Source organism: Grimontia sedimenti, from assembly GCF_011045095.1.
GTDB classification, from domain to species: Bacteria; Pseudomonadota; Gammaproteobacteria; order Enterobacterales; family Vibrionaceae; genus Enterovibrio; species Enterovibrio sedimenti.
Genome location: NZ_JAALDL010000013.1, coordinates 57,044 through 114,714, shown reverse-complemented (window position 1 = coordinate 114,714; position 57,671 = coordinate 57,044). Strand labels below are relative to the sequence as shown.

General features: G+C 50.5%; 50 protein-coding genes and 1 pseudogene (1 of these 51 cut by a window edge). 28 read left to right on the top strand and 23 right to left on the bottom strand.

Translation table 11 applies throughout. The features are described from left to right. Positions 1–1,363: the 3' portion of a dihydrolipoyl dehydrogenase gene (locus G5S52_RS16735; RefSeq protein WP_165016132.1), read on the top strand. Its footprint begins 89 nt before the window's first position; 1,363 of the gene's 1,452 nt are visible here — the last part of the coding sequence; its start codon lies beyond the left edge, outside the window; its stop codon occupies positions 1,361–1,363. 138 nt (positions 1,364–1,501) lie between these two features. Further along, positions 1,502–1,753 carry a DUF3624 domain-containing protein gene (locus G5S52_RS16730; protein ID WP_165016129.1) on the top strand — a complete coding sequence of 84 codons (252 nt, stop codon included), beginning with the start codon at positions 1,502–1,504 and terminating at the stop codon, positions 1,751–1,753. A 56-nt stretch (positions 1,754–1,809) separates the two neighbouring features. On the opposite strand, the gene argH is transcribed toward G5S52_RS16730, so the two are convergent. From argH to argC, 4 genes are all read right to left on the bottom strand, one after another. Further along, positions 1,810–3,687: an argininosuccinate lyase gene (gene argH / locus G5S52_RS16725; protein ID WP_046307673.1), complete on the bottom strand. Its 1,878-nt coding sequence runs from the start codon at positions 3,685–3,687 to the stop codon at positions 1,810–1,812. A gap of 40 nt (positions 3,688–3,727) precedes the next feature. Beyond that, a complete protein-coding gene (locus G5S52_RS16720; RefSeq protein ID WP_165016126.1) occupies positions 3,728–4,939 on the bottom strand; it encodes an argininosuccinate synthase in 1,212 nt (403 codons plus the stop codon). Positions 4,940–5,008: 69 nt separating this feature from the next. Then, positions 5,009–5,788, bottom strand: a complete 780-nt coding sequence (gene argB, locus G5S52_RS16715) for an acetylglutamate kinase (protein ID WP_165016092.1) — start codon at positions 5,786–5,788, stop codon at positions 5,009–5,011. Positions 5,789–5,798: 10 nt separating this feature from the next. Next, positions 5,799–6,806: an N-acetyl-gamma-glutamyl-phosphate reductase gene (argC, locus tag G5S52_RS16710; protein WP_165016089.1), complete on the bottom strand. Its 1,008-nt coding sequence runs from the start codon at positions 6,804–6,806 to the stop codon at positions 5,799–5,801. A 478-nt stretch (positions 6,807–7,284) separates the two neighbouring features. Here argC and ppc point away from each other — a divergent pair, with 478 nt between their 5' ends. Beyond that, positions 7,285–9,915: a phosphoenolpyruvate carboxylase gene (ppc, locus tag G5S52_RS16705; protein ID WP_165016086.1), complete on the top strand. Its 2,631-nt coding sequence runs from the start codon at positions 7,285–7,287 to the stop codon at positions 9,913–9,915. A gap of 353 nt (positions 9,916–10,268) precedes the next feature. Beyond that, positions 10,269–10,841: a PadR family transcriptional regulator gene (locus G5S52_RS16700; protein ID WP_002535249.1), complete on the top strand. Its 573-nt coding sequence runs from the start codon at positions 10,269–10,271 to the stop codon at positions 10,839–10,841. A gap of 71 nt (positions 10,842–10,912) precedes the next feature. On the opposite strand, the gene metF is transcribed toward G5S52_RS16700, so the two are convergent. The 3 genes from metF to G5S52_RS16685 all read right to left on the bottom strand — a co-directional run bounded on the left by metF (position 10,913) and on the right by G5S52_RS16685 (position 15,660). After that, complete coding sequence (gene metF, locus G5S52_RS16695; RefSeq protein ID WP_165016082.1) at positions 10,913–11,803, bottom strand: methylenetetrahydrofolate reductase; 891 nt, start codon at positions 11,801–11,803, stop codon at positions 10,913–10,915. A 249-nt stretch (positions 11,804–12,052) separates the two neighbouring features. After that, entirely contained in the window at positions 12,053–14,497 is a 2,445-nt protein-coding gene (locus tag G5S52_RS16690; RefSeq protein ID WP_165016079.1) for a bifunctional aspartate kinase/homoserine dehydrogenase II, read from the bottom strand. Continuing rightward, complete coding sequence (locus G5S52_RS16685; protein WP_165016076.1) at positions 14,497–15,660, bottom strand: O-succinylhomoserine (thiol)-lyase; 1,164 nt, start codon at positions 15,658–15,660, stop codon at positions 14,497–14,499. Before G5S52_RS16685 ends, G5S52_RS16690 begins: the two co-directional genes overlap by 1 nt. 238 nt (positions 15,661–15,898) lie before the next feature. Here G5S52_RS16685 and metJ point away from each other — a divergent pair, with 238 nt between their 5' ends. After that, positions 15,899–16,216, top strand: coding sequence for a met regulon transcriptional regulator MetJ (metJ, locus tag G5S52_RS16680; protein ID WP_002535253.1), 318 nt, complete (start codon positions 15,899–15,901; stop codon positions 16,214–16,216). Between the two features lie 76 nt (positions 16,217–16,292). Here the strand turns inward: metJ and G5S52_RS16675 are convergent, their stop codons facing one another. Continuing rightward, positions 16,293–17,549 (bottom strand): malic enzyme-like NAD(P)-binding protein, encoded by a 1,257-nt coding sequence (locus tag G5S52_RS16675; RefSeq protein WP_165016073.1) that lies wholly within the window; start codon positions 17,547–17,549, stop codon positions 16,293–16,295. A 457-nt stretch (positions 17,550–18,006) separates the two neighbouring features. Further along, entirely contained in the window at positions 18,007–18,219 is a 213-nt protein-coding gene (rpmE, locus tag G5S52_RS16670) for a 50S ribosomal protein L31 (protein ID WP_002535255.1), read from the bottom strand. Positions 18,220–18,467: 248 nt separating this feature from the next. Here rpmE and priA point away from each other — a divergent pair, with 248 nt between their 5' ends. The 7 genes from priA (at position 18,468) to rraA (ending at position 26,376) form a co-directional block, all read left to right on the top strand. After that, positions 18,468–20,663 carry a primosomal protein N' gene (priA, locus tag G5S52_RS16665; protein WP_165016070.1) on the top strand — a complete coding sequence of 732 codons (2,196 nt, stop codon included), beginning with the start codon at positions 18,468–18,470 and terminating at the stop codon, positions 20,661–20,663. Positions 20,664–20,823: 160 nt separating this feature from the next. Then, positions 20,824–21,852 carry a DNA-binding transcriptional regulator CytR gene (gene cytR / locus G5S52_RS16660; RefSeq protein WP_368737481.1) on the top strand — a complete coding sequence of 343 codons (1,029 nt, stop codon included), beginning with the start codon at positions 20,824–20,826 and terminating at the stop codon, positions 21,850–21,852. A gap of 81 nt (positions 21,853–21,933) precedes the next feature. Beyond that, on the top strand, positions 21,934–22,500 hold the full coding sequence (locus tag G5S52_RS16655) for an SPOR domain-containing protein (RefSeq protein WP_002535259.1): 567 nt from the start codon (positions 21,934–21,936) through the stop codon (positions 22,498–22,500). Positions 22,501–22,648: 148 nt separating this feature from the next. Further along, the gene (gene hslV / locus G5S52_RS16650) at positions 22,649–23,173 is read left to right on the top strand and encodes an ATP-dependent protease subunit HslV (protein ID WP_002535260.1); all 525 of its coding nucleotides are present in this window, start codon (positions 22,649–22,651) and stop codon (positions 23,171–23,173) included. Between the two features lie 15 nt (positions 23,174–23,188). Then, the gene (gene hslU / locus G5S52_RS16645; RefSeq protein ID WP_165016064.1) at positions 23,189–24,523 is read left to right on the top strand and encodes an ATP-dependent protease ATPase subunit HslU; all 1,335 of its coding nucleotides are present in this window, start codon (positions 23,189–23,191) and stop codon (positions 24,521–24,523) included. A 306-nt stretch (positions 24,524–24,829) separates the two neighbouring features. Beyond that, on the top strand, positions 24,830–25,735 hold the full coding sequence (locus G5S52_RS16640) for a 1,4-dihydroxy-2-naphthoate polyprenyltransferase (protein ID WP_165016061.1): 906 nt from the start codon (positions 24,830–24,832) through the stop codon (positions 25,733–25,735). 155 nt (positions 25,736–25,890) lie between these two features. Continuing rightward, positions 25,891–26,376, top strand: a complete 486-nt coding sequence (gene rraA / locus G5S52_RS16635) for a ribonuclease E activity regulator RraA (protein WP_002535263.1) — start codon at positions 25,891–25,893, stop codon at positions 26,374–26,376. A 57-nt stretch (positions 26,377–26,433) separates the two neighbouring features. Here the strand turns inward: rraA and zapB are convergent, their stop codons facing one another. Beyond that, complete coding sequence (gene zapB / locus G5S52_RS16630) at positions 26,434–26,676, bottom strand: cell division protein ZapB (protein WP_165016058.1); 243 nt, start codon at positions 26,674–26,676, stop codon at positions 26,434–26,436. 558 nt (positions 26,677–27,234) lie between these two features. On the opposite strand from zapB, the gene glpK reads away from it, so the two are divergent. Both glpK and glpX read left to right on the top strand, forming a co-directional pair. Further along, positions 27,235–28,740, top strand: a complete 1,506-nt coding sequence (glpK, locus tag G5S52_RS16625; protein WP_165016055.1) for a glycerol kinase GlpK — start codon at positions 27,235–27,237, stop codon at positions 28,738–28,740. A 161-nt stretch (positions 28,741–28,901) separates the two neighbouring features. Beyond that, on the top strand, positions 28,902–29,909 hold the full coding sequence (gene glpX / locus G5S52_RS16620) for a class II fructose-bisphosphatase (RefSeq protein WP_062666973.1): 1,008 nt from the start codon (positions 28,902–28,904) through the stop codon (positions 29,907–29,909). Positions 29,910–29,973: 64 nt separating this feature from the next. Here the strand turns inward: glpX and G5S52_RS16615 are convergent. Both G5S52_RS16615 and G5S52_RS16610 read right to left on the bottom strand, forming a co-directional pair. After that, positions 29,974–31,517 (bottom strand): annotated as a pseudogene (locus tag G5S52_RS16615) (DHA2 family efflux MFS transporter permease subunit). Then, on the bottom strand, positions 31,501–32,529 hold the full coding sequence (locus G5S52_RS16610) for an HlyD family secretion protein (RefSeq protein WP_165016051.1): 1,029 nt from the start codon (positions 32,527–32,529) through the stop codon (positions 31,501–31,503). Before G5S52_RS16610 ends, G5S52_RS16615 begins: the two are co-directional and overlap by 17 nt. 302 nt (positions 32,530–32,831) lie before the next feature. Between G5S52_RS16610 and G5S52_RS16605 the strand changes: the two genes are divergently transcribed. From G5S52_RS16605 to G5S52_RS16595, 3 genes are all read left to right on the top strand, one after another. Further along, a complete protein-coding gene (locus tag G5S52_RS16605; RefSeq protein ID WP_002535271.1) occupies positions 32,832–33,452 on the top strand; it encodes a helix-turn-helix transcriptional regulator in 621 nt (206 codons plus the stop codon). Positions 33,453–33,485: 33 nt separating this feature from the next. Then, positions 33,486–34,229: a ferredoxin--NADP reductase gene (locus G5S52_RS16600; RefSeq protein WP_002535273.1), complete on the top strand. Its 744-nt coding sequence runs from the start codon at positions 33,486–33,488 to the stop codon at positions 34,227–34,229. A gap of 280 nt (positions 34,230–34,509) precedes the next feature. Continuing rightward, positions 34,510–34,848 carry a DUF3135 domain-containing protein gene (locus G5S52_RS16595; protein WP_165016048.1) on the top strand — a complete coding sequence of 113 codons (339 nt, stop codon included), beginning with the start codon at positions 34,510–34,512 and terminating at the stop codon, positions 34,846–34,848. Between the two features lie 217 nt (positions 34,849–35,065). Here the strand turns inward: G5S52_RS16595 and G5S52_RS16590 are convergent, their stop codons facing one another. Then, positions 35,066–35,419 carry a 5-carboxymethyl-2-hydroxymuconate Delta-isomerase gene (locus G5S52_RS16590; RefSeq protein ID WP_165016045.1) on the bottom strand — a complete coding sequence of 118 codons (354 nt, stop codon included), beginning with the start codon at positions 35,417–35,419 and terminating at the stop codon, positions 35,066–35,068. A 280-nt stretch (positions 35,420–35,699) separates the two neighbouring features. Here G5S52_RS16590 and tpiA point away from each other — a divergent pair, with 280 nt between their 5' ends. Beyond that, positions 35,700–36,470 (top strand): triose-phosphate isomerase, encoded by a 771-nt coding sequence (tpiA, locus tag G5S52_RS16585; protein ID WP_002535276.1) that lies wholly within the window; start codon positions 35,700–35,702, stop codon positions 36,468–36,470. Between the two features lie 114 nt (positions 36,471–36,584). Next, positions 36,585–37,049, top strand: a complete 465-nt coding sequence (locus tag G5S52_RS16580; protein WP_165016042.1) for a tRNA (cytidine(34)-2'-O)-methyltransferase — start codon at positions 36,585–36,587, stop codon at positions 37,047–37,049. A gap of 51 nt (positions 37,050–37,100) precedes the next feature. Here the strand turns inward: G5S52_RS16580 and G5S52_RS16575 are convergent, their stop codons facing one another. The 3 genes from G5S52_RS16575 to G5S52_RS16565 all read right to left on the bottom strand — a co-directional run bounded on the left by G5S52_RS16575 (position 37,101) and on the right by G5S52_RS16565 (position 40,973). Then, positions 37,101–38,774, bottom strand: coding sequence for a methyl-accepting chemotaxis protein (locus tag G5S52_RS16575; RefSeq protein ID WP_235956336.1), 1,674 nt, complete (start codon positions 38,772–38,774; stop codon positions 37,101–37,103). A gap of 133 nt (positions 38,775–38,907) precedes the next feature. Further along, positions 38,908–40,278 (bottom strand): envelope stress sensor histidine kinase CpxA, encoded by a 1,371-nt coding sequence (cpxA, locus tag G5S52_RS16570; RefSeq protein WP_165016039.1) that lies wholly within the window; start codon positions 40,276–40,278, stop codon positions 38,908–38,910. Beyond that, on the bottom strand, positions 40,278–40,973 hold the full coding sequence (locus tag G5S52_RS16565; RefSeq protein WP_165016036.1) for a response regulator: 696 nt from the start codon (positions 40,971–40,973) through the stop codon (positions 40,278–40,280). Before G5S52_RS16565 ends, cpxA begins: the two co-directional genes overlap by 1 nt. Before the next feature lie 179 nt (positions 40,974–41,152). On the opposite strand from G5S52_RS16565, the gene G5S52_RS16560 reads away from it, so the two are divergent. The 3 genes from G5S52_RS16560 (at position 41,153) to pfkA (ending at position 43,901) form a co-directional block, all read left to right on the top strand. Then, positions 41,153–41,635, top strand: coding sequence for a CpxP family protein (locus tag G5S52_RS16560; protein WP_165016033.1), 483 nt, complete (start codon positions 41,153–41,155; stop codon positions 41,633–41,635). A gap of 147 nt (positions 41,636–41,782) precedes the next feature. Next, positions 41,783–42,679, top strand: a complete 897-nt coding sequence (fieF, locus tag G5S52_RS16555) for a CDF family cation-efflux transporter FieF (protein ID WP_002535283.1) — start codon at positions 41,783–41,785, stop codon at positions 42,677–42,679. A 259-nt stretch (positions 42,680–42,938) separates the two neighbouring features. Next, positions 42,939–43,901: a 6-phosphofructokinase gene (pfkA, locus tag G5S52_RS16550; protein WP_165016030.1), complete on the top strand. Its 963-nt coding sequence runs from the start codon at positions 42,939–42,941 to the stop codon at positions 43,899–43,901. Between the two features lie 81 nt (positions 43,902–43,982). Here pfkA and cysE read toward each other — a convergent pair whose 3' ends face one another. The 4 genes from cysE to G5S52_RS16530 all read right to left on the bottom strand — a co-directional run bounded on the left by cysE (position 43,983) and on the right by G5S52_RS16530 (position 47,110). Further along, complete coding sequence (gene cysE, locus G5S52_RS16545) at positions 43,983–44,828, bottom strand: serine O-acetyltransferase (protein WP_165016342.1); 846 nt, start codon at positions 44,826–44,828, stop codon at positions 43,983–43,985. 229 nt (positions 44,829–45,057) lie between these two features. Continuing rightward, positions 45,058–46,074 (bottom strand): NAD(P)H-dependent glycerol-3-phosphate dehydrogenase, encoded by a 1,017-nt coding sequence (gpsA, locus tag G5S52_RS16540; protein WP_165016027.1) that lies wholly within the window; start codon positions 46,072–46,074, stop codon positions 45,058–45,060. A 22-nt stretch (positions 46,075–46,096) separates the two neighbouring features. Then, complete coding sequence (gene secB, locus G5S52_RS16535) at positions 46,097–46,570, bottom strand: protein-export chaperone SecB (RefSeq protein ID WP_046303439.1); 474 nt, start codon at positions 46,568–46,570, stop codon at positions 46,097–46,099. A 99-nt stretch (positions 46,571–46,669) separates the two neighbouring features. After that, positions 46,670–47,110 carry a rhodanese-like domain-containing protein gene (locus tag G5S52_RS16530; protein WP_165016024.1) on the bottom strand — a complete coding sequence of 147 codons (441 nt, stop codon included), beginning with the start codon at positions 47,108–47,110 and terminating at the stop codon, positions 46,670–46,672. Positions 47,111–47,557: 447 nt separating this feature from the next. Between G5S52_RS16530 and gpmM the strand changes: the two genes are divergently transcribed. From gpmM to G5S52_RS16515, 3 genes are all read left to right on the top strand, one after another. Further along, positions 47,558–49,096, top strand: coding sequence for a 2,3-bisphosphoglycerate-independent phosphoglycerate mutase (gpmM, locus tag G5S52_RS16525; RefSeq protein WP_165016021.1), 1,539 nt, complete (start codon positions 47,558–47,560; stop codon positions 49,094–49,096). Positions 49,097–49,286: 190 nt separating this feature from the next. After that, complete coding sequence (locus G5S52_RS16520) at positions 49,287–50,450, top strand: peptidoglycan DD-metalloendopeptidase family protein (RefSeq protein ID WP_165016339.1); 1,164 nt, start codon at positions 49,287–49,289, stop codon at positions 50,448–50,450. An 18-nt stretch (positions 50,451–50,468) separates the two neighbouring features. Next, positions 50,469–51,185, top strand: a complete 717-nt coding sequence (locus G5S52_RS16515) for a divergent polysaccharide deacetylase family protein (protein WP_165016018.1) — start codon at positions 50,469–50,471, stop codon at positions 51,183–51,185. Positions 51,186–51,230: 45 nt separating this feature from the next. Here the strand turns inward: G5S52_RS16515 and tdh are convergent, their stop codons facing one another. The 3 genes from tdh to G5S52_RS16500 all read right to left on the bottom strand — a co-directional run bounded on the left by tdh (position 51,231) and on the right by G5S52_RS16500 (position 54,314). Further along, entirely contained in the window at positions 51,231–52,271 is a 1,041-nt protein-coding gene (gene tdh, locus G5S52_RS16510) for an L-threonine 3-dehydrogenase (protein ID WP_165016015.1), read from the bottom strand. 6 nt (positions 52,272–52,277) lie between these two features. After that, the gene (locus G5S52_RS16505) at positions 52,278–53,474 is read right to left on the bottom strand and encodes a glycine C-acetyltransferase (RefSeq protein ID WP_002535299.1); all 1,197 of its coding nucleotides are present in this window, start codon (positions 53,472–53,474) and stop codon (positions 52,278–52,280) included. Between the two features lie 177 nt (positions 53,475–53,651). Next, entirely contained in the window at positions 53,652–54,314 is a 663-nt protein-coding gene (locus G5S52_RS16500; protein WP_165016012.1) for a TetR/AcrR family transcriptional regulator, read from the bottom strand. A gap of 107 nt (positions 54,315–54,421) precedes the next feature. Between G5S52_RS16500 and rfaD the strand changes: the two genes are divergently transcribed. The 3 genes from rfaD to G5S52_RS16485 all read left to right on the top strand — a co-directional run bounded on the left by rfaD (position 54,422) and on the right by G5S52_RS16485 (position 57,561). Further along, positions 54,422–55,366 carry an ADP-glyceromanno-heptose 6-epimerase gene (gene rfaD / locus G5S52_RS16495; RefSeq protein WP_165016009.1) on the top strand — a complete coding sequence of 315 codons (945 nt, stop codon included), beginning with the start codon at positions 54,422–54,424 and terminating at the stop codon, positions 55,364–55,366. Between the two features lie 64 nt (positions 55,367–55,430). After that, positions 55,431–56,597: a nucleotide sugar dehydrogenase gene (locus tag G5S52_RS16490; RefSeq protein ID WP_165016006.1), complete on the top strand. Its 1,167-nt coding sequence runs from the start codon at positions 55,431–55,433 to the stop codon at positions 56,595–56,597. 10 nt (positions 56,598–56,607) lie between these two features. After that, entirely contained in the window at positions 56,608–57,561 is a 954-nt protein-coding gene (locus tag G5S52_RS16485; RefSeq protein WP_165016003.1) for a lipid A biosynthesis (KDO)2-(lauroyl)-lipid IVA acyltransferase, read from the top strand. Positions 57,562–57,671: the final 110 nt, after the last annotated feature.

Sequence of the window (57,671 nt, the reverse complement as noted above, 5' to 3'; positions counted from 1 at the left end):
TGTTGTGATCATCGAAGGCGGTCCTTATGGCACGACCTGTGCGCGCGTTGGCTGTATGCCATCGAAACTTCTGATTGCAGCTGCAGAAGCTGTTCACCACATCGAAAAAGCGCCGGGTTTTGGCGTGCATCCTCAAGGTGAAATTAAAATTAATGGCCGCGAGGTGATGGATCGTGTGAAACGCGAACGCGACCGTTTCGTTGGCTTTGTTCTCGAAGGTGTTGATGAAATCCCGGCAGAAGACAAAATCAGCGGTTACGCCAAGTTTGTTGACGATAACACTCTCATCGTAGACGACCACACCCGCATTGAAGCAAAACGCATTGTCATTGCGACGGGCTCACGCCCAACTTGGCCGGCACCTTGGAATGATTTGGGTGACCGTCTGATTGTGAACGATGACGTATTCGATTGGGATGATTTGCCAGAGTCTGTCGCGGTATTTGGTCCGGGCGTTATCGGTCTTGAGCTTGGTCAGTCATTGCATCGCCTTGGCGTGAAAGTCAAAGTCTTCGGTGTTGGCGGTCAGGTAGGTCCTTTAACTGACCCAACAGTAATGGCTTACGCAGATAAAGCCTTCAACGAAGAGTTCTATCTGGACGCTGACGCTAAAGTCGAAGAAATGGTGCGCGAAGGCGAAAAAGTCCATATCCGTTACCTCGACAAACAAGGTCAGGAACAGCGTATGGAAGTGGACTACGTGCTGGCAGCCACCGGCCGTCGCCCTAACGTCGACAAGCTGGACATTGAAAATACTGGCATGGAATTGGATGCACGCGGTGTACCAACGGCTGACCCATACACCATGCAAACCAGTGTCGCGTCGATTTTTATCTCAGGAGATGCGAGCAACCAGATCCCATTGCTTCACGAAGCAGCGGATCAGGGCCGAATCGCCGGTGATAACGCAGGTCGATTCCCAGATATCCGTGCGGGTCTGCGCCGAAGCAAAATCGCTGCAGTGTTCTCTGATCCACAAATTGCCATGGTGGGTGAAACCTACAAAGAAATCACCGCACGTCTTGGCACCTGTGGCTGTTTCGAAACCGGTGTTGTGTCGTTTGAAGGTCAAGGCCGCTCACGTGTCATGTTACGAAACAAAGGTGTGCTGCACGTTTACGGTGAGCAGGGTACCGGTCGCTTCCTTGGTGCAGAGATGATGGGCCCGAACGCAGAACATCTGGCGCACCTGCTGGCTTGGGCACACCAAAACAAAATGACCATTTCACAGATGCTGGATATGCCTTTCTATCACCCGGTGATTGAAGAAGGTGTGCGTACTGCACTGCGTGACCTGAACGCCAAACTGCACTTAGGTCCTGAAATGATCAAACACTGCTTGGATTGTGGTCCAGGCTGTTAAAAAGATTCCAATAACAAGTTAATCCCTTTACTTGCACACCGGACTCTCCCCAAGATTCGGTTTATGATTTGCCCTCCTTTACGGAGGGCTTTTTTCTTTGTAGGCTGCAACGAGTTGATATTTTAAGGCTTACTATTCATGAGCTGCCGCTTCTGCAAAGACGCTTCTCTCACCATCCGAGCCAAACTCGGACGTTGCAAACGTTGCATGATTCAACTTGCTGTGATGAATCTGGTGCTGTGGCCGATATGGTTTATCGGGTTCAGCGATACACCGACATCGATAGAGTCCATCACCTTGCTCTTTGGTGCGGGTGCCAGCGCCATATTGCTCTCCCTTCACCTCATTCTGATGCCGTTTCGGATGAATGCGCCCGAACCCAAAAAATAGCGACTAGAAAACGCAAAAAACCGGCCTAAGCCGGTTTTTATTCATTCGATGCTTGTTTAAGCGACGTTGGCTTTAGCAATCAACCTGTCCTGATCAAAGGTAAACTCCAGCGCCACTTCATCACACGCATGAAGGCGTGGACAGCGGTCGCAATCTTTCATCACCTTTTCAGGCAGCAAAGATTTAGAAGTTGGAATAAAGCCCTGACGCATAAAGAACTCTGGTACGCGGGTCAGCACAAACACTTTCTTGATGGCCATGCCGCTCGCTTTTTTCAGCAGATGCTGAACTATCGCGCTGCCCTGCCCTTGGTTCTGCCAGCCTGCTTCTACGCCCAAAGAGCGCACTTCCGCAAGGCCCGAGTCATAAACGTAGAGCGACGCACAACCTGTCACTTCACCCTGATGCTCCGCAACCGCAAACGAACCAATATCACGAACCAGTTCATTACGTTCACGCGGCAGGTTTTCACCCAGTCCCGCCCAGTAAACCACCATGCCTTCAATCGCATCGAGGTCAGTAAGACGCGCGCCACGCACTTTCACGCTTGGCGAGTAACGTTTTTCCAAACGCTTTTCTGCCTGACTAATGGCATATTCCACCTGATTCGGCGCCACGCCACCCAGCGCACAACGCTTTTCAAGGCAGGATTCGATGGTGAGGATGGGATAAACATCCTCGTCAATCACTGGCGAGAACTGCTTCATGTCATCAAGAGAAAGCTCTTCCAGCGCACAACCTTTTTCAATGGCGGCGACCACAGCCACGCCCACGATATGGTGCGCTTCACGGAAAGGAATGCCTTTGGCAACCAGATAATCCGCAAGCTCCGTCGCGTTGGAATAACCTTGCATCGCCGCTTCCAGCGTGCGGTCTTTGTTGATTTTGATGCCATCAAAACAAAGCGCAGCCATCTCAATACAGTCAAACCAGGTGTCGAGCGCGTCGAATAGCCCTTCTTTGTCTTCCTGCATGTCTTTGTTGTAGGCGAGCGGCAGTGCTTTCACTGTCATCATCATCGCAGACATAGCGCCGTAAACGCGGCCCGTCTTACCACGGATAAGCTCAAGCGCGTCCGGGTTTTTCTTTTGTGGCATCAGGGATGAACCTGATGTCACAGCGTCTGCAAGCTCAACAAAGTTGGACTCGCCAGAGTTGTAGAAAATCAGATCTTCTGCCATGCGCGACAGGTGAAGCATAGACACCGATGCCACAGACATCAGCTCCATCACATGGTCACGGTCAGAAACCGAATCCAGGCTGTTGCGGGTTGCACGGCGGAAACCCAGACTGTGAGCCAGTGCTTCACGATCAATCGGATACGCCGTACCTGCCAGAGCACCTGAGCCCAATGGGCAGGTATCCAAGCGGTTCAGTGCATCACTCAGGCGCGAGTAGTCACGCTCGAACATTTCAACGTAAGCCAGACACCAGTGTGCAAATGTCACTGGCTGGGCACGTTGAAGGTGGGTATAGCCCGGCAGAACCGTGTTCTGGTTTTCTGCCGCGACTTTTACCATCTGGTTTTGCAGTTTATCGAGTGCAAGGAGAAGTTGTTGACCCTGCTGACGACACCAAAGCTTAAGGTCAGTGGCGACCTGATCGTTACGTGAACGACCGGTGTGCAGCTTTTTGCCCAGATCGCCCACTTTGGCAATCAGTTGCTGCTCCACCCAACTGTGAATGTCTTCAGCGTCAGAGCGCAGGATCTGCTCTGGATCTTCCATCACAGCCAGCTTGATTTCATTCAGTGCAAGCTCGAGGCGTTGCTGCTCAATCTCAGACAATACGCCCACTGAGCGCAGTGCCTTTGACCAGGCAATTGAACCTACGATGTCCTGCTCCGCGAGGCGATAGTCAAAACGCAACGAATCGTTAAACTGCTTGAACCGCGTGTCTGCTGCCTGACTAAACCTTCCGCCCCATAACGCCATACTTACTTCTCCTTAAAACTCTATTGCTTCCAGCTGCTGTTTATTTTTGTTTTTTCTCGTTCAGCGCACGAATACGGCTCGACAGCGAGTAGAGACGGATAAAGCCACCAGCATGGCTGTGGTCGTATACGTCATCTTCACCGAAAGTCGCGAATTCTTCGGAGTACAGGCTGTTGAGCGAGCGCTTCTGCACTACTGTAGCCTGTCCTTTGTACAGTTTCACTACTACTTCACCACTTACTGGCTCAGCCAGTGATTCTGCTGCCGCCAGAAGTGACTTACACAGCGGCGTGAACCAACGGCCATCATAGATAAGGTGAGATGCTTTCAGGCCAATCTCTTCACGGTATTCGTAGCAATCTTTGTCCAGAACCAGCTGCTCAACACCACGCAGGGCTTCCATCATGATGGTGCCGCCCGGAGTTTCGTAACAGCCGCGGGACTTCATGCCGACCAGACGGTTTTCAACGATATCGACACGGCCTACACCATGACGCGCGCCTTTCTCATTCAGCGTGGTCAGCACTTGGTATGGGCTCATACGCTCACCGTCAACCGCTACTACTTCGCCTTTCTCAATCAACAGAGAAACGGTTTCAGACTGGTCAGGTGCCTGCTCTGGGTCCACAGTCCATACCCAGCAAAGTTCGTTTGGCTGGTTCCAGGTATCTTCCAGTACGCCACCTTCGGTAGAGATGTGCCATGCGTTTGCATCACGGCTGTAGATTTTCTCAAGGCTTGCAGTACAAGGGATGTTGCGCTCTGCCAGGTAATCCAGCAGGGCTTCACGAGAACGCAGGTCCCACTCACGCCAAGGTGCTATCACTTTCAGTTGTGGTGCCAGCGCAGCAAACGCGCTTTCGAAACGCACCTGGTCATTCCCTTTACCGGTACAACCGTGACACAGTGCATCTGCGCCAACTTCCAGCGCACATTCCACTTGTGCTTTTGCGATGATTGGACGTGCCATTGACGTACCCAGCAGGTATTTACCTTCGTAAACTGCACCGGTTTTCAGGCTTGGGTAGATGTAGTCTGCGACCATCTCTTCTTTCAGATCAGCGATGTAACACGCTGACGCACCTGAAGCGATCGCTTTCTCTTCAATGCCAACCAGCTCTTCTTCGCCCTGGCCCACATCGGCAACGAATGCCACGACTTCACAGTCATAGTTCTCTTTCAGCCAAGGAATGATCGCAGACGTATCCAGACCGCCAGAGTATGCTAGTACTACCTTTTTGATATCGCTCATTTTAACTTCTCCATGTTCACCGCTCTGACGGTCAGTACAGGCGGTAACGACTAATAAATTCTGTGTTTTTTATACGGTGAAACGGGTGCCGATATTGCTGCCGCCGAACATCTCAGCGAGCTTCTCGGGGTAACGCCAGCTCGCGACCTGAATAGGACGCCCCAACGCGTTTGCCGCTTCAAACGCCGCTTTCACTTTGACGATCATGCCGTCAGTGATCACGCCGCTTTCAATTAATTCATCTGCTAATTTCTCATCAAGCGTTGACATGAGTTTGCCTTTGCCATTGAGAACGCCACTCACGTCTGAAAGCAGAACCAGTTCAGCATCCAACGCAGCCGCGACTGCCACTGCCGCCTGATCCGCATTCACGTTCATCAGTTCGCCTTCAGCATCAATACCGATAGAGCTGATGATGGGCACTGCACCTGCTGACAAAATCGCTTGTACGACGGACGAATCGCCCGGTGTTGCCTTACCCACATTGCCAAGCTCAGGGTCAAGTTGGGTCACTTTACATAAACCGCCGTCAGCCAGACTCAGACCAACTGCGTTAATGCCACATTTGATTGCCTCGCCCTGCAGCAGTTTATTGGCCGTACCCGCCAGCGCACCCGCGACCACATTGATCTGTTCTTTTGGAGTGACTCGCAAACCCTGCTTTTTCTCCACTTTCAGATTCAGCGCATTCATCAAGTCATCAACGAGGTAGCCACCACCGTGAACAATCACCAATTGGCGATGCGCAGAAGCCTGATACTGGCTGATTGACGCGAATAATTTATTCAGAGTCTCTGTGCAAGACAGCGCTGCACCACCCAGTTTGACTACCAAAGGACGTAAACTCATTGCCACTCTCCTACACAATCGCCGTGAGCGGCGAGAATCCAAAGCGAATGTTTATGCACTGCATCGCCTGACTGGCGGCACCTTTCAGCAAGTTATCGATGGCTGACGTCAGAATCACGTGTTGACCTTTCACAGACCAGCCAATATCGCAAAATCCGGTGTTTTGAACAGATTGCAGCTTCGCACTTTGACCCGCGCCCAATGGACGAACCAAAGTTTTGTTTTCGTAAGCTTTTTCCAGCGCTTCTGTTACCTGAACTTCACTGACGCCTTCTGCCAGTTTGGCCGTAATGGTCGCGAGAATGCCGCGCTTAAAGTTGCCAAGATGCGGTATAAAAATCACATCACAACCCAAGTGAGTAGAAATTTCCGGTTGGTGACGGTGGGTGAATACACCGTAAGCATGGAGGCTAACTTCGCAGAAGCTGTTGGTCATAGACGCTTTGCGACCCGCACCAGACACACCGCTTACCGCATTGATCACCGGCCATTGTTGGGTGTCGATAAGTCCTGCATCGAGCAGTGGCTTCAACGCCAGCTGTGACGCAGTTGGGTAACAACCCGGCACTGCAACCAAATCGGCTTTTGCAATATCTGCTTCGTTCCATTCCGCCAGACCATAAACCGCTTTTTCCAGCCACTCGCCATATTGGTGCTCGAAGCCGTAGTAGTCGGTATAGAAGCTGTCAGATTGAACGCGGAATGCGCCAGACAAATCAAAGACCTTGCAGCCTTCAGCTAGGAAGGTTGGTGCAATGTTGTGACTGACTTCATGCGCCGTTGCCAGCAACACGACATCCGCAGATTTCGCGACAGCACTGACATCTTTAAGAGGCTGAAGTGGAAGGTCTACCAGACCTTTCAGTGCACCGTGCAAATCACCGATAGATTTGTTCGCATCCACACTGTTTTCAGAGACATACAATCCTGAAAGCTCAAGCTCAGGATGAAGAAATACCATTTTGGTCAGCTCGGCACCTGTGTATCCACTTGCACCGACAATCACTGTCTTTAACATGAAAAGTCCGTTTATTTCTTTGGGTAGAATGATGAAACATTCAGCTCGCTCAGCTGCAGGAGGGGCAGATACGCCCAACGTTTTTAACGTCGGCGTCGTCGCTGGAGAAGGGAGTTTGAGAACTTATCCATATTCGTATCGTACCTTTTCGCTGCTTCCATGAGCTTTTTTTGGCGAATTATAATTGTTTATTCATTTTAAATGAATTTATATGTGCTTTTTAGCGTGATAAATGACTAATGTCAACAGTCTGTTTAAAATAAAGTCACCCACCTGCGACAGGCTGGCGTTTTTGCCTAAACCCTGTGCTTTAAATGTAATTTTGTTACAACTTCCGCAATGCCTTATTGCTCAAGGGATAGACAAAAAAATGCGGTGAAATAATACGGTGGGTGATTGACCTTTATGCCACTCATTGGCTAGATTGAGCCATTACGATTGCAATTTGGATGTAACAAAGTTACGAAACGGACGCACTATGAATGACAAGTATGACGCTCTAAAGAGCAATGTCAGCATGCTCGGTCACCTTCTGGGCAACACCATCAAAGGTGCCCACGGTGAAGAATTGCTGGCCAAAGTAGAAGAGATCCGTCAGCTCTCTAAATCCGCTTCTGCGGGTAATAAAGATGATCACGCCAAGCTGATCGATGTGCTACAAAGCCTGCCGAATGACCAACTACTTCCTGTAGCGCGCGCATTCAGCCAGTTCCTCAACCTCACCAATATCGCTGAACAGTACCATTCTGTTTCTCGCCACTGTGAAGAGCAGGTATGTAATCCTGACTCACTGGACGATCTGTTTATGCGACTGCAAAACGCAGATGTGTCTGACGGTGAGCGTGATAAAGCCGTCGATGACCTGAAGATCGAACTGGTGCTGACAGCACACCCGACGGAAATCGCGCGTCGTACTACCATTCATAAGCTGGTTCAAATCAACAAATGTTTGTCCAAACTTGAACTTGGCGACCTCTCTTCCAGCGAGCGTGATAAAGCAGAACTGCGTCTGGAGCAACTGATTGCTCAGGCGTGGCACTCTGACGTTATCCGTAAGCAACGCCCAACCCCGCTTGATGAAGCCAAATGGGGTTATGCCGTGATTGAAAACAGCCTGTGGCAAGCCGTACCGGAATTCCTGCGTCAATTTGACCAAAAGATGAAGCGCCACCTTGGCCGCGGCCTGACAGTTGAAGCATCGCCAATCCAGATCTCGAGCTGGATGGGCGGTGACCGCGACGGAAACCCATTCGTGACATCAGAAGTCACCCGTGAAGTGCTGCTGTTGTCCCGCTGGAAAGCGGCTGACCTTTATCTCGGCGACATTCAGGAGCTCATCAGCGAGCTGTCGATGACCCGCTGTAATGAGATGGTTCGCGCAATGGCCGGTGATGAGCACGAACCTTACCGTGCTATCCTGAAATCACTGCGTCAAACACTGACCAATACCCTGGATCACCTGGACGCCCAAATCCACGGCCGCCGTAGCGATGAAAAAGACATTCTGACCAACGTTGACCAATTGTGGACACCGCTGCACGCCTGCTACCAGTCGTTGCATGAATGTGGCATGGGCATCATCGCTGATGGCCTGCTGCTTGATACGCTGCGCCGTATCCGCACCTTCGGTGTTAACCTCATTAAGCTGGATATCCGTCAGGAAAGCACCCGCCACGCGAATGTGCTGTCTGAAGTGACCCGCACATTGGGCATGGGCGACTACAGCCAGTGGAGCGAGCAGGACAAGCAAGCGTTCCTGATCCGTGAACTGAGCTCTAAGCGTCCTTTACTGCCACGTGACTGGGAGCCTTCTGATGAAGTGCAGGAAGTGCTGGATACCTGCCGTATCGTTGCACAGCAGCCTCGTGAAGCGCTGGGTGCCTATGTCATCTCCATGGCACGCACAGCGTCTGATGTGCTGGCGGTTCACCTTCTTCTGAAAGAAGCTGGCTGTCCGTTCCGCATGGACGTGTGTCCGCTGTTTGAAACTCTGGAAGACCTCAACAATGCCAAGTCAGTGATCAGCCAACTGCTGAGCATCGACTGGTACCGCGGCTTTATCCAAAATTTCCAGATGGTCATGATTGGCTACTCAGACTCCGCCAAAGACGCGGGTGTGATGGCGGCAGGTTGGGCCCAATATAAAGCCATGGAGCAACTGGTAGAGCTCTGTGAAGAAGCAGGTGTCGATCTGGTGCTGTTCCACGGTCGCGGTGGCTCTATTGGTCGTGGTGGTGCGCCTGCGCACGCTGCACTGCTGTCCCAGCCACCTCGTAGCCTGAAAGGCGGTCTGCGAGTGACCGAGCAGGGCGAGATGATCCGCTTCAAACTGGGTCTGCCGGATGTGGCCATTCAGAGCTTAAATCTTTACGCCAGCGCAATCTTGGAAGCGAACTTGCTGCCACCACCTGCACCTAAGCAGGAATGGCGCGACCTGATGGAAACGCTGAGTGAAGTTTCCTGTGAGGCTTACCGTGGCGTCGTTCGTGGTCACGAAGACTTTGTTCCTTATTTCCGAGCGACAACACCAGAGTTGGAACTGGGCAAACTGCCATTGGGCTCGCGCCCATCTAAACGTAACCCGAATGGCGGCGTAGAGAGCCTTCGCGCCATCCCATGGATTTTCGCATGGAGCCAAAACCGTTTGCTGCTGCCAGCGTGGTTGGGTGCCGGCCAAGCTATTCAATTCTCCATCGACAATGGCCACCTAAAGAATCTTGAAGAGATGTGCCGCGAATGGCCATTTTTCTCTACACGTCTGGGTATGCTGGAAATGGTCTTCACCAAGACCAGCCCTTCGATTTCTCAGTACTATGACGAGAAACTGGTGGATGAGTCACTATGGCGACTGGGTGATGAACTGCGAGACCGTTTGGCGCAGGACATCAAAGCCGTGCTGATGGTAGAAAACAGCGATCACCTGATGGAGCAAAACCCTTGGGGTGCGGAGTCCATCCGCCTGCGTAATATCTATGTTGAACCACTGAACATGCTTCAGGCAGAGCTTCTGTGCCGAACGCGTGCGACAGAAGAAGAAAACACTGAGCTCGATGAAGCACTGATGGTGACCATCGCCGGTATCGCAGCAGGTATGCGCAACACTGGATAAATGAGAAATTGATTCAAAATTAAGAAAGGCTGCCATGTTGCAGCCTTTTTTATTTTTGGGGAGCCTTTTTCGATTGTTGTTGCGTTGATAATGTTATTAATATGTTTTCTTGCCTGTTCGTGACGTTATCGTGACAAAGGTATAGGCAAAACACCGAAGTATAAATAACCGTTTAAGTGTCACTGTACAGCGCTTTTCGCACCACGATTTTTTTTTGGTGCATTGTTGGCAAGAAGCTATGTATGGTTGGCAACGAAAAACGTGTCGATCCGCCCAGTGTTGTGGAAAATAAATTCGCCAAAGAGCGGCATCCCAGGGCTAAGGATCGCCTTTTAAGATTTTGGATAGAAGAGATGTCACTACCGCACGTAATACTCACGGTGCTTAGCCACCGCGACGCAACTGGTTATGATATAACCAAAGAGTTTTCTAACGCTATCGGGCACTTCTGGAAAGCCAGCCACCAACAAGTCTATCGCGAACTCAATAAACTGGCCGATATGGGCGCAGTGAGTTGTCGTTTAGAACCACAGGATGGCAAACCTGACAGAAAGGTCTACTCCATCACGGACATTGGTAGACAGAGCCTTTATGAGTGGTTCTTGATGCCTGCAAAACACCCAACCGACCGCGATGAAGTATCTGCAAAACTACTAACCTGCAGCATTTTCGACCCAGCACCAATGATCGAGCATATGCATGCATTGATGGACGAAAGCCGCTTGCAGCTAAGCCAATACAGGGACATAGAGCGAAGCCAGTACGCTGACTCTGCACTACTGACCCGAGAAGGCCGTTTGGAGCGACTGACACTGCGCCGCAACATTCTTCGCAAAGAAGCATGGTTAACCTGGGCAGAAGAAGTCCTGTTTGAACTCAATGCCATGGAAACCATGTCAATGAGTAAGAAAGTCGTTGCCCAGTAAAGACTTTCCAGAAAAGACAAAACCGTCGCTTTGCGACGGTTTTTTTGTTTTTGGCTTATGGGCTTTTCTTTCTACGCAGTAGGGCGCACACCCAATGTGTGGCAAAGCGCGTAGGTCAACTCAGCACGGTTCAGCGTATAGAAGTGGAAGTCCTTCACGCCTTCACGACTTAACACGCGCACCATATCGATAGCATTACTCGCACCGACCATCTGACGGGTTACCGCATCATCTTCCAGACCTTCATACTGCTTGTACATCCAAGCTGGAATACGCACATTGGTCATGTTGGCAAACTTCGAAGCCTGCTTGAAGTTTGATACAGGCAAGATCCCCGGGATGATTTCAACATCAATACCTGCCGCAGCGCAGCGGTCACGAAAACGCAGGTAGCTTTCAACGTCAAAGAAGAACTGTGTGATAGCGCGATTTGCACCGGCATCGACTTTACGCTTAAGGTTGATCAGGTCAGCTTGCGCACTTTTCGCTTCCGGGTGAACTTCCGGATAAGCCGCAACGGAGATATCGAAATCAGCTTCACCTTTCAAAAGCTCAACCAGATCCGCTGCGTACATGTCCGGTTTCTGGCTTTTCTCTGGCAGGTCACCACGCAGGGCAACAATATGGCGGATACCACTGTTCCAGTAGTCGCGCGCAATGTCACGTAGCTCATCGCGGCTCGCATCGATACAGGTCAGGTGAGGCGCGGCTTCAATACCAGTCTCCTGCTTGATGCTTTTCACGATGCCATGGGTACGGTCACGCTCACCGGAGTTTGCACCGTAAGTCACGGAAACAAATTTAGGTTTCAGGGTTTTCAGACGTTGTACCGAAGCCCAAAGCGTTTGCTCCATGGCTTCAGAGCTGGGTGGGAAGAACTCAAACGAAACGTTAATATCGCCGTTCAGGTCAGAAAGGTTTTGATTAAGTGCGTCCAAATGACTGGCGTGTGAATATCCCATAACGTCTCCCTACTTCGGCAACATCCTACCGAAAAATCCTTTTAAAGCTGACATCCATATAGACGTCTATATGTCTAGATATTGAATTGCGGGCAATTTAAAGTCAACTTACTTAACTTGAATTTTATTCATGATGATCATGTAAGTCTCTCAAGCACAGCACTCTTAAATTAGCGCGTGTACTTTACCCGAATGCTTAGGGTACAAAAAAGCGGAGACTCAGCTCCGCTTTTTCCTTTCACTTCCTGACTATTTCAACAAAGATGCGATGCGATTCAAGTCAGAGAGTAAAGCGCCTGCGGTCACATCACGACCCGCACCTGGCCCGCGAATAACCAATGGGTTTTCACGATACCACTGACTCTCGATAGCAAAGATGTTGTCGCAAGGCAGCAGATTGGCAAGAGGGTGTTCTTCAGGCAGCACTTCAATCCCAACACGCGCTTTTCCATCGCGAGAGAGTCTTGCTACATAGCGAAGGACGCCCTGCTCTCTTTTCGCCTGCTCAAGCCAATCTTCAAGCGCTTCATCAAGCTGACTGCTGTTATCCAGAAATGCATCCAGCGACAGTGCGGAAAGCGCCTCGGGTACCAGTGATTGCACCTGTACCTGCTCCGGCTCGATATCTAAGCCAGACTCACGCGCCAGAATCACAAGCTTACGCATGACATCCGACCCGCTGAGATCTTCACGTGGGTCAGGTTCGGTCAGACCTTGTTGCCACGCCTGTTCCAAAAGCTCACTGAATTTGATATCGCCGTTGAACTGCTGGAACAGCCAAGACAAGGTTCCAGAGAAGATGCCTGAGATCGCAATAATATGATCGCCGCTTTCACGCAAATCTCGCACCGCATGGTTCACGGGAAGGCCTGCACCGACTGTCGCGTTGTACAGCCAGAAACGACCTGTCTTCGCAAACGCATCCTGAACCTGATGGTATAACTCGCCACTCGCAGAGCCTGCCACCTTGTTCGCAGAAATCAGGTGATAACCATGTTCAGCCAGATCCGGATATTGCATCGACAGCGGTGCACTGGCAGTCACGTCCAGCACGACAATGTCATCGTAAGGGTGATTGAGCAATGCAGTCAGCCAATCGCTCCCTTCATATGGCTTAGCAACTTCATCAAAACGGACCATGACGCTATCTGCATCAATACCATCGAAATCGACCCACTGGTTATCACTGTCTTGCACCGAGATGAGCTCAAAGCTCATGCCATGGCGTTTTTCAAGTGCCGCTTTTTGCTCCGCAAATAGATTCAGCCAACGACTACCGATATTGCCTTTACCCAGCAACACCAAGCCAATGCGACGCTGCGCCTGGAAAAGTGCGCGGTGAATATCTGACACCAACGCCGATGTGTTCGCTTTACGCAAAATCGCCGCGATGCTGAGGCCACTGCCAGACTCGCAGATAAACTCTATCGGTTGGCTGCGAAGCTGTTGGTAAAAGCCGTGGCAATGAACAGGGTTTGCCGTGACACCTGCGCCCACCGCGGCGACCATGCTGTAGCCTTCACGGAGACGGATATCAGCAGGAATGCCGGCGTTTTGCAGCTGTTCCAACACGCTGTTGACCACTTCGCCTGTATAAGCGAGCTGGATACGGTGTTGGTCAGCACTGAATGATGACGCCAGCGGCTGGATTTGGTTTCGGGTCAACAGTCGTTCGATATCGCGGCGCGCGGTATCAAAGTCGTGTGAGCGCGGTACATCCAGTTCAAGCAGGCAGACATCACTCAATGAAGTAATGATTTTAGCGCCCCGGCCAGAAGCCAGAACACGTTCAATGCGGGTTGAGCCGGATTCTGGGTCATAGCTACAGCGCAGATTCAGGTCGATACAGCTTTGTGCTACTGGCTGCAGCGTTCGGGTGTGCAGAACAGGAGCAGCAAGACGCGCCAGTTCAGCCGCTTCATCAAGGCGCAGAAGCGGCAGCAGACAGGCGTCACCAACAATGCGTGGGTCTGCACTGTATACACCAGCGACGTCACTCCAGATGGTTACACGACTGACATCTGCTAAGGCACCGATGATGGTTGCTGAGTAGTCGGAGCCATTGCGCCCCAGCAGCACGGTTTCACCTTCAGTGTTACGTGCCATGAATCCGGTGATAACAACGCGGCGTTTGGTATGTTGAACCAGTTGTTCTTTCAGAAGGGGCCACGAGCTTGCGCGATCCACTTCTGGCTGTGCACCACGTTCAGCACGCAGGAAAGAACGGGAGTCGAGCATCACGGCAGGTAATTCAAGCTGTGTCAGCAGTGCAGACAACAAACGTGCCGACCAGACTTCACCAAAGCCTTGCGCCCAAGCGCGTTGAGCTCCAGTCAGTGGGTTTTCCGCCGCCTGCGCCAAGACGCTGAAGTCTTCATACAATGCATCCACCAGCGATTGCTTTTGCTCGCCTTCAATCAGGTTCTCAATCAAGTCCTGCTGATATTTACGCAAGCTTTGCAGCGCTTCATGGGCCAACCGACCGTCTTTTCCAAGCAGATCCAGCCATTCAATCAGACGGTTCGTGGTTTTGCCCGCTGCAGACACCACGATAATGTCCGTTTCACCACTGTATTGCGCAAGAATACGCGTGACTCGGCGAAAACAATCAGGGTCGGCTAGGCTGCTGCCCCCGAACTTATGTAACTGACGGGACTGCGACTGCTGAGGGGATACGACTTCAACCGCGCTCATTACTGGCTCTCTCTTACTTTATCGAATGCTTGTTTCAGGTCGGCGACCAGATCGGCTTTGTCTTCCAAACCGATAGACAGACGAAGCAGTGTGGCCGCCAAGCCTGCTTCCGCTTGCGCTTCGTCCGACATGGCACGGTGCGTCATTGAGCCAGGATGTGTCACCAGACTCTCCACGCCACCCAATGATTCGGCCAAAGTGAACAGCTTAAGGGAGGATAGGAAAAGTTTCAGCTCACTTTCACCGCCTTTAAGCTCAAAGCTCAACATTCCGCCAAAACCTGATTGTTGTTTCTTCGCAATCTCATGGCCCGGGTGCGTTGGCAGCGCCGGATGGTAGATAGTGCTCACCAGAGATTCCTGTTTGAGGTATTCCAGTACTTCTGCACTGTTTTCCTCATGCTGACGCATTCTTGCGTTCAGAGTGCGAAGACCACGCAGCGTCATGTAGCTATCGAATGCGTTACCGGTAGCCCCAATGCAGTTACCCCACCATTTCAGCTCTTCATAAAGCTCGGCTTCTTTCGCCACCACAACGCCACCGACGGTATCTGAATGGCCATTAATAAATTTGGTGGTTGAATGAACAACAAAATCTGCCCCAAGGTTCAGTGGCTGCTGCAAAGCGGGAGACAGGAAGGTGTTATCGACACCAACCCAAGCGCCGATGGCTTTGGCTTTTTCGCAGATGTTTGCAACATCAACCACGCGCAGCAGTGGGTTAGATGGCGTTTCAAGCCAGACCAGTTTAGGATTCTTCGCCAGTGCGGCATCAATAGCTGCAGAGTCAGTTTGGTCTACAAACTCCACCTTGAAAGCGCCTTTCTTTGCACGTGAATCGAACAAACGGTAGGTACCGCCGTAGCAATCGTGCGGGGCGATAATCAGGTCATCCGGTGAAACCAGTGACAGTAGAAGGTTAATGGCTGCCATGCCGCAGTTTGTGACCACAGCGCCTGAGCCGTTTTCCAGATCAGCTAACGCTTTTTCCAGTAAAGAACGGGTTGGGTTACCACCACGGGCATAGTCATAAGTCGGCACTTCGCCAAACTCAGGGAATTCATAATTCGTCGAAAGGTACAGTGGAGGCACAACGGCGTGGTGCTGTGAATCTGTAGTGATACCGGTGCGGACGGCGATGGTTGCGGACTTCTTGTCGCTCATGGCGTGCTTCCCTGTCTTTATATGATCGTATTCAGCGCAATCTTAAATCAAAATGTGATCTGATTGGTATTTGGTCAACCTTAACCATTCAAACTTGAGACGTCAACACTTCTAGACGTCCATATGTCTTTACATGTAGCAGTTAATATCGCTAGAATTTGTGTTTCATCCAACCTGGGCATTTTGTTCCCCGTGTTGGCAGCGATTTTAGACCCTAAACTGCTACAGAAGGTGAACAATGGCAGACTGGAATGGCGAGTATATTAACCCTTACGCCGAGCACGGTAAAAAGAAAGAGCAGGTAAAGAAAATCACCGTCTCTATCCCGCTAAAAGTGCTTAAAATCCTGACCGACGAACGTACCCGTCGCCAGGTCAACAATCTACGCCATGCCACCAACAGTGAATTGCTTTGCGAAGCATTTCTGCATGCCTACACCGGACAGCCACTGCCAACGGACGACGACATTCGCAAGGATAAAAGCGATAGTGTGCCAGCGGAAGTTAAGCGCATTATGAAGGAATTAGGCATCGAGTTTAACGAAGAAGAGTATTGATTTCGTTAACTTCTCGAAAAGATTCAAACAAAAAACCAGCCAATCGGCTGGTTTTTTTATTCATATAAAGCCGCAATTATGCTTCTTTATCTGCCATGTAGTTTTCCGGCATTTCAATTCGCGCGACACCTGACTCCACCGCAGCGTGAGCAACAGCTTTCGCCACGCGTGGCAACAGGCGCGGGTCCATTGGTTTTGGAATGATGTATTCCTTACCAAACTCCAGCTTATCAACACGTGCTGCTTTCAATACGCCTTCCGGCACCGGCTCTTTCGCCAGTGCACGGATAGCTTCTACCGCAGCCAGTTTCATTTCATCGTTGATACGGCTGGCACGAACATCCAGTGCGCCACGGAAAATGAATGGGAAACAAAGCACGTTGTTCACCTGGTTCGGGTAATCAGAACGACCCGTACCCATAATCAGGTCATCACGCACTTCGTGTGCCAGATCCGGTTTGATTTCAGGGTCTGGGTTTGAACACGCAAACACGATTGGCTTGTCCGCCATCAGCTTCAGCGCTTCCGGTGGCAATAGATCCGGGCCGGATACACCAAGGAAAATGTCCGCGCCTTCAATCACGTCTTCCAGCGTGCGCTTGTCCGTGTTGTTGGCGAACAGTTGCTTGTATTCGTTGATGTCATCACGACGGGTGTGAATCACGCCTTTACGGTCCAGCATGTAGATTTTCTCACGCTGCGCACCGCATTTGATGAGCAGTTCCATACACGCCACTGCCGCCGCACCTGCACCCAGACAGATGATGACCGACTCTTTGATGTCTTTGCCCTGAAGCTCAAGCGCATTCAACATACCTGCGGCAGTTACAATCGCGGTACCGTGTTGGTCATCGTGGAATACCGGCACATGACAGCGCTCGATGAGCTGCTTTTCAATCTCAAAGCAGTCTGGCGCTTTGATGTCTTCCAGGTTGATACCACCGAAAGTGTCAGAGATGTTCGCAACCGTATCGACGAACTCTTCGATAGTACGGTGTTTCACTTCGATGTCGATAGAATCGAGACCAGCGAAGCGTTTGAACAGCAGTGCTTTACCTTCCATCACCGGCTTGGAAGCCAGCGGGCCAAGGTTGCCCAGACCGAGGATCGCGGTGCCGTTTGAGATCACTGCAACCATGTTGCCCTTTGCAGTGTATTTATAAACGTTGTCGGCATCTTGTGCGATTTCGCGGACGGGCTCTGCAACACCTGGGCTGTACGCCAGCGCCAGATCTTCTACGGTATCAGCGGGTTTGGAGAGTTCTACGGAGATTTTGCCCGGCACTGGAAATTCATGATAGTCCAGCGCCTGTTGGCGTTTGTCTTCAGACATGTATTGTTCCTGACTGTAATTGTTATTGGCTAAATATAATAAGGGGCCCTCTGCCTGCCCCATTATCTTGCTGACTGCCTTCCCGCAAGCTGGGCATTACAATCAACAAGTGGCGGAATTTGCGCAGTCCCATGTTTATCCAGGTTGCATCTTCCCGCTCATTGCCTGTATCTCCACACAGGCAACGACTTATTCCTCTATTGAGTTTAGCGGACTCAAATAAAAGACAAGTGTCGTCATTTCTTATGACACTTTCAGGTCATTGGGCGGAAGATAAAGGAATTTAAAATGTTAACGCAGCGCGAAAGCCACGGCTAGTAAGGATTGAACCAAGTTGGCAAAACTCGCTTGGATAAACTGTAATAGTCTACCTATACTGAAGGGTGTAAAAGGTCTTACAAGCTGTATCAGGCAACAAAAAAGGGTGCTTACGCACCCTTTTTTATTAAATTCGCAATTACTTGCTGCTAAGAACGCCGAAACGTTTCTTGAAGCGGTCAACACGACCACCAGTGTCAACTACACGCTGAGTACCGGTGTAGAATGGGTGACACTTGTCACATACGTCCAGGTTGATGTCTTTACCCAGAGTCGTTTTGAATTCAAAAGTGTTGCCACATGAACATTTTGCAGTTACTGCAGCGTATTCTGGATGGATACCAGCTTTCATAGGGATTACCTCTTATCTAAGGCCGTGTCGCTCTCCCGAGCCTATCGGGCACCACACGTCGTTAACAAACTGTTTGTAAGGCGCGGATTCTAATCAAGGTGACCTGCGATCGCAACTTTTTTGTTCAATTCATTTCCATGTACTTTCAATGGGTGGGGCCAAAGAATCTTCACCCTGTGCTTTTCGCCCGCCAGCAGCATGGGTACACTGTCGCCAACCTTATTTGAATTCCAAGACCTTATCGCACAATGACCCCGACGATTGCTCAGGTGGCGCTGCCCGTTCCGCTTCATAAAACCTTCGACTATCGCATTACCAATGAAATGCCGGTTGTGGGTGGTCGCGTGCGTGTCCCGTTTGGTAAGCAATATAAAGTGGGCATTGTCGTCGCATTGACCAACACCTCTGAATTTCCGCTCGAGCAAATCAAACCCATCAATGCGGTTTTGGATAGCACCCCGCTATGGACGCCCTCTTTATATAAGGTATTGAACTGGGCAAGCCGCTACTACCAGTATCCATTAGGTGATGCACTGGCGACCGTGATGCCGGGCGCACTGCGAAAAGGCAAACCTGCAGTCAAAGACCGTGAAAAATGCTGGCAACTGACAGAAGCCGGGAAAGAGCAGCCATTGTCTGCCCTCACCCGTGCGCCTAAACAGGCTCGCGTTTTAACCTTATTACGCCAAGGCGCGATGACGCACAGCGATCTGCTGGAAGAAGAGTTAAGCGCCACCATTCTCAAAGCGGTGGAAGAAAAAGGCTGGATTGAAGCAATAAAAGAGCAGCGCGCAAAGCCTTGGCAACAAAGCTATGAAGTCGTGGAAGACAAGCCAAGGCTCAACAGCGAGCAGGCGATGGCGGTTGCCACTATCAATGCCAATCCGGAATTTGCCTGCTATTTAATAGAAGGCGTCACCGGGTCAGGGAAAACAGAGGTCTACCTGAACCTTTTGGAGCCTGTGCTAAAACGCGGTCAGCAAGCACTCATCCTGGTACCCGAAATTGGTCTGACGCCGCAAACCATCAACCGTTTCAAACGCCGTTTCAATGTGCCTGTCGTGGTGATGCATTCCGGGCTCAATGATACCGAGCGCCTAAACGCCTGGCTGGCAGCCCGCGACAATGAAGCTGCCATTATTATCGGTACCCGTTCTGCCCTGTTTTCGCCGTGTAAGTCACTCGGCATTATTGTTGTCGATGAAGAGCATGATGCGTCTTATAAACAGCAGGACTCTTTCCGTTATCATGCCCGCGATCTGGCCGTCATGCGTGGGCATGAAGAGAATGTGCCCGTAGTACTCGGCTCTGCTACACCTTGCCTTGAAAGCCTGCACAACGCCAAAACTGGCAAATACCATCATCTGACTTTATCTGTGCGCGCGGGTAATGCACTCAAAACCCAAAACGGGGTGTTGGATATTCGCGGCCTTTATTTAGAAGCAGGACTTTCCGCCCCTTTGATTGCTGAGATGCGAAAGCACCTTTCTCAAGGCAATCAGGTGATGTTGTTTTTGAACCGCCGCGGCTATGCGCCTGCACTGATGTGTCACGAATGTGGTTGGCTGGCTGAATGTAAACGCTGCGACGCCTATTACACCCTGCACCAGAGCAGTAATGAACTTCGCTGTCACCATTGCGGATCGCAGCGCCCTATTCCGCACCAATGTGGAAGTTGTGGCTCAACGCAATTGATCAGTGTCGGTGTAGGCACCGAGCAGTTGGAAGCCCAGTTGGAAACCTTGTTTCCGGAATACAAAACCATCCGAATCGACCGTGACAACACACGTCGTAAAGGCGCGCTCGAAGCCTACCTTAATGCCATTCACAACAAGGAATACCAAATCCTGATTGGCACCCAAATGCTGGCGAAAGGCCATCACTTTCCTGACGTCACTTTGGTGGCTTTGGTGGATGTGGACAGCGCGCTTTTCAGTAACGATTTCCGTGCACCGGAACGTTTGGCACAGCTGTTTGTTCAGGTAGCAGGACGTGCAGGACGCGCCAGCAAACCCGGGTATGTATTGCTTCAAACGCACCATCCGGAACATGCCTTGCTGCAATCACTTATCCACAAAGGCTATGACAGCTTTGCCGCTGAAGCGCTGAATGAGCGCAAAATGGCGTATCTGCCACCTTACAGCTACTTCGCCCTGCTCCGCGCCGAATCACACCACAGTGGGGAAGTGGAGCAGTTTCTGCATCAGGCGAGAACCGTGCTTGATGCATCACCAATCCCAGAAGATGAATGCGCAGTCATGGGGCCAGCGCCAGCGCCATTGCACCGCAGAGCAGGGCGTTTTCGCTGGCAGCTGATTTTCCAAGCGCCTAACCGCAAGATTTTACAGCAAAGATTAACCATGGCGCTGCCGGCAATACGCCAGTTGCCGCTGTCTAAAAAAGTCCGCTGGTCACTCGATATCGAACCGCAAGATATGAGCTGAATGCAATTTCATTCACTTAAACCGACCGAGATCACGGTATTCTTGCAATTACTGTTAACATGACCATGTTTAATACATCTCCATAGGATTAAGATAGGGCGTGTGGACAAAAATTGTCCCGTTGCTGAAGGTCCCGGTCATCTGGGAAGCATCGCCAATCATAACGAGAAAGAGGAATTACACTATGGCGACAATGAAGGATGTTGCCCATCTGGCCGGCGTCTCTACGGCGACGGTTTCTCGCGCGCTGATGAACCCGGAAAAAGTCTCGGCGTCTACCCGAAAAAAAGTTGAGCAAGCGGTAATGGAAGCGGGCTACAGCCCCAACTCGCTGGCAAGAAACTTACGTCGCAATGAATCTAAAACCATCGTGGCTATCGTGCCTGACATCTGTGATCCCTACTTTACAGAGATCATCCGCGGTATCGAGGAAGCGGCGATGGAGCACGGCTATCTCGTGCTGCTGGGTGACAGTGGCCAACAGGAAAGCCGCGAAAGTTCGTTCGTTAACCTGGTCTTCACCAAGCAAGCTGACGGTATGCTCCTTTTAGGTACTGATCTTCCTTTTGACGTCAGCAAGCCGGAGCAGAAGAACCTGCCTCCACTGGTTATGGCCTGTGAATACGCGCCTGAACTGGAACTGCCTACCGTTCACATCGATAACCTGACTGCAGCGTTTGAAGCGGTGAACTACCTGACTCAGGTCGGCCACAAGCAGATCGCGCAGATCACCGGCGATCCTGATGCTGCGCTCACCCAGTTCCGCGTGCAGGGCTATCAACAGGCGTTGCGCCGTGGTGGCGTGACCATCAATCCCGCCTACACAGTGAACGGTGATTTCACCTTTGCTGCAGGCGCACGTGCAATGACCACCTTGCTTTCGCTGCCAACCCCACCGACCGCGGTATTCTGTCACTCTGATGTGATGGCGATTGGTGCTATGCAGCAAGCAAAACGACTGGGTTTCCGCGTGCCGCATGACATTTCGATTGTCGGCTTCGATGACATCCAGTTCGCAGAATACTGCGACCCGGCCCTGACCACGGTTTCCCAGCCACGCTACGACATTGGCCGTCAGGCGATGTTAATGCTGCTGAAAATCCTCAAAGGCAATGATGTGCAAGCAGGTTCACGCCTTCTTGATGCCCAGCTCGTTATCCGCGAGAGTGTGGCACCACCATCACGCTAATCTGGTCAGACTGGTACTGGCGCGCAAGTTCGCGAGCCAGTACCATATAGCCTTTATTGAGCAGAAAAGACACGAAAATCAGTGGCAACCAGAGATTATGTCAAACGTGGCAAAGCACCACGTAAACCAACCCGAAACACCAAGAAGCAGCCTCCTAAACCTGCTTTCCCTTTCAAATGGGCTTTTCTCGCTCTGATCTTGGTGGCAGGCTTTGGCTATGGTCTCTATTACCTTTCCACCAGTGAACCACCCGCAGAGCCTGTTGTTGAAACCAAACCGGTGAAGCCAGCCGTTAAACCTCAGAAGAAAGACGAGAAAGTGATCCCGCCAAAACCTGAGGAGAAATGGAGCTACATTGAAGAGCTAGAAAACAAAGAAGTGAAAGTCGAGGCCAGCGAGCCAGAACTTTCCAGCCGACCTTATTTGATGCAGTGTGGCGCTTACCGCAGTGCCAGTCAGGCTGACGAGCGCAAAGCCATGATTGCGTTCCAGGGTCTCGAAAGCCATATCAAAACCAGTCAGGGTGAAAAAGGCCTCTGGTACCGTGTGGTACTTGGTCCTTACCCGATGAAGCGTGAAGCAGAGCGCGATCGCAACCTGCTTCGCCGCGCAGGCATCGAGCCTTGTGCTATCTGGTATTGGAACTGATTTCCCGCCAGCTGAACTGATTCTGAACACTTGAAGGGTAAAGCAATAATCTCGATGGCTTTACCCTTGAATTTATTTATCCCCGTCCCCACCTCTGCAGTAACAACCCATACTGGTAATAACCAGAGAGAAAAGTAGAGGTTCTTCCGTGACAACTATCGTTTCTGTTCGCCGCAACGGCAAAGTAGTGATCGCCGGTGATGGCCAGGTGTCACTGGGTAATACGGTCATGAAGGGCAATGCCCGTAAAGTTCGCCGTTTATACAACAACAAGGTACTGGCAGGTTTTGCCGGTGGTACAGCCGACGCATTCACCCTGTTCGAACGCTTTGAACGCAAACTGGAAATGCATCAGGGGCACCTGACCAAAGCGGCAGTAGAGCTGGCTAAAGACTGGCGTACTGACCGTGCACTGCGTCGCCTTGAGGCCTTGCTGGCAGTCGCAGACGAAACAGCGTCGCTGATCATCACAGGTAACGGTGATGTGGTTCAGCCAGAACACGATCTGATTGCGATTGGTTCAGGCGGCAACTTCGCACAGGCAGCAGCCACTGCACTGCTTGAAAACACTGAGCTGGATGCACGCGAAATCGCTGAAAAATCGCTGACCATCGCGGGTGACATCTGTGTGTTCACCAACCAGCACCACACCGTTGAAGAACTCGATTATTAAGACAGGATCTAAAGCATGTCTGAAATGACCCCACGTGAAATCGTTTCCGAGCTTGACCGACACATTATCGGTCAGGACAAAGCCAAGCGCGCCGTTGCTATCGCACTTCGTAACCGCTGGCGTCGCATGCAGCTCAATGAAGATCTGCGTGTAGAAGTAACCCCGAAAAATATTCTGATGATCGGCCCTACCGGTGTCGGTAAAACCGAAATTGCCCGCCGTCTGGCGAAGCTGGCCAATGCGCCGTTCATCAAAGTCGAAGCTACCAAGTTCACCGAAGTGGGCTATGTGGGTAAAGAAGTGGAAACCATCATCCGCGATCTGACGGATGTGGCGGTCAAAATGACCCACCACCAAGCGATGGAAAAAGTGAAATTCCGCGCAGAAGAGCTGGCAGAAGAGCGCATTCTCGATGTACTTCTTCCACCGCCACGTGACGCTTGGGGCCAGAATGAAGAGCCAAAAGCTGACTCGGCAACCCGCCAAAGCTTCCGCAAGAAAATCCGTGAAGGCCAGCTGGACGATAAAGAAATCGAGATCGATTTGGCGGCGCCACAGATGAGCATGGAAATCATGGCGCCTCCTGGTATGGAAGAAATGACCAACCAGCTGCAGAGCATGTTCCAGAATCTGGGTGGCGGCACCACAGCGAAAAAGCGCAAGATGAAGCTGAAAGACGCGCTGAAAGCCGCAACCGAAGAGGAAGCGGCGAAGCTGGTCAATCAGGAAGAACTGAAAGATCAGGCCATCGCGTCAGTGGAAAACAACGGTATCGTATTCATCGACGAAATCGACAAAATTTGTAAACGCGGTGAAAGCTCAGGCCCAGACGTTTCCCGTGAAGGTGTTCAGCGCGACCTGCTGCCACTCGTTGAAGGCAGTACCGTCTCTACCAAGCACGGCATGGTGAAAACTGACCACATCCTGTTCATCGCATCCGGTGCATTCCAGGTAGCGTCTCCGTCAGATCTGATCCCGGAGCTTCAGGGCCGTCTGCCAATCCGCGTTGAGCTGGAAGCGCTGACTGCATCTGACTTCAAACGCATCCTGACCGAACCTAATGCTTCCCTGACGGCGCAATACTCTGCGCTGATGGGTACCGAAGAAGTGAACCTGACCTTCACCGAAGATGGCATTGAAGAGATCGCAAATGCGGCATGGCGTGTGAACGAGAAAACCGAGAACATCGGTGCCCGTCGTCTGCACACCGTGATGGAGCGCCTGGTAGACGAAATCTCCTTCGACGCGAGCGAGCGTGGCGGTGAGTCTTTCGAAATCAACTCAGAATACGTGCGCAGCCACCTTGAAGAGCTGGTCGACGACGAAGATCTGAGCCGCTTCATCCTGTAATTATTCAGGTAAAGTTACTCAAAGGGCAGCATATCGCTGCCCTTTCTCGTATCTGGAGACGCCACATCCGGGATTATACCAATCACAGTAGGTAGCTGATCAGAAATAGCGCAGAAAAAATGCTCGAGAACAAGGCGGAAAATTTCGATAAGTAGTTATTCTACAATCAAATTTTTCAACGCAGTTATGGAGCATTTTAACAAGCTAGGATGAGCAGATATTTACTACGATTGGTATTAGCATTGCCCGCTGCGACAAAAACACCAATAATGTGACCTGCTTTAAATCATTCAATGCCAAGGCGATATGTCCGCATCTACTTTCAAAACCTGGCTCGATGCCGCCCGTCCGAAAACCTTGCCACTGGCGATAGCCTGCATTCTGTGTGGCAGTGCTGTGGCAGCGCAAACCTCACAGTTTTCTATCACCCTCACGGTATTGGCACTGGTGACCGCGCTGCTTCTGCAGATCCTGTCGAACCTTGCCAATGATTACGGTGATGCCATCAAAGGCACAGATAACGATGACCGTCTTGGCCCTAAACGTGCGATTCAGCAAGGCCTTGTTACGCCAGCGACGATGAAAAAAGCCATGATTCTCAACGTGGTCCTAACTATCGTCGTGGGCGCGGCACTGGTGCTGACAGCATTCGACAAAACCGCTGACATCCTCAGTTTTATTGGCCTTGGTGCGCTCGCGATTGTCGCGGCCATTTGCTACACCGTAGGGAACAAGCCTTATGGCTACAAAGGGTTGGGCGACCTGTCGGTACTGATTTTCTTTGGCTGGCTCGGCGTGGCTGGCACCTATTACCTGCAAACCGGAACATTAAACTCTGTCGTTCTACTGCCTGCCACGGCATGTGGTTTGCTGGCGGTGGGCGTGCTGAATATCAACAATCTGCGCGACATTGATAATGATCGCGCCTGCAGCAAACACACCTTGGTAGTCCGAATGGGGCCACAATGGGGCCGCGCCTATCATCAAGTGTTGCTCACTGCTGCTTTCGCGAGCTTTGCCCTCTATTCACTGCTTCAACCTGTGGGTTGGTCAGGTTGGCTGTTCCTGTTAGCACTGCCATTGGCAGCAAAACACGGTCTTGCCGTTTGGCAATCGCCGGATGGCGAAACCCTGCGTCCGATGATGGGCGATATTGTAAAAGTCGCACTACTAACGAACGCCTTGTTTGCGGCAGGCATCTTAATTAGTTGATACAGTGACAAAGGTGATGACAAGCGGCCTGATGAATTGTGCCGTGAGTCATTGCAAAGCCTTAGCTTGTCGTATACTTTTTTGCTGAGGGTGACGCGAAGCCCAACCTTGGCGCCACAACGATTCAGCCCCAATTGCCTAAGAGAAGTCTGACTATGGAATACAATACCTCTGAACTGTGTGACATGTACCTGGATCAGGTTGATGTTCTTGAACCGATGATGAGTTCATACGGTGGCCGCAGCTCTTTTGGTGGTCAGGTGACAACCATCAAGTGCTTTGAAGACAATGGACTGATTCGTGAAGTGGCCGAGCAGGACGGCGAAGGCCGTGTGATGCTGGTAGACGGTGGCGGCTCACTGCGCCGTGCATTGGTTGATGCAGACATTGCCGCCATGGCTGCGGACAACAACTGGGAAGGCATTGTGGTGTATGGTTGTGTACGCGATGTCGATACCATTGACGAGCTGGATATCGGTATTCAGGCGCTGGCATCAATCCCGGTGGGTGCGGATAGCCAAAGCATTGGTGAAGTGGACGTACCTGTGAATTTCGGTGGGGTGACTTTCTTGCCGGAAGATCACCTGTATGCAGATACCACAGGCGTTATCCTTTCTCAGGAAGCGATTGATATCGAATAAACCGCCACTGCCCGCAGAGAGAAAAACAGAGCCTTAAGGCTCTGTTTTTGTTTTGGCTTATTCGACTTCTTCGATTTTGCCAAGCAGGCTGCGAATGCGTTGTTGCCATGCTTCTTGATCCGCCTTCAGGCGAGCATTTTCCTGCTCCAGCGCTTCACGGCTTTCACGGATCGTGTTTGATTCACTGCTCAGTGTTTCGTTCTTCTCTTTCAGTTCTTCGATTTCCATCTGCAGCAGAGAAATTGTGTCTACTGCCATCTGAACCTTGGCTTCAAGCTGCTCTAAAATTTCCAATGACATCAAGGCCACCTATGTGTTCCAACTTATCAATTCTCTCGCCAAGGCTCGCCATCTCTGGTTTCACGCCTTGTGCGTCCCAAAGAGCTATTCTAACTGCCCATGACATGAGTCGCACCTTCGGATTTCCTATTTCGGTCACAAGCGGACAAAAAATCACCATTTAAGCGAATTCCTAACCCATTGATTCTTTATGATTATGCTTCATCACTCACAAAAATGACTAAAAATGCGATCACAAGCAATTTCTATTCACTCAACCCGTGTTAGGGTAATGGCGATCGTATCTCTCTTGGATTACTCCAAGACTTGCCGAACTCGGCCGGGCTGACACTTTGCTGTCAGCCTTTTTCTTTTCTGGGAATCTCATCGTCTTCTTTCTCATTTCTAAGCATCCAATGCGCGGAAACGCTCACCAAAAGAACAAATAATGAGCGAACGCACATTTTGCTTGCCAGCCACTTTCCGAAAACTGTTTCGCCGATAAAGTAATGATGCCAGGCTCCGGTAATGGTCCCGGACGATAAACGCTATGATTTAAGAAAACAGCGAGGAGATTTCATGAGCACCGAACCGAAATATATTGTCGCCCTCGATCAGGGAACCACCAGCTCCAGAGCCGTTATCCTTGACCACGATGCCAATATCGTGACGGTCGCCCAACGCGAATTCACCCAAATCTACCCAGAATCCGGCTGGGTTGAGCATGACCCGTTGGAAATCTTCGCCACCCAGACCTCAACACTGGTAGAGGCCATGGGCAAAGTGGGAATACGCTCAGATGAGATCGCTGCTATTGGTATTACCAACCAGCGTGAGACCACCATCGTCTGGAATCGCCACACCGGAAAGCCGATTTATAATGCCATTGTCTGGCAATGCCGCCGCACCGCACCGATTTGTGAGCAGCTTAAAGCCGACGGCTACGAAGAGTACATTCGTGACAATACTGGTTTGGTGGTAGACCCGTATTTCTCCGGCACCAAAATTAAATGGATTCTCGACCATGTTGATGGCGCACATGAGCTCGCAAAAAACGGCGACCTAATGTTCGGCACCGTCGATACCTGGCTGATTTGGAAGATGACTCAAGGACGCGTCCACGTCACTGACTACACCAACGCCAGCCGCACCATGCTGTTTAATATTAACTCGCTAGAGTGGGATGAAACCTTGCTCAAAGCGCTCGATATTCCGCTTTCCATGATGCCGGAAGTGAAATCCTCTTCTGAAGTCTATGGTCAAGCCAACCTCGGCGGTAAAGGCGGCACCCGTGTCCCGATCGCCGGGATCGCAGGGGATCAGCAAGCCGCTCTGTTCGGTCAGATGTGTGTGGAAGCCGGTCAGGCGAAAAATACCTATGGTACTGGCTGCTTCCTTCTGATGAACACCGGCAAAGAGAAAGTCACCTCTTACAATGGTTTGCTGACGACATTAGCCTGTGGCCCGAAAGGCGAAGTGGCGTATGCGCTGGAAGGTGCCGTGTTTATGGGCGGCGCATCCATCCAATGGCTACGTGATGAAATGAAGCTCATTACCGATGCCAGCGATTCTGAATACTTCGCCACCAAGGTCGACACCAGCAATGGCGTTTATGTGGTACCTGCCTTTACCGGTTTGGGTGCGCCACATTGGGACCCGTACGCACGCGGTGCCATCGTTGGCCTGACGCGGGGTGTGAATTCCAACCACATCATCCGCGCGACGCTGGAAAGTGTCGCCTACCAGTCTCTCGATGTACTGACCGCGATGGAAGCAGACTCCGGCATCAAACTCGATTTTCTGAAAGTCGACGGCGGCGCGGTGGCAAACAACTTCTTGATGCAGTTCCAGTCTGACGTGCTGAACACCGAAGTGCAGCGCCCGAAAGTCACCGAAGTGACTGCACTGGGTTCGGCCTACCTTGCTGGCCTTGCCGTGGGTTTCTGGGGCTCGATTGATGAGCTGAAAGACAAAGCCCAGATTGACCGTGTGTTTACACCATGCGCAGACGACGGCAAACGCGAGCGCCGTCATCGCGGCTGGCAGCGGGCAGTCGAGTGCGCCAAAGGCTGGGAGCAGCCATAACCTTTTGTTGACGCGCCTTTCCATCGGAGGGGCGCGCCTTCGTCTCAAAAACGCAAACGTTTCCTTTTTCCTTATGGTAGAATCCGCGCCGAGATTTTTCGTTGTCGCTCAAAGATGTCGGCAACGCCCCACTTTCATGTATTAAATTCTCTGGAGTTAAGATGAAACGCGATTTAGCGATGGCTTTTTCACGCGTCACAGAAGGCGCAGCACTGGCGGGTTACAAGTGGCTTGGCCGCGGTGACAAAAATGCCGCTGATGGCGCTGCCGTAGAAGTGATGCGCGTTTTGCTGAACAAAACCGATATTGAAGGTGAAATTGTTATCGGTGAAGGCGAAATCGACGAAGCGCCAATGCTATACATCGGTGAGAAAGTGGGACTGGGTGGCGACGCAGTAGATATCGCGGTTGACCCAATCGAAGGGACCCGTATGACGGCAATGGGTCAGTCCAACGCACTGGCGGTATTAGCAGCAGGCGAGAAAGGCACCTTCCTGAAAGCCCCAGACATGTACATGGAAAAACTGGTGGTTGGTCCTGAAGCCAAAGGCGTCATCAACATTGAACTGCCGCTTCGCGATAACCTGATCAACATTGCCAAGGCGCTGGGTAAATCACTGGACGAGCTGGTTGTCACGACACTGGCGAAGCCACGTCACGACGACACCATCCGCGAAATGCAGCAAATGGGCATCAAGGTCTTCGCGATTCCTGACGGCGATGTGGCGGCGTCTATACTGACCTGTATGCCAGACAGCGAAGTGGATGTGATGTACGGCATCGGCGGCGCACCGGAAGGTGTGGTGTCTGCTGCAGTGATCCGCGCACTAGGCGGTGACATGAATGGCCGCCTTCTTCCTCGCCATGAAGTGAAAGAAGACAACGAAGAAAACCGCCGCATGGGTGAACTGGAAATCGAGCGCTGCAAAGAGATGGGCATCGAAACCAATGTCCGCCTGAAGATGGAAGACATGGCGAGCAGCGACAACGTGATTTTCTCAGCCACTGGCATCACCAAAGGCGATCTGCTGGAAGGCATCACCCGCAAAGGCAACATCGCGACCACAGAGACCCTGCTTATTCGCGGTAAGTGCCGCACTATCCGTCGTATCAAGTCTATCCATTATCTGGATCGTAAAGACGACGCAGTGAAAGCAAACATCCTGTAATTGCATTGATGAACCAGAAAAAAGCACGCCAAGGCGTGCTTTTTTTGTTTATCGGCCAGAGCAATCAATGGCCGCCTGGCAAACCACCTTCCCGCTTCTCGCCTTTTTTGAACAGCGCCAATAAAGGCACCAAAAGAAGTATGACACCATGATAAATCCGAAGGTGTAAACGAACGCGAGCAACGTCGATTGCTGGTGAAGCATATTGGTCACCGTCGCAATAAACCCCGGATCCGTGACCGACTGCCCCTGAGCGGCCGCAAATTGCTGAACCACAGGATTTTCGGGCGTGATCCCTCCCCCTAGAGAGTTCCACTCTTTTTGCTGGATACGGCTGAAGTAAGTGTTCACGATAGAGATACCGAACGAACCACCCAGCGTCCGGCAAAGATTAAACACCACCGCCCCGCCTACCGCATGATTTGGCGCGAGCGTCGCGTATGCCAGTTGGCTCAGTGGCGCAAATACTAAGCCCATTCCAGCCCCCTGAATAATGCTTGGCAGCAGCACCCAGTAGATATCGATATCGAGCGAATAGCGCATCATCATAAAGCTGCCGATACCATTCAGAACCAGTCCAATCACTATCAACATTCGCGGATCCAAACGGTCGATAATCCGGGATATCGAAAGCAACACAATGGCGGAAGCCAGGCCCCGCGGCGCCATCACAAAACCCGTGGTATCCACCGGGTAATTCAACAGTTGCTCAAGCATCATGGGTTGTAACTGGGTGATACCGAACATGCCCATGGAAAAGCCTGTCATGACAATGCAGGAAAGCGCTAAATTCCGGTCTTTTAACAGCCACATTGGGGCAATTTCACCTTTGGTACGGAACGAGCGCACCAGAAAGAATGCCCACGCCAGCACCGCAATCACCATCGAGAACAGGATAGTGTTCGAGCTGAACCAGCCATCCTCATTGCCGCGCTCAAGCACCATCTGCAAAAGCCCAATACCGATGGCCATGCCAAACACCAACGGCCAGTCGACGGTGGTTTTACCCCGACCATCGAGGTGCACAAAGAAATAGAGGAGTGATAGACATAGCGCCCCGACAGGCACGTTTACGTAGAAAATCCAGCGCCAGTCCATGTTCTCCGTAATCAAGCCACCAACAGTTGGGCCGAGAATGGGCCCCAGTAAAACGCCGACAGAAAAGAGCGCCATCGCTTTACCACGCTCTTCCTTGGGATAGATCTGCACCATGATAGATTGAGAAAGCGGGATGACGGCTGCCCCAAACGCGCCCTGCATGATGCGGAAAATGATCATTTCTGTCAGGGTGTCCGCCTGCCCACACAGGGCAGAAGTTGTAATAAATCCCGCGACGGACACCAAAAGCAACTTACGCACACCGAATTTCAGGCTGAGGTAGCTCGCCAGGGGAATACATATCGCCTCTGCCATCGAGTAAGAGGTCAGCACCCAGGTTACCTGCTCAGAGGTCACACCCAGCGCGCCCATCATATGCGGCAACGACACATTGGCGATAGTCATGTCCAGCAACACCATGATGGCGGAGAGCATCACCGCCAAAGTGACCATCAACCTCGCACTGCCAGCCTCCATCGGCTGCGGAGAAACATCACTGTTGGCTGTCATTGGCTTTCGCCTTTGCAAGGGTATCAATGGTTACCGTCGCGCTCGCCCCAACCCGCAGTGGCGGCTCGTCAGCCTCTCTCGTGATGGTCAATCTCACCGGAAATCGTTGCGGAACTTTCACCCAGTTACCGGTGGCATTTTCCGGCGGCAACAGAGAAAAAGAGGTACCACTTGCCGGCGAAATCGCCTGTACCACGCCTTTGAAGGTCACATCAGAGTACATATCCAACGCGATCGTGGCCGTCATATCAGGTTGGATATAACCCAGCGCATCTTCTTTGTAATTGGCCTCAACCCAGAAGGAATTATCCTCAATCATCGGCATTAAGGACTGTCCCGGCGCAACCACACTGCCCGGACGCACTTTCACATCCCCCAGCGTGCCGGAAGTCGGTGCAATAATCGTGGTGTAGGAAAGATTTAAAGACGCTTCTGAAAGTGCAGCTGCCGCCTGCCGCACTGCAGGGGCTTCGGTACCGGATGCACCCTGCTCATTAATGAGCTGAGACATTCTTGCCCGCGCGGCGTCGAGGTTGTTTTTCGCCGCTGCCAGTTCTGCTTTTAAATCGTCACCGGACTGTTTTGGTAGCACGCCACGCTCCACCAGCGCCATATTGCGTCGGTACTTCTCTTCGGTGTCATCCAGCTGTGCGGAGGCAGACTGGATTTGCGCACTCGCCCCCACAATTGCATCGCTGGTTGCTTTGTTGGCGGCCACTGCGTTTTCGTATGCGGCCTTAGCCTGCTCGACTCTGGCTTGATAAGGCGAAGGATTAATCCGGGCAATCACCTGTCCTTTGTCGACATGGTCAAAATCAACCACATTCACTTCCGTCAGTTGACCGCTTATCTGGGGTGCGATGTAAAGAATGTGGCCATGTACATAGGCATCGTCAGTGCTGGGATACTGCTCTTGATGACGAATATAGAAATAGGCGGCAATCACCAGTATCGCGGCAATCCCAGCCAGAATGACAAGATTTTTAACAGGGAAACTTTTTTGCTCCGTCATGCGACCTCCTGCGACCGCCAAAAACTGAGAACAGATAACCTGAATTCTCAAAACATCGGGAGAGTCTAGACAGGGAAATACACCTTCGTACCACGACCTTATGCGATCAGTTGACTTTCAGGTGTAATTTTTAAGGATGTGACAGTGCTTCTCACTTTGACGACACGGACTACGCCGCTGAATTTTTCGTTACTGAAATAGAGCGCCTCGCTCCACTGAATTAGCATTAAATAAGTAAAGACATTGCTTTATTTACCTACATCCCCGCATAATGAAGTATCCAAATCAGTGACGAAGATGCGATGAAAACAGTCGATAAAATCCTGCACAAGATAAAACGTGAAGGCGCAGTAAGTGCGCGAGTGTTGGCAGATGAAATGGGCTTAACCACCATGGGCATTCGCCAGCACCTTCAGGCTATGGAAGACGAAGGCCTGTTGGATTTTAGCGATATTCGCGTCAAAGTTGGCCGCCCGACGCGCCATTGGTCGCTGACCGCAGAAGGACATCGCCGTTTTGCAGACAGTCATGGCGATCTCGCGATTTCCGTCATCGACTCCGTGGAGTCTCTGTTTGGCGAAGCCGGGCTAAAGAAAGTCATTCAGCAACGTGAAGAAAAAACGTTGCAGCATTACCGCGACGCGCTCAAAGATTGCCACAATTTAAAGGCTAAACTTGAAACCTTGGCTTATCTTAGAGAGAGCGAAGGTTACATGGCCGAGCTTCAGGAAATAGAGGAAGGTTTCCTGTTGATCGAAAACCACTGCCCTATCTGTCAGGCGGCCAAACGCTGTCCGGCATTGTGTAAATCAGAGAAAAATATTTTCCGCACTGTACTGGGTGATGAATATCTGGTCACGCGTGAAGAGCACATTATTGAAGGGCAACGTCGTTGTACTTATAGGGTTCAAGCACGAGAGTAATGCGCATAAAAAACTGACTTTTGAGGAGGATGTATGGCTACCTGGATCAAAGCGGAAGTTATAGAAAATCGTCGCTGGAATAAAGATCTGTTCAGCCTCGTCCTCGACGCAGAAGTCGATGCCTTTACTGCCGGGCAATTTACCAAGCTTGGTCTGGAAATCGACGGCAAAATCATTCAGCGTGCCTACTCCTTCGTCAATCCCCCCAACAGCAAACACCTTGAAATCTATGCCACCCGTGTAGCAGATGGCCTCTTATCTCCAAGGCTTCATGCACTTGAAACGGGAGACACGGTTCTCATCACCAAAGAAGCCAGCGGCTTTTTTACGCTGGAAGAAATCCCCGAGGGCGAAGACCTCTGGATGCTTTCCACCGGAACCGCCATTGGGCCTTTCCTGTCCATCCTGCAAGAAGATGAGGTATGGCAGCGTTTTCGTAAGGTCGTACTGGTACATGCGGTGCGTTTCTCGGCAGACCTCAGCTACCAAGCAGAAATTAACGAGCTGAAGCAAAAACGCAGCGATCAAATCATCGTCCAGCCGTTTGTCAGCCGCGAACCAAAAGCCGGCGCGTTGTCAGGCAGGATCACACATGCCCTTGAAGATGGCCTACTAGAAAGAATGGTTGGCCTGACGATGACGCAGGAAAAAAGTCAGGTGATGCTTTGCGGCAACCCGCAAATGGTCAAAGACGTGCGTGCCATCCTGATTGAAAAAGGGTTAGAGAAAAACCTGCGCCGTAAGCCCGGCAACATCACGACAGAACAATATTGGTAAGGCAAGCACACAACCACTTGTCTAATTCTCTGGGAAAAACGTCCGTTTTTCCCTCCCCAAGAAAAAATCACCCACTTTTACGCAAATTCTCAACAATGAGACTTCAAATTACCGTATGTCGTGTTTTGGGTCACAATCAACCAATTACCTGTATCACTCTCAAAACACACCCAACCCATTAACAGTTAATGTCTCATTTATGAGCCATTAGTGTGATTGATCGCTCATTTTTTAACCGTATAGTCAAAGGCAAGTCATGCGCAGCCAGAGGAGTAATGCCATGAAAACGTTGCCTTCATTTGACGAATTAAAAGCGTTAGCAGAAAACGATCCACAAGCACTGGAAGCGCTGAGGATTGAAATGAGCGAAGAGATCATTGAGAGCGCGAGCGAAAGCATGCAGCCAAAACTGCGCGCACAGATGAGTCACATTAACCGTGTAATCGCGACGGGGAAAAACCCAAACCACGTGAATGCGTTGTTGATGAAAGAGTTGATGCGTCAGTTTGATCGCTTCTCAACCGCCATCAATAACCCAACAGCTTTAACTGAGCGAAGCGCAACCGTCACTACATTGCACCCGAAACGTAACGAAGCAACCGTTGCGATTGAAGGCTAACTCAGTTTTTGAGCGGTGGTTCGCCACCGCCACCTTTTTTTGCCTTATCGTGCATTATACCAATCACAGTAAGTAGGTGATCAGAAATAGCGCGGGAGAAATGCTCGAGAACAAGGCAGAAAATTTCGATAAGCAGTTATTCTACAATCAAATTTTCCAACGCAGTTATCGAACATTTTAACAAGCTAGGATGAGCAGATATTGACTACGATTGGTATTAAACCTCGCGTTTTACTTTCGCGTACCAGCGTCTGTCCATATCCCTGACATCCACCGTTAAGCTCGCCACCTCCGGTGCATGCTGCTGCATCACATCCAAAAAGGCATGGCTGAGGTTTCGCTTTTGCTCTTCATCGCGCCCGTCCAACAGCCACAAAGTGACGTGGATGAAGTTTTCCTTATCATCCTTATCTGCAACCAGCCAATCATGGCAGGCATAAGCGCGTGATTTAACGTCACTGACATCAAAGATGCCGCTGCCAATGGCGGTCTGATGCAAATCTTCCAAGAGTTGTCCAATGCTGACCCGCTCTGAAACTGGGTCACTGTACTCCATGACAATATGAGGCATAACTCACTCCTTGTTACGATAATGAGCCACTTTACCGCAGCATTTCGGACGATTGTTACTAAAGAGAAGAATATTCTCCTCAGATCACACCACGCCATCTTTCACTCGCAAGTGCTAATCCGAAAATTTATAACGAAATTTTGTTACTCAAAGGTTCACATTTGCGCGCAAAACGAGTACAAACGATGGCATTTATGATTTTGGACAGGAAACGCTGACAGCGCTGCTGTTATCGTTGCCGAAACTGAATTTCGATAATTGGATTACGGAGGAATTCCCTATGCGCCGTCCATTGGTAATGGGTAACTGGAAACTGAACGGCAGTAAAGCCATGGTAGCAGATCTGATCAAAGGTCTGGACGCACAACTTGCTGGCGTTGAAGGTGTAGACGTAGCGATTGCACCACCAGTGATGTACCTGGATCTGGCAGAGCAACTGCTGGGCAAAGCAGAAAGCAAAATCCTGCTGGGCTCTCAGAACGTTGACGTTAACGCTAGCGGCGCGTTCACTGGCGACATTTCTCCGGAAATGCTGAAAGACTTCGGTGCGACTCACATCATCATCGGTCACTCAGAGCGTCGTGATTACCACGCAGAATCTGACGAGTACGTAGCGAAGAAATTTGCATTCCTGAAAGAGCACGGTCTGGTTCCTGTTCTGTGTATCGGTGAATCTGAAGCACAAAACGAAGCGGGCGAAACCGTAGCAGTGTGTGCACGTCAACTTGACGCTGTGATCAACACTCAAGGTGTTGAAGCACTTAACGGCGCTGTTATCGCGTACGAGCCAATCTGGGCAATCGGTACCGGTAAAGCAGCGACTGCTGAAGATGCACAACGCATCCACGCTGAAATCCGTGCACACATCGCAGCGAAGAGCGAAGAAGTGGCGAAGAACGTTGTTATCCAATACGGCGGTTCTGTTAAGCCAGAAAACGCAGAAGCGTACTTCGCACAACCAGACATCGACGGTGCACTGGTTGGTGGCGCAGCACTGAACGCAGAAAGCTTTGCAGCTATCGCAAAAGCAGCGGCGGCAGCAAAAGCGTAATTCAGACCAGTTCTGAACCGAAAGGAGAAGCCAAGGCTTCTCCTTTTTTGTTTCTTTATCCGACCTTTCTCGCCCGCTATACTGCGTTTTTCTTTTTACGGCGAGCCTGCTTCCATGTTTCACATTGCGCTTCATGAACCCCAGATTGCCCCGAACACCGGCAATATCATTCGTCTCGCGGCTAACACAGGCTGCAAACTCCATTTGATTGAACCACTGGGTTTTGACTTCGAAGAGAAGAAACTGCGCCGTGCTGGGCTCGATTATCACGACCTGACCAATGTCACCCGTTATCCTGATTACGCGACCTTTTTAGATGCGATGGGTGATCGCCGTATCTTTGCTTGCACCACCAAAGGCAGTCGCCCACATTCTGATGTCAGCTATCAAGCAGGTGACGTATTTCTGTTCGGTTCGGAAACCAGCGGCCTGCCAGATGAGGTTCGCAATGCCTTCACACCGGATCACCGCATCCGCGTTCCTATGGTGCCGGACAGCCGAAGCCTGAACCTGGCAAACTCGGTGGCAGTCATTTGCTATGAAGCCTGGCGCCAGCTTAGCTTTGAGGGCGGGCTCTAAAAAAAGAAAGCAGGCCTTCGCCTGCTTTTTTTTGTTTCATCTACGTGGTTATCAGGAAGCCATCCCTACCGAGACACGAAGGTTTTTCGCAATCACATTCAGCTTATCTGTCGCATTCACCAATCCGGCTACCTGATGAGCACTTTCATTGGCCATATCACTTATCTTGCTGACGTTCACGTTCACTTCTTCCACCACGCCATTTTGTTCATCTGCGGCACTGGCAACCTGAAGATTCATGTCAGTAACACGAGACGTCGCCTCGCTGGATTGATTTAGGAAATCTGCTGACTGGTGGGAGAGTTCAATGGTCTTATCACCCATTTCACAGCTTTGCTGCATGGTGTCCACAGCCTCTTTGGTCACGCTGGTGAGCTGGGCAATCATGGTTTCAATCTCTGAGGTCGAATCATGAGTGCGCTGCGCAAGGCTTCGTACTTCGTCTGCCACAACAGCAAAACCACGCCCCTGTTCGCCTGCGCGCGCCGCCTCAATGGCTGCGTTCAGCGCCAACAAGTTAGTTTGCTCGGCAATTCCTTTAATCACGTCCAAAACAGAGGTGATATTGGCACTGTTTTTCTCCAGCTCTGTCAGCGCCGCACTGCTTTGGGTCAGACTTTCAATCAGTTGCTGAGTTTGGCTAACCGCCTCATCATTGATGCGCATACATTCAGATGATTTACCCGAGGCTTCTTCGGTCGCTTGCTGAGTTTGAGTGGCATTGTTAGCAATTTCCTGCGCCGTCGCTGACATTTCGTTGACTGCTGTGGCGACTTGCAAGATCTCTCCGCTTTGCGCATCCGAATTTCGCTTCACAGCCTGCGCCGCCTCATCCAGCAAATTTACTGCATCAGAAACTTCCTGCGCGACTTTGGCAATCATGCCGTTGGTGCTTTGACGGGTACCTTCGAGGTTTTTCTGTAACTCACCGATAATACCGGGCTCATCCACCACGGTGGGTTTGCTGAAATCACCATCAGCCTGCACTGAAAGCGCCGCAGATACCTTATTCAAGCCTTCATAGATCCGGTTGAGAATCATCTTAGACATGATAATGGCGACAATTAGCGCAACAATCACAGAAGCGATGACTACGAACTCTAAGACGACAGCCTTTTCTTCAATATCGATAACCGCTGCTTCAGTGAACTTCCCCACGTCAGTCAACAAGCTGTCGACCATTTTTGTGGTTGTCTCTGCTTCCTCACCCACCACCACATCAAGGACTTCCGCTTCGTGGTAATGGCGCCCATCAAGCTCTTTAAATACGTCTTCGACGTGAATCATCCACTTAGCATGTAAAGCTTTTACATCGGTGAGTTTGACGGTAGCTGCCGCAAATGCAACTTGCTCTTCAGCGGTACCGTTGGCGGCACCTTCGGCCAATAGCGTTTCGATTTTTGTCCAGTCTTCTCCGACTTTCGCTCCTAAATCATAAAAATAGGCTTTTTCTTTGTCGTAGTTTTCCTGCGCATTGGGTTCCTTGCCGATCTCAAGCGCGTATCTGAAGGCTTTGTTGTAATGGACACGTTGCTCGACTTGATGCTCGGTTGCCTTACTGAGAGATTCGAGAACGGGAATATCGCGGTGAGCGACACCTTGGACGTGGCTTTCAATGTAAGCCAACTTGTAGAAGACAAACGCTCCGACGAGAATTTGAATACCACATACTAAAGCGACGAACATGGTCAGACGCTGTTTAATCGTCATTTTCTTTGCTGACATGAGTAGCCTCTCCGCTAAGCCTTCAACTGCATAGGTCGGGAGAGAGGGAACCTCTCTCCATCAAACTTATCAATAAGGTTAGCAAAACGTTTCAAATATGAGAGGTTTATCGTAAAATTTAATGACGCTATTATCAGCTCAACGTTTTTAATGTCAGATCAACAGTCAAACCGCCAAGCCTGTTCAGGCTCGCTTTGGCGCTGCCATTATGCTGGCGCATGGCACTATCAGTAATCGCGAGCCCCAATCCTGTGCCACCGCTTTGCCTGTCACGCGCAGTCGACACGCGGTAAAAAGGCCGGAAAATATCATCCAGCATTTCTTCTGGTACGCCTTCCCCATCGTCACTGACGCTGACCGTTAACTCTCTACCACGCTGTGTGAAAGACACTTCGACTTTAGTGTCCGCATACTTAATGGCATTGCGCACAACGTTTTCCAACGCACTGCAAAGCAGGTTGCCATTTCCTTCAATGCTGGCGTCGGGAATCGTGTTGTACACCAGCGTTTTTCCGCTTTCCCCCGCTTCGAACTCTGCATCTTCTAATAAGGTTTCCCACAGTTCTGCCAGCGTCAGCACTTCACGTTCGGCATGGCTGTTAAGCTGCATACGGGAAAGAGAAAGCAAATCAGCAATCATCTGTTCCATGCGTTCTGCTTCGGTATCAATGCGCGCCAAATCTGTGCTTTCACCCTGTTTGCGAATCGCCAGTGCATTCGCCATACGAAGCCGGGTCAATGGAGAGCGAAGCTCATGGGAGATATCAGAAAGCAAACGTTGCTGCCCACTTATCATCTGATTTAATGCCGTCACCATCTGGTTGAAGCTGGCCCCCGCTTGTGCAAACTCTCGCGGCCCTTTTTCCAAAGAAGGGTCAGTTTCAAAGCGCCCTTCCCCCACACGCTCGGCCGCTGCCTGTAAGCGACGAGCTGGACGTGTCACCGCCCACGCCAGCCAAAGCAGCAAAGGTGTACTCACCACCATGGTCACCAACAGCAGTTGAAAAGGTCTATCAAGAATTTGTACGTAAAACGGCGGTTTATCGCGCCACAGCTTGCCGACGTACATTAACGCCTGAGCGCTGCCATCATCAATCAGAAACGGTCCAGCCAGCATCCATTTTCCATAAAGACGCTGCATTGGGTCTTCCGGGTCATCAGCAAGCGTGGTGAAGTTTTTCAGCATCCTGCTGCCACCATGATGACCTCTATCCAGCAATTCACCATCAAGCGTCGTGAAATAGATTTTCATCGGTTTGCGTTCAGGTTGTTGTCTCTGTAAACGCAGCAGTTTTTGTTTGAGTGACCCTCTCATCTCTGACACTTCTTCCGAAACTCTCTGAGCCAGCGCTTTAAACTCAGTTTGCATCCCAGTGGGAACAGTATGTTGCTGACGAGGGTCACTGTGTTGCGCCGCCAATACAGCAATCAACACTAATAGCAAGGTCAGCCAGAAGATGGCAAAGATACGGCCATAAAGACTTTTAATGGTCGGCAGCTTCATTACGCCTCCACCAGCAAATAGCCACGGCCGCGCAGGGTTTTAATGCGCGGCTTGCCATCTTCACGTTCAGGCAGTTTTTTCCGGATGTTGGAGATATGCATGTCGATGGCGCGATCAAACGGGGCAAGACGCTTTCCAAGCACATTCAGGCTGATATCTGCCTTTGCTACCACGCTTCCTGGCTGTTTCACCAGATACGCTAGCAAAGCGGTTTCGGTGCCGGTCATCTCAATCAGCTGGGACTGACAATACACTTCCATCTTGCCGGGATAGATCACGATATCCTGATATTCGAGCTTATCTTGGTTATCGTCTGATCGCTTGTCTTCGCCACCCTTCGCGGTGCGGCGCAAAATAGCGCGCATACGGGCGAGCAATTCGCGATCAGAGAAAGGTTTTGGCAGGTAATCGTCCGCACCGAGTTCCAACCCCATCACGCGGTCAATCTCTTCTCCTTTTGCGGTCAGCATCAATACCGGGGTTTCCCAGCTATCGCGAAGACGGCGTAAGGTTTCCATGCCATTCAGTACCGGCATCATCACATCCAACAGGACCAAATCGGTGCTTTCACTGATCTTATCCAGACCTTCCTGACCATTATTGGCGATATCCACCTGGTAGCCTTCCAGCTCCAGCAAGTCATGAAGCAGGCTGGTCAGTTCTGTGTCGTCATCAATAAGAAGAATGTTTGCCATGGTGTGCGCCTAATACTGTGTTGTTATGGCTAGTATCTGCCATTCATCGAGCTGATTCCATGTGTAAGTCTTAGGTTTACCCGCCTTTACATTGCTTTACGTAGGCAGAACACCGGTTTACATCCCAGTGGGTAAAGTTACTCCCATCAAGCGACACAACAAAAACCGGAGAGAACACCATGAAATTTTCAAAACGTATTGCTGCAACTGTTATCGCCCTGCCTCTGATGATGGGCTCAATGTCTGCCATGGCATTTGGCGGCAAACATCACGGTGGTGAAGGTATGCACGGCGGTAAAGGCATGATGGGTAAACACCTGTTGCGTGGCGTTGACCTGACCGACGAGCAAAAGGCAGAACTGAAAACCCTTCGCGAGCAAAAACGCGAAGCTATGAAAGCCAACAAAGGCGAATTCCGCACTCAGATGATGGCAGAACGCCAACAGATGCAAGAACTGATGCTGGCAGATAACTTCGATGAAGCAGCTGTTCGCGCACTGGCAGAAAAGATGGTTGACCAACAGGTTGAGCGCCGTGTAGCCATGATGAAAAGCCAACACGAAATGATGAGTATTCTGACCCCTGAGCAAAAAGTTCAGGTGAAAGAAAATATGGATAAGATGGCCGAGCGCATGCAAAAACGCATGGAAGATCGCGGCTAATCACCCTTTCCCCTCAATAAGTTCCCCCAAATGCCGGCCCTTGCCGGCATTTGTCTTTCTGCCACTGAACGCCAGTCTGATGCGGTGCGTTAATTTGTCGTAAAAAAACGTTATACTGCGAACACTTAAATCACGCTGATAGTGCTCATGACTGAAAGATACGCCCGACTCGTTCAGACCGCTGCGTGGGCAGCGACCATTACTGCTACCTTCTTGCTTTTAATGAAGCTTTTTACCTGGTGGTATACAGGCTCGGTCAGCCTGCTGGCATCTCTTGTCGACTCCCTGATTGACCTTCTCGCGTCGGTCACCAACCTCGTCGTTGTCAGATATGCGCTTCAACCCGCCGACGAAGAGCACAAGTTCGGACATGGTAAAGCGGAATCTCTCGCCGCTCTCGCACAGGCAGCATTTATTGTCGGCTCTGCCTGTTTCCTGTTGCTTAACGGTGTCGAGCGACTGTTCAAACCGACTGAGTTGAACCACCCCGAGGCGGGTGTGCTCATCAGCGGTATCGCGACGCTGATCACCGGTGGTTTGGTACTGTTCCAGAAATGGGTGGTTCGCAAAACAGGTAGTCAGGCGATTGCAGCAGATTCCCTGCATTACCAATCTGATCTTCTGATGAACATTGCCATTATCGTGGCACTCGGACTGGCATGGTACGGCTTCCCAATGGCGGACGCGATTTTCGCTATCGGTATCGGCGTCTTTATTCTTGTCAGTGCCTTTAGGATGGCGAATGAGGCAGTGCAGTCGCTGCTTGACCGCCAGCTTCCGGTAGAAGATCAGGAGAAGATTTATACCTTGGCATCGACGGTACCGGGCGTGGAGGGCGTGCATGATCTGCGTACACGTCAGGCAGGTGCAACCCGCTTTATTCAGCTTCACCTTGAACTGGACGACAACCTCAAGTTGGTCGATGCGCACCGGATTGCAGATGCGGTGGAAGATCGCCTAGAGGTCGCCTACCCCGGCGCAGATATCCTTATTCACCAAGATCCGGTCTCAATCGTAGGAAAATCACCGCGCGAACAAATTTAATACACATTGGCGCACGAATATTTGCAACGGTTACTGATATTTATCAACGAAAAACGTTAGCAAAATTGTAATAGTCTTTCATAAGTAGGAAAGTTACAGTTTCAAACGAAGTGCCAGCAGGCTAAACTGGCACGTCTCGGATGTTGAGGCAAACCCGCGTTACCCGCTAAGACTTTCAACGGAAAGCAGGGGTGGGATGGTAGCGCCAACATAGAGTCAATGGATTTGAAATTTCAATTCCCAAAGTCAGAGGGTAACCATGGTTAGTAAAATTGGTGTTTTGACCAGTGGCGGTGACGCCCCGGGTATGAATGCAGCGATTCGTGGCGTTGTTCGCGCCGCATTGAGCGAAGGTCTGGAAGTTTACGGTATTTACGACGGCTATCAGGGTCTGCATCAAAATCGTATCGAGAAACTGAACCGCACCAGCGTGTCAGACATTATAAACAAAGGCGGTACTTTCCTGGGTTCTGCACGCTTCCCTGAGTTCAAAGACGAGAAGGTGCGTGAGCAGGCAATCCAGAACATGAAGATGCACGGCATTGACGCACTGGTTGTGATCGGCGGTGACGGCTCTTACATGGGTGCGAAGAAGCTGACTGAGATGGGCTTCCCATGTATCGGTCTGCCGGGCACTATCGACAACGATATTCCAGGTACTGACTACACCATTGGCTACCTGACTGCACTGAACACCGTTGTTGAAGCAATTGACCGTCTGCGTGACACGTCTTCTTCTCACCAGCGTATTTCTATCGTTGAAGTGATGGGCCGCCACTGTGGCGATCTGACTCTGGCTGCGTCGATTGCAGGTGGCTGTGAGTACTTGATCACTCCTGAAATTGGTCTGGATAAAGAGCAACTGGTTTCCAAGATCAAAGAAGGTATCTACAAAGGTAAGAAGCACGCCATCATCGCGATTACTGAGCTGATGACGGACACTAACGAGCTGGCAGCTTACATCGAGTCAGAAACCGGCCGTGAAACCCGTGCGACCATCCTGGGCCACATCCAGCGTGGCGGTCAGCCACGTGCTTTCGACCGTATCCTGGCGTCCCGCATGGGTGCTTACGCGGTTGACCTCCTGATGCAGGGCGAAGGTGGCCGTTGTGTGGGTATTCAGCGTGAAGAGCTGGTTCACCACGACATCATCGATGCTATCGACAACATGCGCCGTCCATTCCGTCAGGATCTGTACGACGTAGCAACCAAGCTGTTCTAATCCAGCGGTTGTCGAAAAAGAAACGGAGCCAAATGGCTCCGTTTTTGTATCTGCTATCAGAGTAGCGCTAAAGCTTAAGGCTTAAATGCCATCGCCTTCATTAAAACTCTGTCCGCACTTGAACTTCTGATCCATGTCGAACGAAGGCTTATCGCTGCTTGGTGCACCAACAATCTTGGCTGGTACGCCCGCTGCCGTGGTATGCGGCGGCACATGGATAAGCACCACTGAGCATGCTGCCACTTTGGCTCCCTCGCCCACTTCAATGTTGCCAAGGATTTTTGCCCCGGCACCAATCATGACACCAGTGCGTATTTTCGGGTGACGATCGCCAGACTCTTTACCGGTACCGCCTAAGGTCACGTCCTGAAGGATGGAGACATCGTCTTCAATCACAGCCGTCTCACCGACAACGATACCCGTTGCATGGTCAAACATGATACCGCGACCAATGCGCGCAGCCGGGTGAACATCCACCTGACACGCCACAGAAATCTGGTTTTGCAGGTACACAGCTAATTCACGGCGGCCTTGATGCCACAGCCAGTTAGCCACGCGGAACCCTTGCAGTGCATGAAAGCCTTTTAGGTAAAGCAATGGCGTAGAATAAAGCTCAACCGCAGGGTCGCGCTCTACCGTCGCACAAATATCGCAGGCTGCTGATTCAACAATACGCTTGTCACCGACATATGCCTCTTCGATAACCTCACGCACAGCCATTGCAGGCATGCTAGGGGTGGCAAGCTTGTTGGCAAGAATATAGCTCAGCGCACCGCCGAGTGAGTCATGCTTAATGATGGTGGCGTGGAAGAAACTCGCGAGCATAGGTTCACGCTCTGAGTGCTCTTTTGCCTCAAGCTTGATGGCCTTCCAGACTTTTTCCTGCTGGCATTTTTTATCGCGGCCTTCACCGCACATCCTTTGCATCATTTTACCCATATCTGCTGTCATAACATTGCTTTGCGTTTCTGCGCTACCTCTTTCTCCGTGAGGTATTTCGGCGAAACATTGACCTAAGTGTGACATAGAACGTCAAACAACCCAACACTACCAATCAGTCTGTCAGCTCGGTTGACCTTCTCCTTGCTGTTTGTCGCAAAAATAAAAACGCGAGACCTTAGCCCCGCGTTTTGTTAGACCCGACTGAACGGAAGAATCATTCAGAGGTGCGTTGACGTGCTAACAAATCCTGCGCTGCCTGTCGGGCATCTTTGCCTTCATACAGCACCTGGAAAATCTGCTCAACAATCGGCATCTCAACGCCAGTGCGTTTTGCCAGTGCGCGAACTTCTTTGGTATTACGGTAGCCTTCGACCACCTGACCAATTTCATACTGCGCTTCATCAACGCCTTTACCTTGGCCCAGTGCCAGACCAAAACGGCGGTTGCGAGATTGGTTGTCGGTACAGGTCAGTACCAAATCACCCAAACCCGCCATACCCATGAAAGTCTCGCGCTCTGCGCCGAGTGCCACGCCTAAACGGGTCAACTCTGCCAAACCTCGGGTAATAAGCGCCGTACGTGCGTTAGCACCAAAACCAATGCCGTCCGACATACCCGCACCAATCGCAATAACGTTTTTCACCGCGCCACCAAGCTGCATACCAATAAAGTCGCTGTTGGCGTAAACGCGGAAAGAGCGCGCACAATGCACTTTTTCCTGAAGCTCAGCCAGAAACTCAGCGTTTGGTGAAGCAACAGAAATAGCCGTCGGCAAACCCGCGGCCAGCTCTTTGGCAAACGTTGGGCCAGACAATACTGCCAATGGCACGTCCTCACCCAATTGCTCGCGCGCGACGTCTTGCAACAGGCGACCGGTTTCAGGCTCAAGGCCTTTGGTCGCCCAGCAGATACGCTGATCATCACGAAGGAACGGTTTCACCTGTGCCAGCACCAGACCAAACACATGGCTTGGCACCACCACCAGAATATCCCGGCTGGCTTGAATAGATGCTTCAAGATCAGCACTCAGGATCAGTGAGTCGGGAAATGCGACACCCGGCAGAAACGCTTCGTTTGAGCGATCAATTTCGAGTTGTGCCATATGCTCTGGCTCGTGCCCCCACAACACCACATTGGCACCATTCCGGGCCAGTGAGATTGCAAGAGACGTACCGTACGAGCCTGCGCCCAGAACGGTCATTGCTACATTGGCGTTGGCGATATCTGTCATGTGTCGACCTTAAAATTGCTTATTACGCGTCAGCGCCGTCTTTTGCTTGCGCTTGTTGGCTTTGCAGGTAGTTCATGAACAACGCATCGAAGTTAACCGGTGCCAGGTTCAGTTGTGGGAAGGTACCTTTCACTACCAGGCTAGAAATCGTTTCACGCGCGTATGGGAACAGGATGTTCGGGCAGAATGCACCCAGGCAGTGTGCAAGTTGAGGCGCTTCCATACCGTCTACAGAGAAGATGCCACCTTGCTGAACTTCACACAGGAACGCATTCTCGTCGCCGTTTTTCACGGTCACAGTCAGGCGCAGAATCACTTCGTATACACCTTCGCCCAGTTCACGGCTTTGAGTGTCCAGATCCAGGTTTACATCTGGGTTCCACTCTTGCTGAAACACTTCTGGAGAGTTAGGCGCTTCGAAAGAAACATCTTTCAGGAAGATACGTTGAATCGCGAAATTCTGTTGCGCTTGTGGGTTGGTTGCTGCTTCAGCCATAGTGATAAATCCTTGTTATTTAGACAAATGCTTTCAAGCATTTTAAAACGATTCAGGCAGCTCACTGAGCTGCCTTCAGAATAGAGAAACCGTCTTTGGTTACTTTTTCTTCTTGCTGCGGATCAGTGGCAGGTTCGCCTCATTCCACGAGATCAGGCCATCTTTCAGAACATTCACGTTCTCATAGCCAGCTTTTGCCAGCACGTTTGCGCTTTCAATCGCCGTTTGACCAGTCTTACACACCAAGATGATTGGGTCAGACTTATGTTTTTCAATCTCAGCGGCGTTATTCGCTTTGATGTCTTTCGCCAAAACGTGAAGTGCGCCCGCAATATGACCCGCGCGGTAATCATCGCGGCTACGGATATCAACAAACACACCCTTTTCACGGTTAACCAAGATAGTCGCATCGCTTGGCGTAATGATTTTATAAAGTGCGGTTTTCTGTTTGATGACTGACAGGATCAGCGCAACAACCAGACCTACCCACACCAGGGACAAGATCAAGTTAGCTTGTACAAATTCAATAAACTGCTGCATGGCTCGCTTCTACTAAGTGTCGGCACAAAAAATCGAACCCGAGTATAACCTTCAAACTGTGCAAATACAGCATGGGCTTGGATTTCCATGCCCCCGCTCACTGACAACAGGATCAAAAAGCTTGAAATCGGTCACATTCGCCTCAATATCTGTCCTACAAGGAGAATGTTATTCCCGGGCGTATTCGGCTCAACTCATCCAGTTGAAGCGAAAGATAAGCGACTGATCTGTTTACTTACTACAAAATTTTCTTTGGTGCTCTTCAATAACGAGACCCTTTCGAAAAGGTAAGACTCTTGCGCAGACCAGTAAATGCAAGGCTCGGCACCCTCCATTACAGTTTTTGTTGAAGATTTAGCGAAAAAGTTTGCCTACTGCTTAACCAATAAAATGTAGTAAAGTTACGCTAATTCACGAATATTGAAATCGACATAAAGAGGACACCGTATGTCTGCTAAGAAGCCTTTGGCACTCGTTATTCTGGACGGATGGGGTTACCGCGAAGACAACAGCGACAACGCAGTTGCTAACGCGAATACACCTGTTCTTGATGGCTTGATGGCGGGCACCAGCACCCTGATCTCAGCATCAGGTATGGATGTTGGTTTGCCAGACGGTCAAATGGGTAACTCAGAAGTGGGCCACACCAACATTGGTGCAGGCCGTATCGTTTACCAGGACCTGACTAAAATCACCAAAGCTATCCAAGATGGTGAGTTTTTCGATAACCCAGTACTGACCGGTGCTATCGACAAAGCAGCGAAAGCAGGCAAAGCGGTTCACATCATGGGCCTGATGTCTCCAGGCGGCGTTCACAGCCATGAAGACCACATTGCAGCGGCTGTTGAAATGGCGGTTCAGCGTGGTGCTGAAGAAGTGTACCTGCACTGCTTCCTGGACGGTCGTGACACCCCACCTCGCAGCGCGAAAGCGTCTCTGGAGCGTTTCGATGCCTTGTTCGCGAAACTGGGTAAAGGCCGCACGGCATCTATCGTAGGTCGTTACTACGCCATGGACCGTGACAACAACTGGGACCGCGTAGAAAAAGCTTACGACCTGATGGTTGAAGCTAAAGGTGCATTCACTTACGGCTCTGCCGTACAAGCGCTGGAAGCAGCTTACGCCCGTGACGAAAACGATGAATTCGTTCAAGCGTCTGAAATCCGCACTGAAGGCCAGCCTGTTGCATCTTTCAACGACGGCGACGCAGTGATCTTCATGAACTTCCGTGCAGACCGCGCGCGTCAAATCACCCGCGCATTCATGCCTGGTTTTGACGGCTTTGCCCGTAACAAGGTTGCTGAGCTGGCAGATTTTGTGATGCTGACGGAATACGCGGCAGACATCGACACCGCATGTGCTTACCCTTCAGAAAACCTGGTTAACACTCTGGGTGAATGGCTGTCTAAGCAAGGCAAAACCCAGCTGCGTATTTCTGAAACGGAAAAATATGCGCACGTCACTTTCTTCTTCAACGGCGGTGTTGAATCCGTATTCGAAGGCGAAGAGCGTGCTCTGGTTGCTTCTCCGAAAGTCGCAACTTACGACCTGCAACCAGAAATGAGCTCTGAAGAGCTGACTGACAAGCTGGTTGACGCGATCAAGAGCGGGAAGTTCGACCAAATCATCTGTAACTACCCCAACTGTGACATGGTTGGCCACACTGGCGTTTACGATGCAGCAGTTAAAGCCGTTGAAGCTATCGACCACTGCATTGGCCGTGTTGTTGAAGCGATCAAAGAAGTTGATGGTCAATTGCTGATCACTGCTGACCACGGTAACGCGGAAATGATGGTTGACCCAACAACCGGTGGTATCCACACTGCGCACACTAATCTGCCAGTACCACTGATTTATGCGGGCAGCAAAGATATCGAGCTGGTTGACGGCGGTAAACTGTCTGACCTGGCTCCGACTATGCTGGCACTGACCGGTGTTGAAGCGCCAGCTGACATGACCGGTAAACCACTGTTCGTAGCTAAGTAATTAGCTACACTCTTCAGTGATGAAAAACGCGCTCTTCGGAGCGCGTTTTTTTTATGCAATTCTGACAACTCACTTCCTTATTTTCTCTTAAAATAGAGGAAGTAAACTTCACCGATTTTATTCTCGAACTTGCGATGCTGAGACAGGCAGAGTAATGCCAACTCCAGATCGGCTTGATATACTGCCTGCCATGAAGGGAAGAACGTTGCGCCATTTAAAACTGTTGCGCGCTAGTGCCATAAGCGCTGGCGTTTTGTTGTGTCTACTTGCCAGCCCAGCTTCTCTCGCCAGTGATGAGCAGCTTTCTGGCATGAAAAGTGAAATCTCCCGTCAGGAACAGCAGCTCAATTCCAAATCGAAAAAGCTCAACGCGCTGCAATCCAATCTCAAATCACAAGAGCAATCCATCGCCGCTATCGCAACACAGATGCGTAATGCCAATGCTGATTTAAGCGTTATCGAAAAAGATATCTCCACATTAAACCGTGAGAGCCAGCGTCTTGAACAGCTCAAGCTGGGCCAGATGGAGCTTTTGAAAGAGCTCTTAAACAGCCAGTACCGACAAGGTCAACACAGCCAACTTAATGCGCTATTAAGTGGTGAAGACTCCGCAGACATGGATCGCATGACGGTATATGCAGAGAAACTCTCCAAAGCTCGTACGGATGCTATCAATGAACTCGCAGCTACCGATACCGAGTTACAGTTAAAACGCCGCGCCCTGCAACAGCAAACCGAAAAACAAAAGACACTGATTGCCTCTCTTGCCGCTGATAAAGCGAAGCTGGAGAAAGAACAGCAGGCTCAGAAGAAAACAGCAGGCGCTATCCGCCGAGAAATCAACAGTGATAAGGGCTACCTTGCTGAGCTTCGAAATAACGAAAAGCGTCTGAAAGTAGAGCTTGAACGCGCTGCTGAACAAGCCCGCATTGCCGCCGAACAAGCGAAAGTTAAAATGGATGGCCTCGGCAAATACAAAGGCAAGATGCAGTGGCCAGTGAAAGGGCGAATTTTGCACCGCTACGGCACCGCACAAACCGGACAACTACGCTGGAATGGCATGGTCATCGCCGCCAAAGAAGGCAGTGAAGTCAAAGCCGCACACGATGGTACTGTGGTGCTTTCAAACTGGCTACGCGGTTATGGCTTGATGGTGGTGGTCGACCACGGCAAAGGGGACATGAGCTTCTACGGTTACAATCAGGCTTTGCTACGCAATGTCGGCGACACTGTCAAAGCCGGTGACCCGATTGCCCTTGTCGGAAACAGTGGCGGTCAGGATGCTTCGGCGCTTTATTTCGAAATCCGGCGCAAAGGTAACGCCACCAATCCCAGCCCCTGGCTGACGCGGTAAAGGCCATGTAGGTTTCAGATGCAAAGGATTGTTGCTGTTACCACCTTACTCCTTCTCTTTCTGGCTGCGCCCGTCGCAGCCAAACCTAAAATCGCCTTTATTATCGATGACCTTGGCTACGAAATGATGCCAAGAGAGATTGCCGCTTTGCCGCCGCAAATCAGTGTTTCCATCATCCCTTTCACCGAATTCGATACTGCGGTTGCACTGACTGCCTTGAGCCAACAACGCGAAGTCCTGCTTCACCTTCCGATGCAAAGCCCCGATGGCACGCCGCAAGAGCCTAATTCACTGACGCTTGCCATGAGTAAAAAGGAAATGCAGGGCTCAGTGAAAGAGGCACTGTATCGCGTTCCGCAAGTTGTAGCTGTCAATAACCATATGGGTAGCCTGCTAACCCAACATAAGGCGCCCATGCATTGGATCATGGAGCTTCTTGAAGAGCGTGAGATTGGCTTTATCGATAGCCGCACCACGCCAAAAACCGTCGCCCAGCGGATTGCCCGCGAGCATGGTCTCGCCACCAATCGCCGACATGTATTTCTTGACCATTTCCCCAATGAAGCCTTTATCGAAAACCAGCTCAAACTTGCCGTACAACAAGCCAAGCGACGCGGTGTTGCTGTGGTGATTGCACACCCCTTCCCGGTAACGCTTGAAACCTTACAAGCACAACTTCCTGAGCTTCAAAAAGAAGTAGAACTGGTGCCAATCTCACTGGCACTCAGGCAATAAAAAACCCGCCGAAGCGGGTTTTAAAATTCAAGCAACTAACGACGATTACTTGGTCCAATCGAGGATAACTTTACCCGACTGCCCAGAGCAAATCACGTCAAAGCCTTTCTGGAAGTCTTCCACACTGTAGTGGTGCGTGATGATTGGGCTTAAATCCAGACCAGATTGGATCAGGCTTGCCATCTTGTACCAGGTTTCAAACATTTCGCGGCCATAGATACCTTTAATCACCAGACCTTTGAAGATCACCTGATTCCAGTCGATACCCATGTCTGACGGTGGAATACCCAACAGCGCAATGCGACCACCGTGGTTCATGGTTTGAAGCATGCCGTTGAAAGCAGACGGATTACCGGACATCTCAAGGCCCACATCGAAGCCTTCTCGCATGCCAAGTTCTGACATCACGTCTTCCAGTTTTTCTTCTGCCACATTCACCGCACGGGTCACACCCATCTTGCGGGCAAGATCCAGACGATATTCGTTCACATCCGTGATAACTACATGGCGCGCACCCACATGTTTCGCGACTGCTGCCGCCATGATCCCGATTGGGCCAGCACCGGTGATCAGGACATCTTCACCAACAAGATCAAAAGACAGCGCTGTGTGAACCGCGTTACCGAATGGGTCGAAGATAGAAGCTAAATCGTCTGAAATGTCTCCCGGGATTTTGAATGCATTAAATGCTGGGATCACCAGATACTCAGCAAACGCTCCTTCACGGTTTACGCCCACACCAATGGTGTTGCGGCAAAGGTGCGTACGACCAGCACGGCAGTTACGACAGTGGCCACAAGTGATGTGACCTTCACCAGAAACGCGGTCGCCAATGGAAAAACCACGCACTTCCTGGCCGATGCCAACCACTTCGCCCACGTACTCGTGCCCAACAACCATAGGTACAGGAATGGTCTTTTGTGACCATTCATCCCAGTTGTAAATATGCACATCAGTGCCGCAAATCGCCGTTTTACGGATTTTGATCAGCAGGTCATTGTGACCCAGCTCTGGCAGCTCGGTTTCTGTCATCCAGATCCCTGGTTCTGCTTTCAGTTTTGCCAGCGCTTTCATTTTGTTCGTCATCGTTGCTTATCCAATCAGACCCATGTCTTTGCCGACTTTGATAAAGGCGTCGATTGCCTTGTCCAGTTGCTCACGGCTGTGTGCCGCTGACATTTGGGTGCGAATACGCGCCTGACCTTTCGGTACCACAGGGAAGGAGAAACCTACCACGTAGATACCTTCTTTCATCATGCGCTCTGCAAATTCGCCCGCCACTTTTGCATCACCCAGCATCACTGGAATGATGGCATGGTCAGCACCTGCCAGCGTAAAGCCAGCTTCGCTCATACGGGCACGGAAATGGTTGGCGTTGTCCCACAGTTTGTCACGCAGATCGCCGCTTTCTGCCAGCAGGTCAATCACACGGATAGACGCTGAAACAATCGCTGGTGCCAGTGAGTTCGAGAACAGGTAAGGACGTGAGCGCTGACGCAGCCAGTCAATCACTTCTTTCTTGCCTGACGTGTAACCGCCCGACGCGCCGCCCATCGCTTTACCCAAGGTGCCGGTGATGATGTCGATACGGTCAATCACGTCATGGTATTCGTGGGTACCACGGCCGTTTGCACCCATAAAGCCCACGGCATGAGAGTCATCCACCATCACCAGCGCGCCGTATTTTTCTGCCAGATCGCAGATAGCAGGCAGGTTTGCGACCACACCGTCCATGGAGAACACACCGTCTGTCACGATCAGTGTATTGCGAGCACCTTTTTCTTTCGCCGCAATCAGCTGTTGCTCCAGCTCTTCCATATTGTTGTTGGCATAGCGGAAGCGCATCGCTTTACACAAACGTACTCCGTCGATGATAGAAGCGTGGTTCAGCGCATCGGAAATGATCGCATCTTCTGCACCCAAAATGGTTTCAAACAGGCCCGCGTTTGCATCGAAGCAAGAAGAGTAGAGGATGGTGTCTTCCATACCGAGGAAGGCGGAAAGCTTTTCTTCCAATACCTTGTGCGAGTCTTGAGTGCCGCAGATAAAGCGCACCGACGCCATGCCGAAGCCGTGCTCATCCATTCCTGCTTTTGCCGCTTCAATCAGCGCAGGGTGGTTAGCCAGACCCAGATAGTTGTTGGCACAGAAGTTCAGCACTTCGTCACCGGACGTTACTGAGATGTTCGCCTTTTGGGCTGACGTGATCACACGTTCATCTTTGTACAGGCCTTCAGCTTTTACTTCTTCAAGCTGCTGGCGGATTTGCTGGTAAAAAGCGGCAGTCATCGCTTACTCCATCGATGGAAACAGGAACAGGTTGATATCAATATGATTATTGCACCACTGAAAGCTAAAGTGTCTAAATAACACCCAGCTTACAGTATGACATATTAGAAAGAATGTAGATGATAGAGTTCTGAGGAAGGTCGCGTCTATTGAATTAGTACATCTTATTGTGCTCGATCACGCTGAGTCGGAAGCCGCCTTGGTGCTTTCCATTTGTTCGCGATAGTGCCCAATCAAGCCTGATACCACTGCCCTGCCTTTATCAGTTGTCATCGGTGACACCATTTTGAGGATTTGCAGCACGCCCTGATAAATCACCACTGGCGTCACCTTTGCCTGTGGTGACTGCGCGCTTTGATAGAATATCCAACTCGACGCGACAAGTTTCAGCGTGCTGCACAGCGATTGCAGCGCTTCATCGTCCATATCCAGCCATCCCGTTTCACGAAAGCGGCTTAACATTGCAAAGAGATTGGCTTTCAATGCCTGCTGTGCCTCCAGATATTTATTCTGAAGCTCGGCATCGCGACTTAGGATATCGGGCAGATTGGCGTAGAAGAAACGGTATCGCCACATCAGTTGGAAGGTGGCATCAAGGTATGCAAGCAGTCGCTGTTCGTCAGATTCCGCTGGCACTTCTGGCTGAAAACCCATTGAAAGATCGAGCGCGTATTGATCGAAAATGCTGTGTATAATCTCTTCCTTATTACGGAAGTGGTAATACAGATTTCCGGGGCTGATCCCTAGATCGGCAGCAATATGATTAGTGGTGACGTTTGGCTCACCCTGCTCGTTGAAGAGCGCTAGCGCTGAATGAATAATGCGATCACGGGTTTTCATGGTTAAACTGCTATCCTCAAGCCCAGAAAGGGAAATATTACCATAGCCTCACTGAATTACTGGTGGGGTCTTCTCATAATTCAGGTCAACAGAATTTAGGTAAAGATATGATTATAGTGACTGGCGGCGCCGGCATGATCGGCAGCAATCTGGTTAAAGCGCTGAACGAACAAGGTTACAACGACATTCTGGTGGTTGATAACCTGAAAGACGGCACCAAATTCGTGAATCTGGTTGACCTGAATATCGCTGATTACATGGACAAAGAAGACTTCATCGCGCAAATCATGGCGGGTGACGATTTCGGTCCTATCGAAGCGGTATTCCACGAAGGTGCGTGCTCTGCAACCACTGAGTGGGACGGCAAGTACATGATGCTCAACAACTATGAGTATTCAAAAGAGTTGCTGCATTACTGTCTCGAGCGTGAAATTCCATTCCTCTACGCATCATCGGCTGCAACTTACGGCGGCCGCGACCACGACTTCATCGAAGAGCCACAATACGAAGGCGCACTGAACGTTTACGGTTATTCCAAGCAGCTGTTCGACAATTACGTTCGTCGCATTTGGGCTGACGCTGAAGCACATGGTGAGACACTGTCTCAAATCACTGGTTTCCGTTACTTCAACGTTTATGGTCCACGTGAGAACCACAAAGGCAGCATGGCGTCTGTGGCTTTCCACCTGAATAATCAAATCAAAGACGGCCAAAACCCGAAACTGTTCGAAGGCAGCGACACCTTCAAGCGTGATTTCGTATATGTTGGTGACGTGTGCAAGATGAACATCTGGTTCTGGCAAAACAGCAAATCAGGCATCTTCAACTGCGGTACCGGTCGCGCAGAACCTTTCCGCGCGGTTGCAGACGCTGTGATCAAGCACCATGGTCAAGGCGAAGTGGAAGAAATCCCATTCCCAGACCATCTGAAAGGCCGCTACCAGGCTTACACTCAGGCAGATCTCACCAAAGTTCGCGCAGCGGGTTATCCACATGACTTTAAGACAGTAGCGGAAGGTGTTGCTGAATATATGCTAGCTCTCAATACTTAAGAAAATCTGGGTTTTACTTGTTGGTTTTTTTAGTTTGTTTTGTCTTTCACAACGAGGTGAAGAATTGAAAATTGCAGTTGTTGGAACAGGCTATGTTGGCCTGTCCATGGCTATGTTGCTGGCACAAAACAATGAAGTTGTTGCGCTTGACATCGATGCTGAGAAGATTGCTTTACTCAATAAGCAGAAATCACCGATTGCCGACGCAGAAATCGAAGACTTTCTGGCTAACAGAAGCCTCAACTTCACTGCGACTACCGATAAAGAGTTGGCATATAAAAATGCTGACTTCGTTGTTATAGCAACACCGACCGATTACGACCCTCACACAAATTACTTCAATACCTCTTCAGTAGAATCGGTAATACGTGATGTGATGAATCACAATAGCAATGCTCTAATGGTCATCAAATCAACGGTACCAGTGGGCTACACAGCACGTATCAAGCAAGAGGTCGAGAGCGATAATATCATATTCTCCCCAGAGTTTCTGCGCGAGGGAAAGGCACTTATGGATAACCTTTATCCTTCGCGCATCATTGTTGGTGAGCAAAGCAAACGCGCAGAGAAATTTGCCAATCTATTGATTGAAGGGGCTATCAAGGAGAACATTGATGTATTGTTTACTCACTCGACTGAAGCCGAAGCAGTAAAGCTATTTTCCAACACATATCTGGCTATGCGTGTTGCTTACTTCAATGAATTGGACTCTTATGCCGAAGCACACGGTTTAGATACAAAGCAAATTATTGAAGGAGTGTGTCTAGACCCTCGTATCGGCAACCATTACAACAACCCGTCCTTTGGCTATGGTGGCTACTGTCTTCCTAAAGACACCAAGCAGTTGCTGGCAAATTACCAAAAAGTTCCTAACAACATGATTGGTGCTATCGTCGAGGCTAACCGTACACGAAAGGATTTTGTTTCAGAGTCAATCTTAAAACGTCAACCCAAGGTTGTTGGCATTTACCGGCTAATCATGAAAGCGGGTTCTGATAACTTCCGTGCATCATCGGTGCAAGGCATTATGAAGCGGCTGAAAGCTAAAGGTGTAGAGGTCATCGTTTATGAACCTGTGCTCGAAGATGAGCTTTTCTTTAACTCACGTGTGGTTCGCGACATCGATGCTTTCAAGCAACAATCTGACGTTATCGTATCGAACCGCATGACAGATGCTCTTCAAGACGTTGCTGAGAAAGTATATACTCGGGACCTTTTTGGTACTGATTAAAGTTGTTCCCATGAGCCCAGCCCCAATAGACCAACAAACGTATAATCCAACATTTAGTTGGCGTTACTTGACACCAAAATACTGGGGGACGTGGATTGTCGTGTTTCTCGGTGCTTTATTCTCTCTTTTGCCGCCAGTTATCCATAAATTCATGGCATTAGGATTGTCCAGGGCTGTTTCTTTGAGCAAGTCAGGAAGTGTTCACCGCACTAGAGTTAACCTTTCGTTATGCTTTCCAGAAAAGTCCCAATCAGAGCGAGAGTTTATTCTTAGAAAGCAATTTTGCATTGCTATCAGCTATTTGCTTAGATTTCCCCTAATCTCCCTTCGGAGTAAAAAATGGCTTAATAATAGAGTTACAATTCATGGCTTGAATCACCTAGAAAATAGCTCTCAGAATAACACCATTCTTCTTGTTCCTCATACATGGTCCATTGATGTTCCAGCTATCTACCTAGCGTCTCATGGCCTACCTGTCGCTGCATTTGCCAAAAAACAAAAAAACAGTCTTCTAGACTGGTTAATGCATAGACAACGTGTGCAATACGGAGGGGCTGTCTGTGAGAGAAATCAAGGTATTAAACCATTTATAAAAGCTGTCCGAAGTGGCTATCTTGGGTATTATTTACCTGATGAGGATTTGGGTGAAAAACATAGCGTATTTGTGGATTTTTTTGGTACAACTAAGGCAACAATGTCGGGCTTATACAAGTTAGCTAAAGTTAGCCAAGCCAAAATTGTCCCTCTGTATGCAACGTTCAATATTGATAGTGGAAACTATGAAATGGAACTATTCGAACCCATTATATTAACTGGTGACGAGTCAGATGATGCTAGGTTGCTTAATATATTCATAGAGCAGCAGGTACTAAAAAACCCAGAGCAATATATGTGGATATTACCTCTACTAAAAACGCGCTCTGACAATATGGGCTCCCCTTACCGAAAGCCAAGTCACACATAACTCTTTACTCTTTATCGTGTTTAACAGTATGACAATGTAAGCTGACTTAGATAAGGGGCATTAGTTCCTTATCTTCAGTCTATGTAAAAGCCTGGTCCAGAGTCTCATCG

What these genes read in the sequence shown, in the direction of transcription:
- G5S52_RS16730 (WP_165016129.1), top strand. Translation starts at nt 1,502, where the DNA reads ATGAGCTGCCGCTTCTGCAAAGACGCTTCTCTCACCATCCGAGCCAAA.
- argH (WP_046307673.1), bottom strand. Translation starts at nt 3,687, where the DNA reads ATGGCGTTATGGGGCGGAAGGTTTAGTCAGGCAGCAGACACGCGGTTC.
- G5S52_RS16720 (WP_165016126.1), bottom strand. Translation starts at nt 4,939, where the DNA reads ATGAGCGATATCAAAAAGGTAGTACTAGCATACTCTGGCGGTCTGGAT.
- argB (WP_165016092.1), bottom strand. Translation starts at nt 5,788, where the DNA reads ATGAGTTTACGTCCTTTGGTAGTCAAACTGGGTGGTGCAGCGCTGTCT.
- argC (WP_165016089.1), bottom strand. Translation starts at nt 6,806, where the DNA reads ATGTTAAAGACAGTGATTGTCGGTGCAAGTGGATACACAGGTGCCGAG.
- ppc (WP_165016086.1), top strand. Translation starts at nt 7,285, where the DNA reads ATGAATGACAAGTATGACGCTCTAAAGAGCAATGTCAGCATGCTCGGT.
- G5S52_RS16700 (WP_002535249.1), top strand. Translation starts at nt 10,269, where the DNA reads ATGTCACTACCGCACGTAATACTCACGGTGCTTAGCCACCGCGACGCA.
- metF (WP_165016082.1), bottom strand. Translation starts at nt 11,803, where the DNA reads ATGGGATATTCACACGCCAGTCATTTGGACGCACTTAATCAAAACCTT.
- G5S52_RS16690 (WP_165016079.1), bottom strand. Translation starts at nt 14,497, where the DNA reads ATGAGCGCGGTTGAAGTCGTATCCCCTCAGCAGTCGCAGTCCCGTCAG.
- G5S52_RS16685 (WP_165016076.1), bottom strand. Translation starts at nt 15,660, where the DNA reads ATGAGCGACAAGAAGTCCGCAACCATCGCCGTCCGCACCGGTATCACT.
- metJ (WP_002535253.1), top strand. Translation starts at nt 15,899, where the DNA reads ATGGCAGACTGGAATGGCGAGTATATTAACCCTTACGCCGAGCACGGT.
- G5S52_RS16675 (WP_165016073.1), bottom strand. Translation starts at nt 17,549, where the DNA reads ATGTCTGAAGACAAACGCCAACAGGCGCTGGACTATCATGAATTTCCA.
- rpmE (WP_002535255.1), bottom strand. Translation starts at nt 18,219, where the DNA reads ATGAAAGCTGGTATCCATCCAGAATACGCTGCAGTAACTGCAAAATGT.
- priA (WP_165016070.1), top strand. Translation starts at nt 18,468, where the DNA reads ATGACCCCGACGATTGCTCAGGTGGCGCTGCCCGTTCCGCTTCATAAA.
- hslU (WP_165016064.1), top strand. Translation starts at nt 23,189, where the DNA reads ATGTCTGAAATGACCCCACGTGAAATCGTTTCCGAGCTTGACCGACAC.
- G5S52_RS16640 (WP_165016061.1), top strand. Translation starts at nt 24,830, where the DNA reads ATGTCCGCATCTACTTTCAAAACCTGGCTCGATGCCGCCCGTCCGAAA.
- rraA (WP_002535263.1), top strand. Translation starts at nt 25,891, where the DNA reads ATGGAATACAATACCTCTGAACTGTGTGACATGTACCTGGATCAGGTT.
- zapB (WP_165016058.1), bottom strand. Translation starts at nt 26,676, where the DNA reads ATGTCATTGGAAATTTTAGAGCAGCTTGAAGCCAAGGTTCAGATGGCA.
- glpK (WP_165016055.1), top strand. Translation starts at nt 27,235, where the DNA reads ATGAGCACCGAACCGAAATATATTGTCGCCCTCGATCAGGGAACCACC.
- glpX (WP_062666973.1), top strand. Translation starts at nt 28,902, where the DNA reads ATGAAACGCGATTTAGCGATGGCTTTTTCACGCGTCACAGAAGGCGCA.
- G5S52_RS16610 (WP_165016051.1), bottom strand. Translation starts at nt 32,529, where the DNA reads ATGACGGAGCAAAAAAGTTTCCCTGTTAAAAATCTTGTCATTCTGGCT.
- G5S52_RS16605 (WP_002535271.1), top strand. Translation starts at nt 32,832, where the DNA reads ATGAAAACAGTCGATAAAATCCTGCACAAGATAAAACGTGAAGGCGCA.
- G5S52_RS16600 (WP_002535273.1), top strand. Translation starts at nt 33,486, where the DNA reads ATGGCTACCTGGATCAAAGCGGAAGTTATAGAAAATCGTCGCTGGAAT.
- G5S52_RS16595 (WP_165016048.1), top strand. Translation starts at nt 34,510, where the DNA reads ATGAAAACGTTGCCTTCATTTGACGAATTAAAAGCGTTAGCAGAAAAC.
- G5S52_RS16590 (WP_165016045.1), bottom strand. Translation starts at nt 35,419, where the DNA reads ATGCCTCATATTGTCATGGAGTACAGTGACCCAGTTTCAGAGCGGGTC.
- tpiA (WP_002535276.1), top strand. Translation starts at nt 35,700, where the DNA reads ATGCGCCGTCCATTGGTAATGGGTAACTGGAAACTGAACGGCAGTAAA.
- G5S52_RS16580 (WP_165016042.1), top strand. Translation starts at nt 36,585, where the DNA reads ATGTTTCACATTGCGCTTCATGAACCCCAGATTGCCCCGAACACCGGC.
- G5S52_RS16575 (WP_235956336.1), bottom strand. Translation starts at nt 38,774, where the DNA reads ATGTCAGCAAAGAAAATGACGATTAAACAGCGTCTGACCATGTTCGTC.
- cpxA (WP_165016039.1), bottom strand. Translation starts at nt 40,278, where the DNA reads ATGAAGCTGCCGACCATTAAAAGTCTTTATGGCCGTATCTTTGCCATC.
- G5S52_RS16565 (WP_165016036.1), bottom strand. Translation starts at nt 40,973, where the DNA reads ATGGCAAACATTCTTCTTATTGATGACGACACAGAACTGACCAGCCTG.
- G5S52_RS16560 (WP_165016033.1), top strand. Translation starts at nt 41,153, where the DNA reads ATGAAATTTTCAAAACGTATTGCTGCAACTGTTATCGCCCTGCCTCTG.
- fieF (WP_002535283.1), top strand. Translation starts at nt 41,783, where the DNA reads ATGACTGAAAGATACGCCCGACTCGTTCAGACCGCTGCGTGGGCAGCG.
- pfkA (WP_165016030.1), top strand. Translation starts at nt 42,939, where the DNA reads ATGGTTAGTAAAATTGGTGTTTTGACCAGTGGCGGTGACGCCCCGGGT.
- cysE (WP_165016342.1), bottom strand. Translation starts at nt 44,828, where the DNA reads ATGCAAAGGATGTGCGGTGAAGGCCGCGATAAAAAATGCCAGCAGGAA.
- gpsA (WP_165016027.1), bottom strand. Translation starts at nt 46,074, where the DNA reads ATGACAGATATCGCCAACGCCAATGTAGCAATGACCGTTCTGGGCGCA.
- secB (WP_046303439.1), bottom strand. Translation starts at nt 46,570, where the DNA reads ATGGCTGAAGCAGCAACCAACCCACAAGCGCAACAGAATTTCGCGATT.
- G5S52_RS16530 (WP_165016024.1), bottom strand. Translation starts at nt 47,110, where the DNA reads ATGCAGCAGTTTATTGAATTTGTACAAGCTAACTTGATCTTGTCCCTG.
- gpmM (WP_165016021.1), top strand. Translation starts at nt 47,558, where the DNA reads ATGTCTGCTAAGAAGCCTTTGGCACTCGTTATTCTGGACGGATGGGGT.
- G5S52_RS16520 (WP_165016339.1), top strand. Translation starts at nt 49,287, where the DNA reads ATGAAGGGAAGAACGTTGCGCCATTTAAAACTGTTGCGCGCTAGTGCC.
- G5S52_RS16515 (WP_165016018.1), top strand. Translation starts at nt 50,469, where the DNA reads ATGCAAAGGATTGTTGCTGTTACCACCTTACTCCTTCTCTTTCTGGCT.
- tdh (WP_165016015.1), bottom strand. Translation starts at nt 52,271, where the DNA reads ATGACGAACAAAATGAAAGCGCTGGCAAAACTGAAAGCAGAACCAGGG.
- G5S52_RS16505 (WP_002535299.1), bottom strand. Translation starts at nt 53,474, where the DNA reads ATGACTGCCGCTTTTTACCAGCAAATCCGCCAGCAGCTTGAAGAAGTA.
- G5S52_RS16500 (WP_165016012.1), bottom strand. Translation starts at nt 54,314, where the DNA reads ATGAAAACCCGTGATCGCATTATTCATTCAGCGCTAGCGCTCTTCAAC.
- rfaD (WP_165016009.1), top strand. Translation starts at nt 54,422, where the DNA reads ATGATTATAGTGACTGGCGGCGCCGGCATGATCGGCAGCAATCTGGTT.
- G5S52_RS16485 (WP_165016003.1), top strand. Translation starts at nt 56,608, where the DNA reads ATGAGCCCAGCCCCAATAGACCAACAAACGTATAATCCAACATTTAGT.